A 57,671-nucleotide genomic window follows, 5' to 3' on the forward strand; every position below is an offset into this window, starting at 1 on the left:
AAACAACAAGAATTTTTGCTTGCTATTTTATCAAGTTGCAAGTAGCATGGGGCGAGTTTTCGCCCTTTTTATATTTAAGATTAGACCGGTCAATCTATGTCAAATAAACCAAAATCCATTTTGAATAAAGCCCAAACCAACAGCACGCTGACGGATAAACCTGACGCCACCGCTACCACCATCAAGCCCAAACGCATCGCCAAATCCGCCACCACAGGCGCGCCAAAGGCAACGGGAGCGACACCAAGTTTTGACGTTAAGCCTAATGATGTCGTGCCATCAAAAGCCATCTATAACGACCCTGCCAAGGTGCTTCGAGTCGTCTCCATCAATGTCAATGGGCTACGCTCTGCCGAGAAAAAAGGCTTTTTTGAGTGGCTTGCGACATCCGATGCTGATGTCGTATGCATCCAAGAAGCACGCATCACCCATGAGCAGTGGACGGATAAATTTCACCCCGAAGGCTGGCATACCCACTTATTTCCAGCTGAGCGAGCTGGCTATGCAGGCACGGCGATTTATAGCCGACTACCCTTTGTGTCTGTCACAGACGGCTTAGGCTTTGAGCTTGCTGATAGTCAAGGCCGCTTTATTACTGCCGAATTTGATTTGTCACATCACGGCATCGATGAGCCTGTACATATCGCATCGCTGTATCTGCCATCAGGCTCATCAGGTGATGATGCCCAAGCTCGCAAAGATCATTTCTTGGAGCAATACCGCCATATCCTAAAGGCATGGCGTGACACCAACAAATCCATCATCGTCTGTGGCGACTACAATATCGTGCATAAGCGAATCGATATCAAAAACTGGTCTGGTAACCAAAAAGCATCAGGCTGCCTGCCGCACGAGCGAGCATGGCTTGATCATATTTATGATGAGCTTGGCTATGTTGATACTTTTCGAGTTGTACGCCATGATGCGGACATCTATTCATGGTGGTCAAATCGTGGTCAAGCCCGTGCCAAAAATGTCGGGTGGCGTATTGATTATCAAGCCTGTTCACCGGATTGGCGTGATCGGACTGTCGGCGCTTGGGTCTATAAAGACCAATGGTTTAGCGACCATGCACCTGTCATCATTGATTATCAGCTATGATTTAACAGCGGGCATCGATCAATATTCCCCTAAAAATACCAAAATTTTCTTAATTCATAATCAAAATACTAGCAATTTAATTTACTTTTCAGTAAAATACTGCAACTTTTTAAGTTGTCTAGTCGATTATACAATTTTTAACCTTTACTCTGATGTTTTGTGGTTACAAACCAACGGTCGTTTAGCGTTAAATTCTATCATCACAGACCAATTAACCAGCATGCATGGGCAGCACAGATTTGTCCATGCATGTATATGATTTACATAAACAAGGAGTGGGTATGTATACTTTTTTGGCGATGCTGCCAATCATCATCGTATTCGTACTATTAGTCGTGATGCGCCTGCCTGCAAAATACGCCATGAGTTTGGCTTATGTGGCAACCGCAGCGCTGTCGTATTTTGTGTGGCAGACCAGTGGCAACCAAGTCGCTGCCGCCACCATCCATGGCGTATTGACTGCCATCAATGTTTTATTCATTGTTTTTTCAGCGATTCTTATCCTAAACACCCTTAAAGAAAGCGGTGCGATCTCAGCGATCCGCCGTGGCTTTATGGATATTTCACCTGACCGTCGCGTGCAGATGATCATCGTTGCATGGCTGTTTGGCTGCTTGATCGAAGGTTCAACCGGTTGGGGTACACCGTCTGCGGTCGCAGCACCACTACTTCTAGCACTTGGCTTCCCTGCGATGGCGTGTGTCATGGCAGTATTGATTATCCAATCAACGCCAGTATCATACGGTGCGGTGGGTACGCCACTATTGATCGGTGTTAACTCAGGTCTTGAAAACAAAGAAGATGTGGCAAATGCTCTAGCATCAGTCGGTAAAGATTTGCCTGCGTATATCTTTGATATTTCGGGAAATGTTGGCTTTGTGCATGCTGCTGTTGGTTTCTTGATTCCGCTAATTCTTTGTGGTTTTTTGACTCGCTTCTTTGGTCAAAAGCGTTCATTCATTGAGGGTCTAAAAGCAGCACCATTTGCTATCTTTGCTGGTCTAGCATTCACCATACCGTATGCCTTGACCGCCAAATTCATCGGCCCTGAGCTGCCATCGATCGTCGGCGCCATCGTCGGTATGGCATTGGTGATCCCTGCAGCTAAGCGTGGCTTTTTGACGCCAAAAGAAACCTTTGACTTCGGCCCTCGTGAGTCATGGGATAAAGAGTGGGTGAGTGAGCTTGCCATCACCAATACCGATGACAAAAACGCACCGAATTTCAGCGTGCTGCGCGCCTTTGCCCCTTACTTGATCATCATCGCAATCTTGATCGTGACTCGTACTGTCAAGCCACTAAAAGCATTCTTGAACTCAGACCCAGTCACCATCGCTTATACCAATATCCTAGGTACAAGCATCACCAACAAAACTCAGCTACTTTACTCTCCAGGTACTGTACTGCTATTGGTGTCGATCATCTGTATTTTCCTGTTTAACATGAAAGGTGATATGATCAAAAAGAGCTGGTCAGCTTCAGCCAAAACCATGCTTGCTGCAGCACCTGCACTGCTGTTCTCTGTACCGATGGTGCAAGTATTCATCAACTCAGGTACAGCACCTGATGCAGCGGTACAAATGCTTGCGATGCCAAAAGTATTGGCAACTGCAGCCGCTGGTGCCTTTGAAGGTATGTGGCCACTGGTCTCACCTTGGATTGGTGCACTGGGTGCATTCATCGCAGGCTCGAACACTGTATCGAACATGATGTTTGCACATTTTCAATGGGGTACAGCAACTCAAATCGGTCTTGATGTTGCCAATGCTGGTAAAGTCGTCGCTCTACAAGCGGTCGGCGGTGCTGCGGGTAACATGATCTCGGTGCATAATGTCGTCGCTGCGTGTGCGGTCGTTGGTCTGGTGAACCGTGAAGGTTATGTGATCCGTAAGACATTGATTTCAATGACTTATTATGTTGTACAGGCCGGTCTGATCGGTATGGCATTGATCTTTAGCCCAGTGTGGTGGGTCGGTGCCATCATTTGGCCAATCCTCTTCTTATTTGTGATGAGCAAAACAGGCGCCAAAGCCTAACCTGCTCCATCAAGCGGGTTTGCCAGATCAAGCCCGCTTGATGATTTTTGTAAGTAATTGCCCAAAACCACAAATCAGCTATTGCCGTGCATGCCTCAATACAGGTAAAATACACAGCTGTTTTACAGTTTTATTTTGATAAAAAAGTCCTTCAATGAATTTTTATCAAAATAAAATTGATGCAAAACAACCCAAAAGAGCAATTTATTATGGCAGATCTAAGTAAAATCACCGAAATCGAAGACCTACGCCGCATCGCTGAGCGTAAAGTGCCTCGTATGTTCTACGACTATGTGGACTCAGGTTCGTGGACACAGACCACCTATCGCAATAACGAAACTGACTTTGACCGCATCAAACTGCGTCAGCGCGTGCTTGTGGATATGGAAGGTCGCAGCCTAGCCACGAAGATGATCGGTCAAGATGTCTCTATGCCTGTGGCGATCGCACCGACTGGCTTTACTGGTATGATGTGGGCGGATGGTGAAATCCATGCAGCGCGTGCTGCTGAGAAATTTGGCATTCCATTTTCACTATCGACGATGTCTATCTGCTCTATCGAAGATGTGGCTGAGAATACCACCAAGCCATTTTGGTTTCAGCTGTATGTTATGCGCGACAAAGAATTCATGCAAAATCTGATCAATCGCGCCAAAGCTGCCAACTGCTCGGCACTGATTTTGACCGCTGACCTACAAGTACTTGGCCAACGCCACAAAGACATCAAAAACGGTCTATCAGCGCCACCAAAGCCAACCCTAAAAAACATCCTAAACCTAATGACCAAGCCTGAATGGTGCTTTAATATGCTTGGCACCAAGCGTCACACCTTCCGCAATATCGCAGGTCATGCCAAGGGTGTTACCGACCTATCAAGCCTATCATCATGGACAGCTGAGCAGTTCGACCCAAGTCTCAACTGGGATGATGTCGCTCGCATCAAAGAACTGTGGGGCGGCCCACTGATCATCAAAGGCATCATGGAGCCTGAAGATGCCATCCTTGCAGCTCGCTCTGGTGCTGATGCGATGGTCATCTCAAACCACGGTGGCCGTCAGCTCGATGGTGCGCCATCATCGATCGCTGCACTGTCTGACTGTGTACAAGCTGCTCATGCCGAAAATTCAAACTGTGAAGTATGGCTAGATTCAGGTATTCGCTCAGGTCAAGATGTCCTAAAAGCCATCGCCCTAGGTGCAAAAGGCACAATGATTGGTCGCTCATTTTTGTATGGTCTTGGTGCGTATGGCGAGGACGGTGTCCGCCGCGCCCTTGAAATCATCTACAAAGAATGTGACATCACCATGGCATTCTGTGGTCATACCAATATCAATACCGTGAACGAAGATATCTTTGTCAAAGGTACTTATGAGCACCTAAAATCAGGCAATCCGCACATCACGCCGATTCGCTGGTGATCGCCTACAGCTTTGCCCCACGATGTATCGTGGGGTTTTATTTACACCGCCTTATGATGAGTGCATTGATCTGTTAATCCTGATCAGAATGTGAAATTCAAATTAACAAATCCGCCCATTTCTGCTATAATCTGATGATTTTCATCCAAGCTTAGCTTTGGATCATCCTATCATCACGAGAGACCCATGAAAGCCAAAACCCAAGAGCGTCTATCCGCCATCGAAAAACTGCTGCATGAACTAAAAACCGATATTCATGAAGTGGCCACACACTCGGTCAGCGAACGCACCACCAAAGCCAAGACACCATTTTCGTTTGAGTTCTTCCCTACCAAGACCGACGAAGGTCAAGACAAGTTGCTTGGCGTCTTTGATGAGCTGAATGCTCTGAATCCAAAATACTTCTCAGTTACCTATGGCGCCGGTGGATCAACGCGTGAACGCACATTGGGCATCGTCAAGGCGCTCATCGAAAAAGGCAGCACACCAATCGCTCCACATATGTCATGCATCGGCGACACCAAATCACAAATCGGCGAGCTACTGGATTATTATAAAGCACTGGGCGTGGATCGCGTGGTGGCACTGCGTGGTGATTTGCCATCAGGTCAGGTCGGCTATGGTGAGCTGCCTTATGCACTGGATTTGGTCAAATACATTCGTGAACACAGTGCCGATCACTTCTCCATCAAAGTTGCCGCCTATCCTGAGATGCATCCACAGGCGCGTAATTTTGAAGCAGATATTGATAATCTGGTTGCCAAATATCATGCTGGTGCAAACGAAGCCATCACCCAATTTTTCTACAATCCTGACAGCTATCTGTTCTTGCGTGACCGCTTGGCAAAAAAAGGTGTGCATCAAGATGACTTCCCTATCATCGCAGGTATCATGCCAATCACCAACGCATCAAACCTAATCCGCTTTGCAGATGGTTGTGGTGCCGATGTCCCACGCTATATCCGCAAACAGCTTGCCGACTATGGCGATGACAGAAAAGCCATCCGTCAATTTGGCTTTGATATCGTGCATCAGCTGTGCGAACGCTTGATTAGTGAAGGCGTGCCAAGCTTGCATTTTTATAGCATGAACCATACCGAGCCAAACAAAGCCTTGGTCGAAAGCTTGGGATTAATTTAATTTATCCAAAAACCGTCCCTGAGTTGATGCCAGTTTATATGAGCATTGACTCATCACGGTTTTTAATTTTTCTTACCATTTATTGATGAATCATGTCCAGATTTTTTATTGAGACGCCTTTATCTACGACGCTGATCGGTCAAAGCATCACCTTACCTGATGGCGTCTATCATCATTGGTGCAAGGTTTTGCGCGCCAAAGTGGGCGACACTGCAGTGCTGTTTGATGGTACAGGTGGTGAATATACGGCAGAATTGATTAGTATTGATAAAAAATCATCACAAGCCAAGCTTCATGCCCATAACCCCATCAATCGCACACCGCCTTTTGCAGTCAGTATCGGACTTGTGATGAGTCGTGGCGATCGCATGGATTATGCCATTCAAAAAGCGTGTGAAATGGGCGTGCATCAGATTCAACTACTGACCAGTGAACGCTGTCAAGCACATCTAAAATATGAGCGAGATTTTAAGAAAATCGAACATTGGCAAGGTGTGGCGATCGCCGCTTGTGAACAATGTGGATTGAACATCATCCCATCCATTACTCCGCCTGTACCGCTTGAGTCATGGGTGGCAGATTGTGCAGATGCGCTTAAATTGGTACTGGCATTGTCAGATGGCAAGCCCGCTTTCCCAAATCCCTTGCCTAGCTCCATCACTCTATTAATCGGTGCTGAAGGCGGCCTATCCCCTGCTGAGATTAGCTTTGCCACCGAGCATGGCTTTGTGCCTTGGACGATTGGCGAGCGAGTATTACGCACCGAGACCGCCCCTGTGGTGGCATTGACAGCACTGCATATGATTCATGAATTGGGTTAATTTACTACTGAGCGGTGGATAATTCTGGCTTTTGCCAGTGCCAATCATCTGGGAAATTGATACATTTTTGTCGCGCTTTTTCTTCGCTCTCCACCCTACTTAAATAACGCTCCGATGCTTTGAGTGGATACTCTGTGATATTATGGTTGGTTAAAAATACTTGATATTTTTGATAACTATCAAAGCTAACCACCCATCTATCCAAATAATTAAATACATGGTAAGCACTGATGGTTGTTGGAACTGCATCTAATCCACCATGGATTGTATCGCACAAACCGATATCCATTGTTAAGAGCAAGTAATATTTACCGGATTTTTTATAATCAACGATACCAGTAATAGGATCGGTTTTTTGGTACATTTCATTAATGTAGTAATTGGTAATGGCATGATCATCCCAGTTCTGTAACCAATATGAATCGTAGTGCTAAAAACCTTCAACCAAGTAATAATTGTTTCTTAATTCAATTTTGTAAGGACCGAACAAATAATCCAAGGGATCGCCTGTTCTGATTGTGCTTTTAATCATACCGATTATTCCATCAAGAATCACAACCAGTAATATAATTAACAATCCCCAAAATACCACACGACAAAACCAGACAAACGCATGATCCAAAAAGTGTAAGAGCCGCTTCATGGCATCACCCACCATAAATCTGCTGCCACATCGATAGCATCTGTACGCTTTTGGCGACATCATGCACACGCACGATGCTTGCACCTTGTTGCGCCGCCAATAGCGACATCCCCGCACCGATGACATCTCGATCATGCGGCTGATGGTTTTGTAGGCTATCCAACCTCGTACGCTGCAATATTTCACCCAAAAACCGCTTACGAGACACCCCAAACAACATCGGCAAATCAAAATGGCGAATAAAAGTATCAAGCTGCGTCATCAGCATCTTGTGATGCTCATAAGTCTTGGCAAAGCCCATGCCAACATCAATCACCAACTGCTCACGAGCCACCCCAGCTGACACCGCCCGCTCAATGCTGTGCGACAGCTCGTCGATGACTTCACGGATGACATCAGTATATACCGCCAACTCATCCATCGTATCAGGCTCACCGCGGCTGTGCATCAGCACCACAGGCACACCAAGCTTGGCCGCCATCTGCACCGCCCCATCTCGTCGCAGTGCTCGCACATCATTGATGATGTCTGCGCCCGATTCGATACCTGCTTGCATCACCGCAGGATTGCTGGTATCAAGCGACAGCCAAATCTCATCGCCGAACGCCGAGCGAATCGCCTGCACCACAGGGACGACACGGCGAAGCTCTTCATCTGTGCCAACTGCGGTCGCATTGGGGCGTGTCGATTCGCCGCCGATATCGATGATATGCACGCCATCAGCGATCATCGATTCGGCATGAGCAAGTGCCCGATCCACCCCATGATAGCGTGAGCATGAATCTGGCGTGACATTTAAGATTCCCATCACCTTGGGCGTGGATAGCTCCAAAATCTTACCGTGTGCGTATAGCTGTCTGATTGCTCGCTGTGACATAAAAAACTCACTTCATCCCAAAAATGCCTTATAATAGCATAAATCACTGGGTGAATCACACCGCAGATGATTGGGTTTGCACGGTTTGTGATTGGTATGGATTTGTTAAGATAATACCCATCAAGCATTTAAGTTGACTCATCTTGCCCCCATATAAAGCACTCGCCCATGGTGTATTGACCCAATTATTTATTTTATATTTATACTATAAATTATCAAAAGGATAAAATTTGCAATATTTTGACAGACATGAAGGTGGCGAAAATGCCATTTTGGTTCATCTTGACATTCATCAAATCGTCAATCCTGATGATTTGGAAGAGTTTCGCCTATTGGTGCATTCAGCTGGTGCTAACGAAATCGAAATCATCACCGGCAGTCGCAGTAAGCCGCACGCCAAATACTTCGTCGGTACTGGTAAAGCCGATGAAATCGCCGATGCCGTGCGTCGCTTCCGTGAGAGCACGGATGACGAAAAAGGCGATGTGGTGGCGATTTTTAATCACACACTTACGCCAAGCCAAGAACGCAATCTTGAAAAAATCCTAAAATGTCGCGTGCTTGACCGCACAGGATTAATCCTTGATATTTTTGCTCAGCGTGCTCGTACTTATGAAGGTAAATTACAAGTAGAATTGGCTCAGCTTAATCATCTTGCCACACGACTGGTACGCGGATGGACGCATCTTGAGCGTCAAAAAGGCGGTATCGGTCTGCGCGGCCCGGGTGAAACTCAGCTAGAGACCGACCGCCGATTGCTACAAATCCGTGTCAGTCAGCTCAAGGCCAAGCTCGATAAGGTCAAGCAAACTCGCGCCCAAGGTCGTGCCAAACGCCAAAAGTCCGAAATCCCTACCGTCTCATTGGTCGGCTATACCAACGCTGGTAAGTCTACACTCTTTAACCGCCTAGCTGATGATAACATCTATGCTGCCGATCAGCTATTTGCCACCCTTGATCCGACACTTCGCCGTGTCAAATGGCCTGGTGTCGGCAATGTCGTACTGGCAGATACCGTCGGCTTTGTACGTCATCTACCGCATGAGCTGGTCGAAAGCTTTCATGCAACGCTCGAAGAGACGCTTGAAGCCGATCTGCTACTACACGTCATCGATACCGCCAGCGAAGATCGCCATGAGCAGATCGCCGCGGTCAATGATGTACTCGCCCAAATCAAAGCCGATGCACCGATTTTACTTGTGCATAACAAAATCGACAAAAGCGACGAGCCACCTGCCATCTATTATCAAGATCATGGTGTGCCGCATCGCGTCTATGTCTCCGCTCGTGAAAATCTAGGCATCGATCAGCTGATGATCGCCGTACAAGAGCTGCTCTCAGGCGAACTCAAAGAGTTTACACTCACCCTGCCTTATCATGCTGGCGGACTCAAAAACACCCTGCACGGTCTGGGTGTCATCACGGGCAATAGCTATGATGAGATGGGCAAAGAAGTACTACAAGTGCTACTTGCACCCAGCAAGCTACAGCAGCTACTCGGTCAATACGCACTGGATGCTGATGAAGTCCTACCAAAAGCTCAGGCGGATAGCCTAAAACCAGTGCTTGAGCCTTTTGAGGTGGTGCTTGATCAAAATAAAAATAGCGATGGCAAAGATGATGCTGAAGATGAGCTCGATCCTTTTTGTCATTAAACAAAAAAAGACTGTTTATATAAACAGTCTTTTTTTAGAGGTATAAATCAGTGATCAGCCATGGAGTTTATTCAAGGCGGCAATGCGATCGTCCAGCGTCGGATGTGAGCGGAACAGATTGGCGATGCTAAAGCCCTGCGACTGGCCTGATGCGATGGCAAAAGCTTTCATCGACTCTGGCATCTGATCAGGACGCGCTTCAGCAGGACGCAGTGCATTTAGCGCGCTGATCATCTGATCGCGGCCAGCTAACTTAGCACCCATCTCATCGGCACGATATTCACGCAGGCGTGAGAACCACATCACGATCGCCGAGGCCAAGACACCCAGCAGAATATCCATCACGATGCTGGTGATGAAGTAGGCGATGCCTGGTGAGTCGCTTTCATTCTTAAAGATCGCGCGATCAACAAAGTTACCAATAATACGCGCAAAGAACATCACAAAGGCATTCACCACGCCTTGGATGAGCGCCAAAGTCACCATATCACCATTGGCCACATGCCCGATTTCGTGCGCCAAGACAGCCTCTACCTCATCAGGGGTCATCGTGTGGATCAAACCAGTCGATACAGCCACCAGTGCGTTATTTTTGTTCCAGCCGGTGGCAAAGGCATTTGGCTGCGCATTATCAAAAATACCCACCTCTGGCATGCCGATGCCAACAGCTTTGGCTTGGCGAGCGACGGTATCAACAAGCCACTGCTCGGTGCCGTTGCGCGGCGTGTCGATTACCACAGTACCCGTGGATTTTTTGGCCATCCATTTTGACAAGAACAGCGAAATCATTGAACCAATCATGCCATACAGCAAACACATGACAGCCAGGCTTGCATAATTAAGCCCGCCTGCGCTATGCACACTGCCTAGGCCGAACACTTGTGATAGCACCATAAATACGATGCTAAACACCACCAAGACAGCCAAGTTGGTCAGTAAAAATAAACCAATTCGCATCATCGAAGAATCATCCTTTTAAAAGCAAATTAAAACAAATTGAATCAAAATCTCATTGTCTTACTATTATAAAGACTAAATCACAAAATAAAAGGTAAAACTTGAACCGATTCAAGATTTTACCTTATTTTATACAAAAAGCTAACAAACTTTTGTCGCTGCGGCAACGAAACCTGAGCGAAGCTGCATCGATAGACACAGCTTAACTTTGAGCATCAGTCATTGTTTGAAAAATAAATACGGCCAGTAGCTTCACGGCTGATGATCGGATTATTTGGCGTTTGGTTTAACGGCTGCGCGTATGAGGTCGTGGTGGTACTCACCTGCGCTCTTGGGGCGCTATTCATCGCAAGTACAGTGCGGTTGGCGTCATAACCTTGGTATAAGGCAGCATCCATACGATAGATATTGTTATAGCGCTCATTGACCTTGACCACATAGTTGCGCGTCTCGCGAAACGGCGGAATGCCACCGTGCTTACGAACATTACCTGGGCCAGCATTATATGCGGCGATGACATGATCAGGGTTGCTAAATTGGCCTTGTAGCCATGCCAGATAACGGGTGCCGCCCTCGATATTTTGGGCAGGATCCCAAGCATTATACACACCCATATCGCGCGCCGTACCAGGCATCAGCTGCATCAGACCCATCGCACCGACTGGCGAGCGCGCATTTGGGTTGAAGGTTGATTCGGTGTGAATGACGGCTTTGACCAAGGCAGGATCGACGCCGTGGCGCATGGCTGATTCACGAATCAGGTGGTCATAAGCACTGCGGTCTGAATAGCCGCCTGAGTAGCTGCTATAGCTACTGGCTGCAAAGTTCGCCGAATAGTTGGTCGCAGGCTGGCTGCTGGTGTACAGACGCGAGGTCGTTTGGGTGGTTGAGCCAGCTTGGGTGAATTTTTGGGTGCTGCCACTGCGTGATTGCAGATTGGTCAGCAATGCCGATTCCACAGCATTGTTGTTATTTGATAAGGTATAAACAGAGGCCACGGTCGCATTCGAAGAGGCTTGTGGCGCGATATATACCGATACAGGATTTTGGGCAAATGCACTACTGCTTAGCATGCCAAATGTCGCCAAGCCAAGGGCGTTCAGATGGATTTTTGAAGTTTGCATATTGTCTATTCGTCTTGTTGATGATTAAAATTGCTGCGTATTATACCACAAAAATTATAAATAGCACGGCAAAAGCCAGTTTGCTACAAAATGCTACAGTTCAGCAAAACTGTCATTCTAGTATTTGTCAGGTTTTGCAGAAATTTGATTATGCATCTTGGCGCACATGATCGCAATTTTTTTATCAGTTTTTATGATAAATCAGTCTGACAAATAACCACTCTATGCATGATCATGACCACCTGATTAAGACAACCACCACAGCACCGCCACAGGCAGCCACATGGCAGTCACCAAGCCATTGATCGCTAGACCAAAGGCAGCATAGCGCCCTGCAGTCGGACTGATCGTCCAAGCCTCCACCGTGCCGATGGCATGCGCCACCAAACCCAAAGCCAAGCCTTGCGCCCTTTCATCTTGAATGTTGCGAAACAACAGACGACAGACGCCAGCCCCCAATATGCCTGAGACAATGATGATCAAGTTGGCCATCACCAAAGGCGCATCGATGATTTGTGCCACAGACAAACCCACAGGTGTGGTCACCGAGCGCGTGGCAAATGCCAAAATCGTCTCCATGTTCAGCATCAAAGCATAAGCCAAAGCCATCGGCAAGAGCGCCCCGACCAAGCTTGCCATCACGACGATTACGCCCAATTTTTTGACCGGCAAACCTTTAAAATCCATACCTGCCAAAGGTACAGCCAAAAGCACTGTGCTATAGCCAAGCAATCGATCAAAAACTGGTCTGGCATGCGCATAATAAATATGATAATCCAGCCCAATGATCAATAAAAGCACCAAAGTCAGTACGATGGCGACGATGATCATCGGAATGCCTTTGATGTATTTATTCAAATATCGCAAGACAAATTTGGCGCCGACATGCGCAATCAATGTGACAATAAAAGCGATGGCGATCGTTGTGGTATCCAGCATCATAGCTCATCTCCTTTGACATGCTTTTGCTCTTGATTGAGCCAGGCTGCCGAAAGCTTGGCAAATGCCCACAGCGGAATCACTGTGCTGATGATGATCACTGCCGATACTGGCAATAAATCCGCGCCCAAGCCAAACAACAAAATCCCTGCGCCTGCCGAGACTGGCAAAAAAGCAAAACCGCTATCAACCAATAAGGTGCTGGCCGACCCAGATAACCATGTTGGCAGCCCCACCGTCATCCGCACACCCACCAGCAGAATGAATAAACTGATCAAACCAACGATATTTGCCGCACTTGGCATCCCAAACCAAGTACACACCACCAAAGCCAGCTCACGAAAACCGACCACGATGGTAATAGTCGCCAGCATCCCCAACCAAAACTTAGCCCTGCTGTGTGTGCGCTGCATCATTCCTCCTGAAATTTGATTGATAAATTATATAAAGTAATCAGTTTGGCCAATCCATCCACCAAACTGACAAACTAACACCATCGCTTAACACCATCAAAGCCAGACGACGCCCAAGCTTGTCATTATCATATTAGCGATATTGGATGTGCTGGACTTATTATGCACCGCTTAAGTTGATGGCTTATGCTAAATACAGCGACCGCTTGGCAGCTGCTTGATAGTTTAACTATAATTTACATTGAAACATTATCATATTTCAAGGTCAAGCCAGTGACTGCTATGTTCATCATTTTTTTAAATGATGGCTTGACGCTCAAAGCTTCTATTCAGTGGCCATGTTGGCTTAAAAAAACGGATCAAATTTAACTGAGGCGCATGCTGACTTTCAACAGCACTACTGATTGATGACATTGATAAAAGTGGCTGAAATAGCAAGTGCCTATTTTAAGAATAAATCATTGATCCGCCTTTTAAAATCACCCATCCATCCCCATTAATCGATTAATGACATGCGATAATGCGATTATTACCAAATCAAAACTGTGCTGCACAGAGTATAGACCGCAGATTCAGACGCAGTCATTGATCGCATCCGTGTATGATGCTTTTTTTGGGCTAATTTGCTGTCTTGAAAGATGCCCAAAAAGCCAGTATAATGAAATGTTTTTTACGCCTCTGATTTTCATCAAAATTTTCACGCTATAAGAGATCTATGCACATGAGTGAACATAATTACACCGCCGAAGAGCACGACGAATCATCCTCGCAGCTGGCTGCACTGATTCGTTTGGGCAAGGAACAAGGCTATCTCACTTATGCAGAAGTGAACGATCAGCTGCCTGACTCTGTCACCGAAAGCGATCAAATCGAAGACATCATCCAGATGCTCACCGATGTGGGGATTCAAGTGTTTGAAGTTGCCCCGGATGACGATGACATATTGTTGGCTGATGCTGGCAGCGACGATGAAATGGCAACCGATGAAGCAGCTGCCGTGCTGGCATCGGTCGAGACTGAACCTGGCCGCACCACTGATCCTGTACGTATGTACATGCGCGAAATGGGTACGGTCGATCTTTTGACTCGCGAAGGTGAGATCGGCATTGCCAAACGCATCGAAGAAGGCACTCGTGAAGTGCAGTACATCATGGCGTATTGGCCAGGCACGGTTAAATTCGTGCTGGATGAATATCAGCAAGTTTTAGAGGGTGAGAAAAAAATCTCCGACATCGTCTCAGGCTTTTTGAGCGCTGATGATAGCGAATTTGAACTTGGTGAAGAAACTGAGCTTGAATTAACTGAGCCTAAGGCAGGCGATCTTTCTTTGGAAGATGATCTGGATGATGATGACAGCGATGACGATGACGGCGCGATGGATGCCGATGCTGATGACTCAAGTCTTGATCCAGAAGAGGTAAAAGCCCGATTCGATGAGATGCAGCGTCTATATGACAAATCTCAAAAGGCGCTTGAAAAATACGGCCGTGGCAGCAAGCAAGCCAAAGCTGCTGAAGACGAGCTGGCCAACCATTTCATGCTCATCAAGCTCAACAACCGTCTATCAGATCAAGTGATGAGTCTGATGCGTGAAGTCTATGAAGATGTTCGTGCCAATGAACGCCGTATCATGAAGTTGGTGATTCGCCGCGGTAAAATGCCGTTAGAAGAGTTCAAAAAAACTTTTCCAAGTAACGAAACCAATATCGAGTGGCTCGCGCATCGTATCGAGGGCAAACCTGCTTTTGCTGAGACGCTGGCCAAAATCGAACCTGAAGTCGTCGCACTGCAACAAAAAATCCTCGCCTATGAGCAACAGCTACAGATGGACATCCGCGACATGAAAGCGGTCGCTCGCCAAATGGCCATCGGTGAAGCCAAGGCACGCCGAGCCAAAAAAGACATGGTAGAAGCCAACTTGCGTTTGGTGATCAGTATCGCCAAGAAATACACCAACCGTGGCTTGCAGTTTCTTGACCTAATCCAAGAAGGCAACATTGGCCTGATGAAAGCGGTGGATAAGTTTGAATATCGCCGTGGCTATAAGTTCTCCACTTATGCGACATGGTGGATTCGCCAAGCCATCACCCGCTCAATCGCTGACCAAGCACGCACGATTCGTATCCCTGTGCATATGATCGAGACGATCAACAAAATCAACCGTGTTAGCCGTCAGCTACTCCAAGAAATGGGTCGTGAGCCAACACCCGAAGAGCTGGGCGAACGCCTAGATATGGACGAAGCCAAAGTCCGTAAAGTACTAAAAATCGCCAAAGAGCCAATTTCGATGGAGACACCGATCGGTGATGATGAAGATAGCCACTTGGGTGATTTTATCGAGGACAATACCATCTCAAGCCCGATTGAGAATGCCACCGCCGAAGGTTTGCGTGAAGCAACTCGTGAGGTACTCGATAATCTGACCGAAAGAGAGGCCAAGGTCTTGAAAATGCGTTTTGGTATCGATATGCCAAGCGATCATACGCTTGAAGAGGTTGGCAAGCAGTTTGATGTGACGCGTGAGCGTATCCGCCAGATCGAAGCCAAGGCTCTGCGTAAGCTGCGCCACCCATCTCGCTCGGAGCATCTGCGTTCATTCTTAGAAAACGACTGAGCGGCCATACGCTCTTGGCTTGCCGATGACTGTGATGAGCGGTTGTCGGCAAATTTGTTTTAGTACCAGATATATTGGATTGATTATGAAATTTTTGGAATCAAAATACTTTCGCCCACGCACCATCGCCACCGAAACCTACATCGATGGCCAATACCATCTGACCACCCAGCCGATCGATGAGCGCATCAAATCAGACATTACGCCATTTGAAGAGCTGATCAATTCTATGATGCCAAGCATCAACTTTCGTGGTGATGATGTGGTGATTAAGCGTTCGCATTTGGCGCAATTTGTGCAATGCACCGACTTTCATGTGGTGCGTTATGATCGTCATACAGGTCAATTTTTTGCTGCTGAGTTGTGCTATTTTCACCCAGAATATGAGTTTTTCTTATTATTAAGTGAAGATCTTAGCAATGAATATGACAAAACCATCATCGAATCTGGCTATTATAGCGTCGTACGCTTGGCCTATGATTCCCAAAAAACTGATGCGCTGACAAAGATTCGCGCGTTTTATGAGGCGTATTTAGAAAAATACATCTCTTCTGAGGCCAAAATCTCGCTACTGCTCAAAGAAGGTCAGGATTTGGTGTTCAAATCACATACCATCAAGCCCTTAGCGCTGGATTTGGCAACCATGTATAATGATGATTTTTTGCCAGTACACCAAAAAATCAAAGAATCCCTAAGCGATGGCAACAAAGGTCTGGTACTGCTACATGGTTTGGCAGGATCAGGCAAAACCAACTACATCAAGTGGCTCACCGCCCAAATCCCCAATAAAAACTTTATCTTCGTGCCAAACAATCTCATTGGCGCTTTGGCCGAACCGCAGTTTATGAGCATGCTGATTGACAATAAAAACTCGGTGCTGGTGCTTGAGGACTGCGAAAACTACATCGCTGAGCGCGTCGGTGGTGGCAATACATCTGATGTGGTATCCACCATCTTAAACATCGCTGATGGCATCTTATCTGATGTGCTAGAATGTCAATTTATCTGCACTTTTAATGCTGATTTGATGGACATTGACCACGCGCTGCTGCGTCATGGCCGCTTGATCGCAGAATATCAATTTGGCGCGCTGACTGTCGATAAAGCCAATGCCTATCTGGCCAGTGTCGGCAAAGACATCACCGTGGACCAACCGATGACGCTGGCTAATGTAAGTAACATCGATGAGACCGAATATAAATCCAGCCCAGCCCAAAAAAGCTTTGGTTTTATCGGTTAATCTAAAGTTGTAAAAAATCTCGCAACACATATTGTGAGATTTTGTCAGCTTATATTGGCTTATGGCAGCTTTGGCGGATTGGCTGGTTTTGGCAAAGGCTGAATCCCCTCATCTGCAGACGATGACTCAGGACGCTTTTTAAGATTGCCCTCTTCATCAAGCTCATCATTGTGATAAGCCTCAATGGCCTCACGAATACCCTCAGGCTCTTTATCTTGATGATCTTCTTTGGGCTTATTGCGCCCCAAGCGTCGCACGATGGCATCGGCATAGACGCGCGTTTCTTTGTCATCGCCCGTTTCTTCAAAGATCATCTCACCTAGGCTGTTGATTTTGGCGTATTTGACCGTTTGTTTACGCGGCCAAAAAAAGTCGGTTGGGCGAGTGAAAAAATGATTGGTCACCAACTGATACAGTCGTTTCCACTCCATGAATTTGACCTCTTTTGAGCGCAAAGCCACCATCAAAGCCAGCGAAAAACTCACCAAAAGGTTCACCATACCAATCAGCAACACCCCTACAAATGACAGCGCTGCTATCTGCCAAGTCAGATGCTCAGGCGACAAATAAAACAGTCCATGCACGAAGTTTGCTGAGGCAAAGGCAATGTGGCGGATGTCCAATGGCAAACCCAACATATAGCCAACCGTCGCGGTACTGCCCAAAAAGCAGCCAAAAATAAAATTGCCCATGATGGCGCCAAGATTGGCCTCAATAAAGCCGCCCATTTTATTCAGCCATCGCGTTGGCATCACGCGCACCAACACCCAATGCCGACGGATGCGCTCGCCAATCTTATTATAAGCGGCCAAATTATCATAATACCCTGCAATCAAGCCCGACACGAATAAGAACACGCCTGCGATGGCGGCATGTGGCAGCGCCAATGAGCGGATCGGATCTAAGTCATGCAGCAGATGAGCCGCCTGCGCGCCATCAATCATCGGCGTGCCTTTCAGATAATTCCATGACAGCGCGATCAGTAGTGCCACTGGCATCGCTACAGATATGTTGCCCAAAATGGCGATGAATTGGGTACGCAAAATATCAACGACCAATTCAGCAAGCTTGGTCAGCTGCTGCGTTTTTTTGCCCGAAGATCCAGAGATGGTCGAGGCGATCGCCGCGGCCGTCATTGCAGGCTGCTTGGTTGCGACCGTCCCTCGAGCGATGTGAATGAACACAAAGCCCAAGCCATAAATCATGCTATTGACAAAAGCTCGACCCACAGGGGCCAAGGCCAGATGATAAGCCAAAGTCTTTAAAGTTGCCATAAAACCGATGAACAAGCCCCCGATGGCAGCTTTTTTATACATCTTACGATAGCCTGTGCTGTCGGTACTGATGTAATGCTCACCGACGCGGCCAGCATTTTCGGTGACTTTACGCGACAGCAATCGGGTATTGGATTCGATGAGCGAGCTAAAGCTGTAGCGCGTTTTGGCGGTTTGTACTACTTCGACCGTCAGATCGACGATCGCTTGATCGCGCTTATGCTCAGCATTACTAACCAGCTCCACCAAAGTACGCATTCTTTGCAAACTTTGCTCAAGACGCGCCAACATATTGGTCAGGCGAATCGAAATGCCTGTTTTATAGACACGCTTTCTTAGTGTATCGACAATGTCCTCACACTGCTCGACCATCACCATCAGTGGTGCAGGATCGATGTCTTGTTCAGGCATCACATCAGTCATCAAATCCAGCTCATGCGCCTGACGATACTGATTGACAAATAAGATGGCTTCTTGGTTTTGGGCGACGAATGCCGCTGAATAATTCAGCAGCTCTGGATAAAAGTTCATCAACTCTGGATGCAGACCAATGCCGCTCACGCGATATGACAGGACGACGATGGCGTTTAGGATGCTGTTCTTGGCTTGAGCCACCAAACTAAGATCCTTCTCATCAGGTCGGATCAATGGCACCAACGCATTCCAACGATCTTCGCCGATCGATTCCACCCATCGCCAGTCGCTGCGCTTATCAAATAAATAATTAGCCAACTCCACCACCGAATCCTCATCAGGCAAGAGCGGCAAAAAACGATGGCTGATCAAGCGCGATACACTACTTGAAAAGCTCTGATCTGAGGCGATACCTGTGTCGGTATATAAGGTAATTTGGCGATACTGAATGATCAGGCGCAAAATGAATGCCGCCAAACCTGATCCGTATTCAGGATTGGCCTGCAACAGCTCAATCAGCTCATCAATTCTGGCATCGGCATTTTGCTCATCTTCATCGACGACTCTTAGAGCGTCAATCAAGCGCTTTAAGGCTTCGGGTTCTGGCAACTCTTGCAGCATGACAATGCGCTGCAATATCAATTCCAAATCCGAAGTATCACTGTCTAACACAATCAAACTCCAATTAGGCTATCATCGCACATCAAAGAAAAATCCTGCAGCTTTGGCAAGTCATCACCCATTTAAGCTGTAAGAATATTTCGCTGATTCGACAAAAAATTTACGCTACTGTATCACATTTGACTCGTTTTACCAAATTTCTATGGTAATCAAATGCGCTAAATTGTTTCAAAAGTTTGTCAATGTGACAGTATTGGTTATCACTTTGCAAGTGACAGTATTGGATGGCGATAATGCATGCAATGACCAATAAAGAATCAAAATATCAGCTCATCACTATCCCAGTCGATGCCGATTTTTGGTTTATTGCGCGACTGATACTCATAATAACCACCAGATGTTGACTTTGTGCCTTCTGGCACGGCATTGATCAGCAGATCATCAGGCACATGGCTCAAAAAATAACTCTCTGCGCTGGCATGATGATCTGAGTGATGCATCGACCAAGTGTTGGTATTTTGGCGAGTAAGAATCAGCTCATCTTTGGCGCGGGTCATCGCCACATACAGCACCCGCCGCTCTTCTTCAATCTCATCGAAACTGCCAGCAGCTCGGGCGTGCGGGTATTGGCCGACAGAGGCATTGACGATATAACAAACCTCGCACTCGGTACCTTTGGCTGAGTGGATGGTAATCAGCGTCACCACATCATCATTATTCTGACGCGTCACCTCACTGTAGGATACTGGCTCTAAAATATACGCCTCAATAAAATCAATCAGCGTATCATGCCGCTTGGCCAGCTGCTTGATCAAATCAAAATCTCGCACACGGCTTGGCCAGTTTTTCTTATCATAGTTTTGTTCAAGCTGCTCGATCAGCGCATCCACCGCGATACCGACACTCACCTCTGGTTTGAGCGGCTTGTCGATGAGCCGAGTCAGTGCATTGAGGGCTGGCTCGGGCACTTTGCTTTTTTGTCGCAGCAGATCAATGCATGCCTTCAGATCTGGCAAATCGGCCATTTCATTGGTTAATTTGGCAGCACCCGCATCGCCGATGCCGCGCCACAAAGTCAAAAAACGAATCCAAGCCAGCTCATCAGCAGGATTTGCCGTGACGCGCAGCATGCTCAGCAGATCTTTGACATGTGCCGATTCCATCAACTTAACGCCACCGATGAACATATAAGGGATTCCTGCATCAATCAGCGCGCTTTCAACCTGACGACCTGAATATGCCGACCGCAGCAAAATCATGTGATGATGCCAAGGACTGCCGGTGTCATAACGCTTTTTGAGGTCTTGGATGATCCATCGAGCTTCCTCAAATTCGTTGGCAAATGTATAAAGCTTGGGTTCGATGCCGCTGCCACGATGCGCAGTCAGCCGCTTTTTATAATCCAACGGGCTTTCTTCAAGCAGCCAATTTGACAGATCCAAAATCCCTTGGGTTGAGCGATAATTCACCGTCAAAGTCAAAATTTTCGCCCCCGGCACACGCTGATCAAAGCTGTGAATATTTTGAAAATCCGCACCCCGAAAGCCATAAATTGACTGCGCATCATCGCCCACACAAAACAGATGACTACGGCCAATTAAGGGTTTGATGATCAGCCACTGCAAAGGATTGGTGTCCTGCATCTCATCAACCAACAGATGCTGTAACGATCCACTGACTTTATCAAGCAGCCAAGCATCGGTGTTGAGATAACGCGCCACATACTCTAAGATATCATCATAATCCAGATAGCGCCTGGCTTGTTTTTGTTGTTCATAATCTTTCATCATCTGCTTGATGACATCCGCCTCTTCCATAAAATCTGGCAAATGCTTTTGTAATGCTTCTTTAAAGGCGCATTGGGTATTGCGCGCATAAGAGTAGGTATCGGCTAGCTCTTTTGGCTTGGGCAGTCGGTCTGTTTGGTTGGGTTTTTTGGGATTTTGCTCGTTTTGTGCATTTTCAAGCTTGGCACGAATGAGCTTAAACATCATCAGCTGATCATCGCGATCAATGATATTAAAGCCTTTTAAATCAAATACATGCGAATATCGGCGCAAGATGGCCAAACAAAAAGTATGAAAAGTTGAAGCCTTAAGTCCTGCGGCACGCTCACCCAAATGTGCCTCAACTCGGCTGACGATTTCGCTAGCAGCGCGGCGCGTAAAGGTGACAATTTGGATCTGCTCAGCAGGCACACCTTGATCGATCAGATGCGCTGCACGCGCGACGATGGTTTTGGTTTTGCCGCTGCCTGCGCCAGCCAGTACCAGAGTATTGGGGGATGTGGTGGTGGTCGCTTGGCGCTGATCATCATTGAGTTCTTGAAGCAATGTGTCTATGGTCATATCGATACCGACGGATGAAATGGCTGTTTGTGTTAGATTAACAGACGATGGCTGAATGCTCAAGTGCTTAGCAAAAATTATCACCCAAATTCATCCATCCTTTGCCCGATGGCATCGCTGTTTTGGCTGTGACAGGCGTATTTTAATAAAAAAGGACAGATACAAGATCTGTCCTTAGCTAGGCCATGTCAATTAAGCGAAAAACTCAGCATCAAATGCCATGATGCTGTCTGTACCCGACTTGGCCATATTGGCATGAGCATACAAATCAGGCAAGCTGCGTGCCACGAAATAATCAGCCAATTTGCGGCGCGTGTCATAAAACTCGCCAGTTTTGCCGTCGCTGGCTTTTACGATCAAAAGATACATATAAGCATAGCACAGGTAGCCGACCGCGTGCAGATAATCCACAGCATTGCCATTGATGGCATTGGCATCGGTTTTGGTGGCATCGAGCATCACCGATGTCAGTGCAGCCACCTCATCGGCAGCGTCGATCACCGCTTGTGTGATCGCATGATCAGGGGCGTCTTTAGCGGCTTGTGTGATCTCATCGATGAATGCCATCATCGCGCGACCACCATCTTTGACCACCTTACGACCCAAAAGATCCAGCGACTGAATGCCATTGGTGCCTTCATAGATCTGGCTGATGCGCGTATCGCGTACGATCTGCTCCATACCCCACTCGCTGATGTAGCCGTGGCCACCAAATACCTGCTGACAGTCGATGGCTGCATCAAAAGATTTGTCCGTGACAAATGCTTTGGCAATCGGCGTCAATAAGGCGACTTTTTGAGCAGCAGCTGATTTTGCATCAGCATCGTCACTGAATTTGGCGATGTCCAGATTTTGGGCAACATACATCGCAAAGGTACGCGCAGCCACGCTGTTGGTCTTGGCGTTCAAAAGCATACGGCGCACATCAGCATGATGAATGATCGGATCAGCCGCTTTATCTGCATTGACCACGCCAGTATCAGCGCGGCCTTGCAAGCGATCTTGGGCGTAGGCTGCTGCATTTTGATAAGCCAATACGCTTGCGCCCAAGCCTTGTAGTCCCATGGTCACGCGCTCGTAGTTCATCATTACAAACATTGCGGCCAAACCTGCGTTTTCCTCACCCACCAGATAGCCTTTGGCAGCATCAAAATTCATCACACAAGTCGCCGAAGCCTTAATGCCCATCTTATGTTCGATCGAGCCTGCTTTGACGCCGTTGCGTTCACCGATACTGCCATCTTCATTGATCAAAAACTTCGGCACGATAAACAGTGAGATGCCCTTTGAGCCAGCTGGCGCATCTGGTGTCTTGGCCAGTACCAAATGGATGATGTTCTCTGCCAGATCATGCTCACCGCCAGTGATAAAAATCTTGGTGCCAGTGATCGAATAGCTGCCGTCATCGTTTGGCACAGCGCGCGTTTTGATGATGCCAAGATCTGTGCCTGCATGTGGCTCAGTCAGACACATGGTGCCTGCCCATTGCCCCTCATACAGCTTTTGCAGGTATTGCTGCTTTTGTGCTTCGCTGGCCACCGCCAATAAGCATAAGCTTGCGCCCACCGTCAGATTCGGATACAGCGCAAAAGACTGATTGGTGGCAAACAGCATCTCTTCGGTCAGCATGGTGACCATCTTTGGCATTCCCTGACCGCCAAATTCTGGATCACCGCCCAGACCAATCCAGCCTGCCTCTGCATAAGCTTTGAATGCTTCTTGAAAGCCTGTCGGCGTCTTTACCACGCCATCGCCCAGATATTGAGCGCCCTCTTGATCACCAGACTGATTGAGTGGCAGCAGCACTTCGGTGGCAAATTTTGACATCTCATCTAAGATCATGTCCACCGTATCTTCATCGACATGCGTCAACTGCTCATTGTTCGCCCAAAATTTCGGCGCATCAAACACTTCTTTTAGGGTAAAACGCATCTCATCAATCGGAGCGGTATATTTCAATGACATAAAATTTCCTTTTTATCCATTTTATCAAAGTTAACTGTGGCAAAACGATTGCTATTTGCCATTTTGGTTATCGCGCAATCAGATGGATGATGACACGCCTGCCTGCCATCATCGTATCGCGCATTAGAACACAAACTGCTCAACATCCATGCTCATCAAAGTCTCTTCGCCGGCATTGATGCGAGCAACATGCACTGCATGGCGTGGCAACAACTTGGCAAAATAAAACTCTGCAGTCTTCACCTTGGCATCATAAAATCCGTATTCGCCATGCAAAGCTTTGTCTGAATCTAGGCTTTCATCAAAGCTTGCCAATTTGGCTTTGGCGACTGCAGCCATGCGCGCCCACAGATAGGCCAAAGTCACATAGCCGCTAAAGAACAGATAATCAACCGCAGCTGCGCCGATGGCTTCTGGGTTTTGGGTGCCTTGCATACCGATGCGTGAGGTCACATCTGCCCATTGCTTATTTAGCTTGACCAACGGACGGATGAACTGACCCAGCTCATCATCATCGCTGTGTTCTTGACAGAATTTATGGATGATCTTGGTGAAATTGGCCAGCAAGCGACCTTGACTGCCCAGCACTTTTCGACCCAACAAATCCAGCGACTGAATCTCAGTCGTACCCTCGTATAGGCAAGCGATACGGGTGTCGCGGACATTTTGTTCCATACCCCATTCACTGATATAACCATGTCCGCCATAGACTTGTACACCATGGTTCGCGGATTCATAGCCCGTTTCGGTCAAGAAAGCTTTGGCGATCGGTGTCAATAGCGACAGCATCTCATCAGCAAATTTCACCTCAGCTGGGTTTTCGCCCTTAGCGACGATGTCGGCAAATTGAGACAGATAATACACCAACGCACGACCGCCTTCAGCAAAGGCTTTTTGGGTCAGTAGCATATTGCGTACTGCAGGATGATGGATGATGGTATCTGCAGGTTTGTTTGGCTCTTTGATACCAGATAAGGCACGCATCGCTGTACGCTCTTTGGCGTAGCTGAGTGACCCTTGAAAAGCAAATTCAGCCGCCGCCAAGCCTTGAATCGCTGTGCCAATACGAGCAACATTCATAAAGGTGAACATGCAGTTTAGACCACGGTTTTTAGGGCCGATCAAATAGCCTTTGGCAGCATCAAAATTAATCACACAAGTGGCTGAGGCTTTGATGCCCATTTTATGTTCAATAGAGCCACATACCACGCCATTACGCTCACCAACCGAGCCATCATCATTCACCAAAAACTTTGGCACGATGAACAACGAGATGCCCTTGGTGCCAGCAGGTGCATCAGGCAATCGCGCCAACACGATGTGGATGATGTTTTCGGTCAGATCATGCTCACCAGCTGAGATGAAGATCTTTTGGCCTGTGATGGCATAGCTGCCGTCGTCATTTGGCACAGCGCGTGTCTTAATGATGCCCAGATCCGATCCTGCATGTGATTCGGTCAGACACATGGTGCCAGACCATTGCCCTGTATTCAGTTTTTCAAGATAAGTGGCTTTTTGCGCTTCGGTGCCGTGATGCTCGATGGTCTGGATCGCGCCATGCGATAAGCCAGGATACATGGCAAAAGCCCAGTTGGCAGTACCCATAATTTCGCTCACAGCGCTGCCAAGCGAAGTGGATAATCCCATCCCGCCATATTCAGGCTCGGCATTGATCGCAGGAAAGCCAAGCTCACAATACTGCTGATAAGCTTCTTTAAAGCCGCTCGGCGTATAGACATTGCCGTCTTCGAAACGGCAGCCTTCCATATCGCCCGTACGGTTCAGCGGTGATAGCACGCTTTGGGCAAAATCAGCCGCGGCTTCTAAGTAGCTATTGACGGTGTCGGTATCAAGCTCTTGATACGCAGGCAATTTTCCATAATGCGCCTGACTGTCTAGCAGCTCATGCATCACAAATTGAATGTCACGAAGTGGTGCTGTGTATTGCATATCTCTATCCTTTTTTCAGTTAACATGTCAATATTGATGCTAATAAAATAGCCAATGCAATCTATGAATGCAAATGCGCCATCTGACTGATGGGTCATAAAATAATCCAGACCATCGCCAGTCCTTGATTATTCGATAAAATAACTTATTAAATTATAAAATAAAACCGCCCAATCATCGATTGAGCGGCTTGGCAAATCATCATAAAAACTATATTACTTGATACGCATATCACCAGTTTCAACGAAGCGTTGATGCCATGATAGCGCTTCTAGCAAGATGTGCGGTGTGTGGATGCCACCTGCCTTCTCACTCACTGCCAACGCGCGATCATAGTAGTCACGCAGCATATCACGATAGTCAGGATGTGAGCAGTTCTCGATGATCAGTTTGGCGCGCTGTTTTGGTGACTTGCCACGCAGATCAGCCATACCTTGTTCGGTAACGATGAACATCACATCATGCTCAGTGTGGTCATGGTGGCTAACCATCGGTACGATTGATGAGATTGCACCACCTTTAGCAGTTGATGGGCTGACATAGAACGAGAAGAAACCGTTACGAGTAAAGTCGCCAGAACCGCCGATACCGTTCATCATCTTGGTACCCATGACATGTGTTGAGTTCACATTACCATAGATGTCCGCTTCGATCATCGCATTCATGCCGATGATGCCTAGACGACGGATGATTTCTGGGTTGTTGCTGATTTCCATTGGGCGTAGGATTAGCTTGTCGCGTAGGAACTCAATGTTGTCATTGAAGCGTTGTAGTGCATCAGGGCTGAATGACAATGCAGTCGCCGAAGCGTGCTTCATCTTACCTGCCAAGATCAAATCTAGCATACCATCTTGTAGTACTTCGGTGTAGCCAGTCAAATCTTCAAATGGCGCATCCAATAGACCTGCCATGACAGCGTTTGCCACATTACCCACACCTGATTGTAGTGGTAGTAGGCTCTTTGGTAGGCGACCTGCTTTGACTTCATGGTCAAGAAAATCGATGATTTGTGCTGCAATACGCATTGATACATCATCAGGATCAGCGAATTTTGAGTTGCGGTCGCCGCCATTTGTCAGGACAATTGCAACAATCTTATCAGCAGCACATTCGATGTATGGTGTACCGATACGGTCAAATGCACCAACCAACGGGATTGGCTTACGATGCGGTGGCAAGCCCACTTCGCCATAAACATCATGCATACCTTCTAGGCCAGCATTTTGGGCGGCGTTCACTTCGATGATGACATGCTTGGCGCATTTGATGGCTTCTACACCATGGCCGATACCCATTGCAGGGATGATATGACCATCTTCGGTGATGCCTGATGCTTCGATGATTGCGATGTCAAACTCACCGTAAAAACCTTGGCGCATTTGTTGTTCAACATGCGATAGGTGCATATCTTGATAAGCGGTACGGCCAGCGTTGATATTGTTGCGAAGCGTTGGATCTGATTGGAATGGTGAGCGGAAATGTACCGCATTGGCTTCAGCCAGTACGCCATCACACTCAGGCGCAGTTGACGCACCAGTGACCATACCAATGCTGAATGCTTCACCACGCTCATGTGCAGCTTTGGCTTTATTAGCGATGGCGGTTGGTAGTGCTTTTGGATAGCCTGCACCGGTAAAACCTGTGATGGCTAGGTTCATGCCATTTTTGACAAATTCGGCGGCTTGCTCGGCACTCATCACCTTGTCACGCAAGCTAGCGTTACGAATACGATCTAGAGACATAATAGTTTCCTCTTAAGTTATGTTATTCCAACAATGCGGTAAAAACGCAAATGAATTTACACTTGTAAATTAATATGATTTTACCATTACATGACAGTGAAATAAATACCCAAAATGCTAAATTATGGGAAATAAGCTATCAAATACTTTACAAGTCCAATTTAGGCTATTAAAACATCTTTTCAATCGTTAAAAACCACGCCTGATTATCACGATCATACAGTGCTAGATTGCTATCTGTATACTGGCGTCGATAATTAATCTGAGGTACAAAGCCCTTATAATTCAGCTTATTATACCATAGTGTGCCAATAAACTGTGTTTCAGTATCATGCCTGACTTCACCATACCAAAAATTCGGTGCCAAAAATTCTCGCTTGGTATGTCTAAGCATCGCACGCACACCCACATCTTTACCATAATAGCCCATGCCCAGTCGCAGTCCTTGACGGTTCGATGATTCTGAGCTGTCTGCTAGTCGTTCATGACGAGCTTCTAGCCCTGTATAATACAGCCATCGATCTGTCGGCTGATACAGTGCCATCACCACGCCATCATTGGCATAGCCATCATATCGCTTACTGATATCATGATCATTATAGTTTTTTTGACTATGATTGGCACTTATAGTAATCTGCCAGTTGGCACTCATACGATGCGTTGCACCAACGCCGACACCCCACTGGTATTGATACTGGTCACCACCAAGCCAATCTTGTACGGCAAATGGCGTAATGCCAAAGCTTGATTTAATGGTCTTATATCGATAACCAAGCTCGCCGCGCAAAGCAAATTCATCATAATCACGCTGACTGGGATAATAGACGCCATTTGCACCTATCGATGAGTACAGATGATGCCGTCCGCTGACATTGTGCTCACGGCTGATGCCTATGTCATATCTTAACCCTGTGGCAGACTTGGGTAAGGATTCGTCATTAAAAACAAATGTCATCCCACCGATGTCAAATTCTCGCAAAGACGATGCATTATTGACATTGTCATTTTGCTCGATATTTAGTCCGAAGTTTGGCTTGGGTTGCTCAATTTTCTTGATAGCAGCCAAATACTGCTCGCTCAGAGCCTGCATGGGTGTGGGCAGTGATGGCTTAATAGCTTCAAAAGTAGTCTTGGCATCCTTGTATTGTTTGTTCTCAAAATACATCACCGCCAGATCAAATTTGGGGAAGATCAGCGATGGATCTTGGGTGATTTTTTCGTAGTGCTTGATGGCTTGGTTATGTTTGGCCTGTGCTCGTAGCATCGCCCCCATTGCATAGTCATAGAGTACTGGATCATGGTCGGCTATCTCTTGATACGCCATCAGTACTTTGGCAAGCTTATCCCATTGATGATTCACCATCAGATGGGTGATGATATCTTCATTGGTTTGTTCTATCGTTGTTTCTTGTTGCAGAGGATTGATACTGATTGTTTCAAGTGGTGCTGGTAAGTTTGCCCAGTCCACTCGATCAACAACAGTATTAACTGCTTGCGACAGAACCATCGTGGAATTTTGTGATGGGTTTTGGAGTATTGTAGGATTGGCCTGTAGTGGCATGGCATATAAAAAAAATAAGGAGGTCATGCCAAATTGATATAATTTCATTAGTTGCATCCAGATTGGGCTATATGATATACATACACAATATATTATTAATATATCTTATTAATAACTAACATTAATACCAATTAGCTCCCATTGTGTTAAGAACCATTTGAATAGCTTTTAATATAATTTTTTTAAGTGTTAAAAAAATTTATAAACAAAAGCCATCCACATGGACGGCTTTTGTTGAGAAAAATAACTTATTTAGTGATAGCACCACGGGTACCGCCAAAGCCTATTTCTGTTTTGCCTGCTCTATTTGTATATGCACCATGTCTAATTGCCCATGAATCCGATGCTTCTAGACGGCCAGCTACTTCTTCTGCTTTTGGCCCATAGAATCCTAGGCTATAGGTACCAATGTTTGTACCATTAAATGCCACATCGCCCGAAATGCTTTGCTTTGCAGCTATGCCAGCAGTTGCCGATTTAATTTCTGAGGTATTCAACACCAAATCACTACGAGCTTCGCTAAGCCCACTAATTTTACCATTTCCTTTACGCGTGCCGAAATCAACAGAATATTCAAATCTACCATTACTCTTGCCACTAAAGGCATCACCATGATATGTAGCTTTACCTAGGGTTGGTAGTTGATTGGCTTCTGTGGCCTGTCCTGCAATTTGATCCACTGTAAAGTTATTATTATAAGCATAAGCTGTATAATTGCCTCTAAAACTACCATCTGAATAGCGACGACTCGGATCTCGTGTATGCTCAGCTCTTTGATATAAATTACCATAAACAATAGAATAGTTTTGATTATAAACTCGCTCTGAACCACGGATATGGTAATTATCCAACCCCGCACCTAAAATCACATCATATTGGCGATCGGTTGTGCTAAATCCAGGTTTAAATCTTGTTGATGCAATCACCGCATCGCCTGTCCTGGCTAATTTATCTTCAGTGGTATAAGCCGTTGTGCGGTTTGGATCTAGATTGACTGGGCGAATAATACTATGCCCCTGGATGCTTGGCACTGATAATGTTTTCGCCTTATTCGCCGCTTCCAACACCTTACCAGTTGGAGCTGTTGGCGCAGGGACAAGCACAGTTGGCTGTACAACAGGTGTGGTTGGCGTCGTTGGTGCTGGCGTCGTTGGTGTAGTTGTGCCGGTATTACCATTATTTCCAGTTGTACCAGTAGTGGCAGATGGAATGGTGGTGGCAGGTTGAGGATCAGTCTTATCACCACTTGAGCTACACGCAGCCAATGAAATCGCTAACGCAGATAGTGCAGAAACTTTGTAAAACGACATGATTTTACTCCATGTTTTTGGGGACGAATTAAAGGGGAGCAAAATCATCTAAAGATAAATCAGAACTGATTTACCATATTAGAAGAGTTAACGCATCAAAATTTTTGATTAATTAATTAAATTTATAAAAAACCATCCGATGATTTATAAAAATTTAATAAACTGATCAAAAATTAAGTAAAAGGGACGCGCTACCCCCCCCCTCCTTAATAAGTATTTTTATTTTAATGGATTTGCCATAAAATTGCAAGCAAATGTTTCAATATAATTACAATTCTTTACATTCAATAAAAAATCACCCATCATCCGATGAGTGATTTTATGCTTTTGACAGCCAATTGAATCAATCACAGTCCTGCTTTTAGGCTTGCTTCGATAAATTTATCCAAATCGCCATCCAGTACCGCACCTGTATTGGAGGTCTCAACGCCTGTACGCAAATCCTTGATACGAGAGTCATCCAGTACATATGAACGGATTTGGCTACCCCAACCGATGTCAGATTTGCTGTCTTCGAGTGCCTGCTGTTTTTCCATGCGTTTTTGCATTTCTAGTTCATACAGCTTGGCGCGTAGCATCTTCATTGCAGTGTCTTTGTTGGCGTGCTGTGAGCGTTCATTCTGACACGCAACGACCACGCCTGTCGGTTGGTGGGTGATACGGACTGCCGAATCCGTGGTGTTGACGTGCTGACCACCAGCACCGCTTGAGCGATAGGTATCGATGCGTAGATCGGCAGGGTTGATATCAATCTCGACATTATCATCAATCTCAGGCGATACAAACACGGCAGCAAATGAGGTATGGCGACCGTTATTGCTATCAAATGGTGACTTACGCACCAAACGATGCACACCAATCTCAGTACGCAGCCAACCAAAAGCATAGTCGCCTTTGACATGAATCGATGCCGACTTGATGCCCGCCACGCCACCTTCTGACACCTCAAGGACATCCGCCTTGAAGCCATGACTCTCACACCAACGCAGATACATACGCAGCAGCATCTGCGACCAGTCTTGTGCTTCGGTGCCGCCCGAGCCTGCTTGGATGTCTAGGTAGCAGTTATTGGCATCCATCTCACCGCTGAACATCCGCTTGAACTCAAGATCTTCAACCTTGGCACGCGCCGCATCCAGCTCAGCTTGCACATCAGCAAGTAGGCTCTCATCGTCTGCCTCGACAGCCAGCTCCAGCATCGCTGCAGCATCCTCTAGACTGGCATCCAGCCCCTCGATCACACCGATGATGCCATCAAGCACCGATTTTTCTTTGCTGATTTTGGTGGCGGCATCAGGGTTATTCCAGATATCTGGGTTTTCAAGCTCTAGATTGACTTCTTCTAGGCGTTCTTTTTTGCCTTCGAAGTCAAAGATACCCCCGAAGTTCTTGGCCACGAGTGGCAAGGTCTTTGATTTGTTCTTGGTAGATGGCGATTTCCATGATGGCTCCAAATGTATAAAATAAATCAACCGCTTATTATAGCAATATTTAAGTTATTTTTCTATGACCAGCATCACACATCACTACAGTGACCAATCTTCAATTCGCCAGCCGTTTTTTTCAGCCTCGCTGCGTAAAATCGCATCAGGTGTGATGCAGACTGCTTCATCGGCATAGTTTAGTAATGGTAAATCATTCTTGGAATCTGAATAAGCAATCAGCTTATCAAACTGCACACCCTTATCTTGATATGCCTTGATCAAATTGGTCAAATGATAAATCTTACCTTCTTTAAAATTGGGACGGTCAGCGACTTTGCCAGTGTAGTGATTATCAATGATTTCAAGCTTTGTCGCCAAAGTATGATCCGCATCGACACCAAACAGTCCTGCAATCGGCACCACCACAAAATCATTGGTCGCACTGATGACCACGACGACATCACCAGCCTCTTTGTGCTGATTGATTTGTGCCATGCCCTTGGTGCGCATATTTGGTCGTATCCAAGTATTTAGATACTCTTCACGATAAGCGTGTAAATCCGCCATCGTCTGCGTGTGCAAAAACGCCGACACAAACTCATTATACTCCACCGCATCGAGCGTACCTGCGATATAATCTTGATAAAATTTGTCATTGGCATCGGCATAGACTTGTGGATCGACAAGGCCTTTATTGACAATAAACTGTCCCCAACTGTGATCGCTGTCGACATTGAGCAGTGTCATATCTAGGTCAAACAAAGCAAGATTTGGCATCAGTTATCCTTACTATAAAATAATTAGCCGCCATTATCGCCAATCTTATCACCGCTTGCAAGTTTTCGATGTGATTTGATGATGATTTATCTTGGGTTTTATTGATAGCATAAAAAAGCAGCCGATCATCGACTGCTTTTGCTTATCAAAACGCTTAAAGTTTATTGGCATTCATCTGTGCAAGAATCTGTGCGATCTCATCATTCGCCTCTTGCTCGGTGCTTAGATCACCTTGCGGTGTCAAGTCATTGACCACTTTTGGTAGTAGCTCTGCGATGCCTTGACAGACTTCCGATTCGCTAGCACCTGTTTGGGCGCACGCTGCTTGGATTTCTTGGTCGCCAAACAGACGCTGAATGTCGCCTGCATCGATGCCATCATTATCAGCGTCGATATTCACCCATGACTGCGCTTTATTGCCCATGCCATTGTTGCTGAATTTACCAAGTACACCTGACAGGCCGCCATTTTTTTGGATATAAGCCAGCACGACAGGTAATAGCGCTAATAGCAGTGTGCTTTTATTGAAGCCACCTGACTGCTGCGGCAAGCCGCCACGAGCCATACCACCCTGGCCAAGTACGCTGCCTAGCACACTGCCCAAATCACCAGCGCTGGTATTTTGACGAGAATTGCCAAGTAAACCGCCCAACACCGATTCTAGGCCTGATGACTGACGGCCGCCCATTTGTGAGCCAAGCACGCTGCCAAGCAAACCGCCCAAGCCAGCTTGATTAGCCGATGATGGCTGCTGAGACTGACCCATCGAATTGGCCAGACCGCCAAGCAAGCCGCCAAGTCCGCTTTGATTGGCATTGGGCTGCTGTGTTGGTTGAGTTTGGATGGCGTTTTTTAGGACTTGTCCGACGATGTTTTGAAGTAAGCTCATGATTTTTCCTTAAATTGACTGTGATGAATGATAAAGTGATGGCGGTTTTGATGGATAACCAATGACCGCCAAGAATCGCTATATTGATGTCATCTTAACAAAATCATGACTTTAGTTTTGTAATGATTTGTGCTAGTTTTGAACGCATTGTTACACGCCCATCCCTCGCCTTAACCGCGCCAACGCCATCAACTGCGAAAAATCCCGCGCCGTCAGCTGATCTTGGAATATCACGACACGCAGTCGCTGCTTTTTTGGCAAAATCACATAAAATTCGAGTATCACAGCCTGAGTGACGCCCAAGGCCACCGCATCAATGTCATGAAGATAAGCTTGATGGATGATGGCTTGATCCAGAGGTTTTTTAGGGGTAGGCGAGCCTAACCGATGCCTCACCGACAGCGCTGACAGCTGCGCATCCATCTTCGCCAACAGCCAAACGCCATCAATGTCATCGGTGCTGAGGTGATGCACACGATGCTTTTGTTGCCAATGAATGTGCATCAATAACACAGATCCGACCACGGCCAGCACAAGGCATTGCCAGATCGATAAGCTCACAGCAGCACACAGTAATAACACCACAAAAATCACAGCGCAGCTAAATAGGATCAAGGACTTACTGGTTGTAATTTTAATATCTAATTTTAAGGTGTTTTTAGTATATTTATTCAATATCTTAATCTGTCTGATGCGTAATTAGGCGGATTGATGGGTCAAAGTTTGGCAAAGCGCAGCGCTTTCATCTTAGCAATCAGTGCAGCGACGCCTTCTTCTTTTGGCGTCTGTTGACCCAAAAAAAACAGCAACAAATCTGGATCTTCATAAGTCAATAAAGTCTCAAACGCCGCCTGCTCATCACTATCAGCAGTCAAATAATGCTCTTTGACATAAGGATCCAGATAATAATCGAGTTCTTTTAGGCCGCGGCGTGCTTGATAAATGATGCGTCTTTGGGCATCGGTTGGGCTAATACTCATGTCTTACTCCTAATAAATCAATAAACAGTCAATGTCTGTAGTATAGCAAATTTTGCCACAAAAATACCAAAAGCCATCATTTATCATGCTGATAACTGATAGTTTTTTCACGATTATTTTTAAATCTTGATCTATTTATCATAAAAAATAATATAGGTATAAAAAAATCAAATAAAATCTAGATTTTTGATCAAAAAAAGTATAACATAGCCAGGGTCGGATATTCACCTTGATGAATTTGCAAGATTTTTCCTTGTGAACAGCTAAATAAATCCCGACGCCATTGACCGATACGGCACATAATAATGACTGTACAAGCCCATCGATCGCACTAGCCATTTCCCCCAAGCTTTGCTTGGCAATTTATAAAAGGATAAGCCATGTCAATGATCAGTACTACCAGCCATTTGGCGACCCCGCATGATTTTTCGGATAACTGCGGTTTTGGTTTGATTGCCCATGTCGAGGGTATGCCAAGCCACGATCTCGTCAAAACTGCCATTCATTCTCTTAGCTGCATGACACACCGTGGTGGTGTCGCTGCCGATGGTCGTACTGGTGACGGCTGCGGTCTTTTGATTGCCAAGCCTGAAGCATTTTTTCAAGCGGTAGCCAAGGAAGCAGGGTTTAAATTGTCTGAAAATTTTGCCGTCGGTACAGTATTTGTCAATCTTGATAAAGACAAAGCCGAACGCAGTATGAAGCTATTTGATGAGTACATCACCGCCGAAGGGTTAGAAGTCGCAGGCTGGCGTGATGTGCCGGTCAATCTAGACATCGTCGGTGACATCGCTCGTGAAAGCTTGCCTGATTTTAAGCAAATCTTTGTCAATGCACCCAGCGATCTACCGCCTGAAGTCTTTAACCGCAAGCTGTTCGTTGCTCGCAAAAAAACCGAAAATGCACTGACGGATGATGAGCTGTTTTATGTCACAGCGCTCAACTGCCAAACCGTGATTTATAAAGGCCTTGTGATGCCTGCGGATTTGCCAAACTTCTTCTTGGACTTACAAGATGAACGCTTGGCATCGCACATCGTCGTCTTCCACCAACGCTTCTCAACCAACACCCTGCCAAAATGGCCACTGGCTCAGCCATTTCGCTATTTGGCACACAATGGTGAATTGAACACCATCACAGGTAACCGCAACTGGTCTGTGGCTCGCACACCGAAGCTTAAGACCGACAAACTGCCGAGCCTACAATCTTTGGCACCGCTTGTGAACACCACAGGTTCTGACTCATCAAGCCTAGATAATATGCTTGAAGTACTGATGAATGGTGGCATGAGCCTATTCCATGCGATGAGCATCCTTGTACCACCCGCTTGGCAAAATGTCGATAACATGGACATGGATTTGCGTGCATTTTATGAATTTTATTCACAGCACATGGAAGCATGGGATGGTCCAGCAGGCCTAGTCATCCAAGATGGTCGCTATGCAGTGTGTATGCTTGATCGCAACGGCCTACGCCCATCTCGCTGGGTGACCACCAAAAATGGCTACATCACCGTCGCATCAGAAGTCGGTACATGGGATTATGCCCCCGAAGATGTCACTGGCAAAGGTCGTATCGGCCCAGGTCAGATGCTCGTCATTGACACCCACAGTGGTCAGATCATGGACACCAAGACCATCTCGACCATCCTAAAAAAAGCGCATCCCTACCGCAAATGGCTGCGTGAAAATGCCATGCGTATCCGTGATGTCGAAGCCATCGAAAAAGCCCAAATCAACGATGCCAAAGATGCCGACACGCTCGCCACCTTACAAAAAATGTTCCACATCACCAGTGAAGAGCGCGGTGAGATCATCCGCCCTGCCGCCGAAAATGCTCAAGAAGCGGTCGGCTCAATGGGTGATGACACGCCGATGGCAGTGCTGTCTCGTCAGATTCGCCATGTGGCAGACTTTTTCCGTCAGCAGTTCGCCCAGGTCACCAACCCACCGATCGACCCACTGCGTGAATCGATCGTGATGAGCCTTCAGACTTGTCTTGGCGCTGAGACCAATGTCTTTAAGCCATCGCCAAAAGATGCGCACCGCATTGTGCTATCATCACCGATCTTATCAGCCAGCAAGATGGCGCAGCTAGAAGCCACTCAAGATCCTGCGTTTTTGAGCTATCGCATTGATCTGAACTATGATGAGACGCTAGATCTAAAAAGCGCCATCGAAAATATCTGCAGCGATGTCAAAACCGCCATCGAAAAAGGCTATACGCTGATTATCCTATCAGATAAAGCCATCAAAAAAGGCAAAGTCCCTGCCAATGCAGTACTGGTCACCGGTGCAGTGCATCATTATCTGATCAAAGAAGGCCTGCGTGCTGATGCCAATCTCGTCATCGAAACTGGTCTTGTGCGTGACCCACACCATGCAGCAGTGCTGATTGGCTTTGGTGCGACCTGTATTTATCCATACCTAGCTTATGATGTGATTGATCATTTGGTTGCATCAGGCGAAATCCAAATCGATGCACTGACCGCTCGAGCCAATTTCCGTAAGAGCCTAGATAAGGGTCTATTAAAAATCCTGTCAAAAATGGGTATCTCAACCATTGTTTCTTATCGTGGTGCTCAGTTGTTTGAAGCGGTCGGCTTATCCGAAGAGATTGTGGATTTGTGCTTTGTCGGTGTGTCAAGCCGTATCAAGGGTGCGACTTTTGATGATCTTGCCAAAGACCAAGCCATCCTTGCCAAAAATGCCTTTAACCGTCGCACACCGATTGACAAAGGTGGCTTGATTAAGTTTGTCTTTGACAAAGAATATCACGCATTCAACCCTGATGTTGTGCGCGCACTACACGCTGCGGTACGCTCAGGCGACTATAGCGAATACCAAAAATACGCCGACATCGTCAATAACCGCCCTGTCGCCACCATCCGTGACCTACTTGCACTCAAGACCGATGGTGAGATTAGCCTAGATGAAGTCGAAGGCATTGAGCATATCTTGCCACGCTTTGACTCAGCAGGGATGTCACTGGGTGCACTATCGCCAGAAGCACATGAATCGATCGCTATGGCGATGAATACCATCGGTGGCCGCTCAAACTCAGGCGAAGGCGGTGAAGATCCTGCTCGCTACGGTACGCTTAAGAACTCAAAAATCAAGCAAATCGCTTCAGGTCGCTTTGGTGTCACGCCTGCTTATCTGCGTAGTGCCGAAGTCCTACAGATCAAAATCGCCCAAGGTGCAAAACCTGGTGAAGGCGGTCAGCTACCAGGTGGCAAGGTCAATGGGCTGATTGCTCGCCTACGCTACTCAGTACCAGGGGTGACACTGATTTCACCACCGCCACATCATGACATCTATTCGATCGAAGATTTGGCACAGTTGATTTTTGACTTAAAACAAGTCAATCCAAATGCCCTAGTCTCAGTCAAGCTCGTCTCTCGTCCTGGTGTAGGTACGATTGCCACGGGTGTTGCCAAGGCTTATGCTGATCTGATTACCATCTCAGGCTATGATGGCGGTACCGCAGCATCACCGCTATCATCAATCCACTACGCAGGCTCACCGTGGGAGCTAGGACTTGCCGAAGCGCATCAGTCACTGCGTGTCAATGGTCTGCGTGATAAAGTGCGTATCCAAACAGACGGCGGTCTAAAAACAGGTCTGGATGTGGTCAAGGCTGCCATCTTGGGTGCTGAAAGCTTCGGTTTTGGTACAGCGCCGATGCTGGCTGTCGGCTGTAAATACCTACGCATCTGCCACCTAAACAACTGCCCAACCGGTGTCGCCACTCAGCGTATCGATTTGCGTGAAGAGCACTACATCGGTGAAGTGGATATGCTGATTAACTTCTTTAAATTCGTAGCGATGGAGACGCGTCATTGGATGGCGAAACTGGGTGTGCGTACACTTGAAGAGCTGGTTGGCCGCACAGACTTACTTGACATCTTGGATGGCGAAACCAGTAAGCAAAACCATCTGGATTTGACACCGCTACTGTACAGCCATCCGCGTGCCGAAGGTGCACCGCATACTTGCCAAGTAGCGAACAATGAGCCATTTGACAAAGGTATACTAGCTGAGCGTATGGTCAGCGATATGAATATCAATATCAAAAAAGGCTACGGTGGCGAATACAGCTATCGCATCAGCAACTGCGACCGCTCTATCGGTGCTCGTATCTCAGGTGAGATTGCTGCCACTTGGGGCAATACTGGCATGAGCGACAAGCCAATCAAGCTGCACTTGACAGGTACCGCAGGTCAGTCACTGGGCGTATGGAACGCAGGCGGTCTGCATATTGAGCTTGAAGGTGATGCCAATGACTATGTCGGCAAAGGTATGGCGGGCGGCGAAATCGTCATCTATCCACCACGCACTGCCCACATCAAGACCAGCGAATCTGCCATCATCGGTAACACTTGTCTATATGGCGCAACTGGCGGTGCACTGTATGCAGCTGGTACTGCAGGCGAGCGTTTTGCGGTGCGTAACTCAGGTAGCCATGCCGTCGTCGAAGGCACAGGTGATCACTGCTGTGAATACATGACTGGTGGTGTGGTGACCGTACTTGGCCCGACCGGTCTGAACTTCGGTGCAGGTATGACAGGCGGCTTTGCTTATGTGCTGGATACCCAAGGCGATTTCTTCGACCGCTGCAACCATGAGCTGATTGATTTGCACCGCATTTCAAGCGAACAAACCGAAGAACATCGCATCTATCTGCGTAAAATCATCGAAACGCATGTCGAAAAAACGGGCAGCGTCTGGGGTCAGACCATCCTAAGTGACTTTGAACATTATGTTCGTAAGTTCTATTTGGTGAAACCAAAAGCGGCAAATATCGCCACTTTGGTCAAATCCACCATGGCTGATCCACAATAATCCACTTTTTTAGATATTTGGCGTTGGTAGACATCCCCACCAACGCCCCATAGGAGAATAATTATGACAGCTCGTTTACATAATGATTTTCAGTTTTTGGATACGCCACGCACCGATCCAAGCAAAAAATCGATCGAAACTCGCAAAACCCAGTTTATCGAAATCTACAAACCATTTGACCAAAAAAACGCCACTGAGCAAGCACATCGCTGCCTAGAATGTGGCAACCCATACTGCGAATGGAAATGCCCTGTGCATAACTACATTCCAAACTGGCTCAAGCTTGCCACCGAAGGCCTGATCGAACAAGCTGCCGAGCTTAGCCATATGACCAACACCCTACCTGAAGTCTGCGGCCGTGTCTGCCCTCAAGACCGCCTATGCGAAGGTGCTTGTACTCTCAATGACGGCTATGGTGCGGTGACCATCGGTAATATCGAAAAATACATCAACGACACCGCTTTTGAGCGTGGCTGGCGTCCTGATATGAGCAATGTCGTCTGGACGGATAAGCGTGTGGCGGTCATCGGTGCAGGCCCAGCAGGTCTAGGCTGTGCTGATATCTTGGTGCGAAATGGCGTACGCCCTGTGGTCTTTGATAAGCGTCCTGAAATCGGCGGTCTGCTCACTTTTGGCATTCCTGAATTTAAGATGGAAAAAGAGGTGATGGTGCGTCGCCGTGAAATCTTCACCGACATGGGCATCGAGTTTCGCCTAAATACCGAAATCGGCAAAGACATCAGCATCGATGAGCTACTAGCGCAATATGATGCGGTATTTATGGGTATGGGGACTTATACCTATATGCGTGGTGGTTTTGCTGGTGAAGACCTTGATGGCGTGTATGATGCACTGGATTTCTTGATTGGTAATGTCAATCACTGCCACGGCTGGCAAAGCGATGCCGAGCCATTTGTCGATATGCAAGGTAAGCACGTCGTCGTACTCGGCGGTGGTGATACCGCCATGGACTGCAACCGCACAAGCATCCGCCAACAAGCTGCATCCGTCACCTGTGCCTATCGCCGTGACGAAGACAGTATGCCAGGCTCAAAGCGTGAAGTGACCAATGCTCGTGAAGAAGGCGTGAATTTCCTATTCAACCGCCAACCTGTCGAAATCGTCGGCAAAGATGGCAAAGTCACTGGCGTCAAAGTCGTCACCACAACACTGGGCGAGCCTGATGCCAATGGTCGCCGTAGTGCGGTGATTGTCGAAGGCTCAGAAGAGATTCTACCTGCTGATGCCGTGGTGCTTGCCTTTGGTTTTCGCCCAAGCCCTGCCGAGTGGTTTACTGCCCAAGGCATCGAGATGCACAAAGATGGCCGTGTCATCGCCCCCGAAAAACAGCCTTACAAGTTCCAAACCACCAATCCAAAAATCTTCGCCGGTGGCGATATGGTGCGTGGCTCAGACCTTGTTGTGACTGCGATTTGGGAAGGTCGTGAAGCCGCCAAAGGCATCTTGGATTATCTGGAAGTCTAAGATAATCTGACAAGCAAAAAAATAAGCATATCGATGAGTGTTGGTATGCTTATTTGTTTGGGTATATTTATGAGTGCGTAGGCTGCACACCGTGCACCGTTGATTGAAATTATTTTGATGGTGTGTGGTATGCATACTGCTGGACTGTATTTAAATTTTATCGTTAAATACATAGCCTTTATTTATCATGCAGTGTGTAAACTTATGAGCAATATCTTGTTGTGAGCGTTTTTTATAAAATGCGGAATAGAAAAATGAGTCTAAATCAATATCATTTTTATGTTCTCCAAGACACATTTTCATATCTTCTAGTATTTGGCTATTGCTCAAACCATCTTTGTCAAAATAAGCGAACGGACCTTTGTATTTGGCGCTGCAAGTTACAGATTGTGGAGCATAAAAACAACCATTCTTATAATAACAAGATGTCAGCATAAGACATAGAGATAGAATACATAGTTTTTTCATCTTAATAATCTCCAATTTGTAGCAAGATCTGCAAAAAGTCAGGTGAGATTAAATCTGCTATGGCAAATGGGGGCAGCAGTAGGAATTGCAATAACCGCGGTAACCGATGAAATTCTACCATCATTTCTATTGGGGCTACTTGAATGTGGATTGTCGTCTGCACGTCTACCACGAGTAGTATTCCCACTCTCATCATACAATCCCCATATCTGACCACCTTGGATATCATGCGTTCCTGCAAAACTTTCAATAAAAAAATACCAAACCTTCTAATTGCATTTGCCATTTAGCCTATTTTTTGTATAACAATCTTTTAGAGATAAAATAATATAGTCTTTATCATACATGCAATCATCAAATTTTTCTCCTTTTTGTTTATTAAATATGCCATTGCTATCAAAAACAACACTTCTAAGGCTATCATCTCCGTATTCAGCACCGCAGCTAACAGCATCAATCCATCGTTGATTTTTATCTGTTCTTCCTGCCATATTGCTTTTTTGATATGTACTAATAGGACTAGGAGTTGACAAAGTAGATTGCTCATTAAAACAAGCAACTTCTTGTGGCGTGATTAAACAGCCTTGCGAATAATAACAGCTTGTTAACATTGCTGATAGTGCAGTTAAAAATAACAATTTCATTATTATTTACCTCCTAGCTTAATTAATAAAACAAAAAAATCAGGGGATAATAAATCTGATAATGCAAAAGGAGCAGATACAGGAATGGCGGCACCTGTGGCAACTCCCTGTAGTGGCTTACTACCACGCTTGGTATTACCATCATCACCATAATAGCCCCATATCTGACCGCCGAGTAGGTCATAAGCAATTAATTACACTTTCCATTTAATTTGGTCTGGCTTTCTGTTCGGCATTCGTGTTCGGCAAATTGAATATATCCTTTTTGAGTCATGCAACTGTAAGTTTGTCTGTGCGTCTCCCTAAAACGCCACATTCCATCATTGGCGATGATCAGTCCACACTCTTGAAAATCTCTCCAGCGTTGTTCAGGATTGGTATGACCAATACTGTCTTTTTTTTGCCAAGTTTGAATCGGATCTACTTCCGGACGAGCAGAACAAGTAACACTTTGTGCCACATACCAACAGTCTTTTGAATAATAACAACTACTTAAAAATACTGTAAAAAAACCAAGAATAATAATTTTAACTACGCTCATCATTGACCTCCTAATTTTAATAGAATTACAAAGAAATCTGAAGATAGTACATCAGTGCGTAGGGTGTGCACCGTGTATCGTTGATTGAATGGTTATTATGGTGTATGGTATGTACCCTGTTGGGCCATATACCAAAACTACCGTACCTGCTCAAAAATGCACCAGTACAAATCACCATCCATAGCAGTTGGTTTGGATTTCCCAAAGTTTTTAGGTTGCATTGTTGTGATTATAATACAAATCCAAACTTTTGTTCAGATAAATTCAATAATATCAGCCAATATTTTGACATTGCCATGTATTTATTAAGCCATCACGCCATCGCAAGTCTTGCTGCAAAGCCCAAGAAAATCAGCCCTGCGCCTGCTTGACCTAGACGATTGAGCCAAGCAAACTGATTTAGCTTTTGACCAATCAAGCCTGAACATTTGGTTAAAATCAGTAAAAACATCAAGCTGCAACATTGAAAAATCATACCCAACACCAACAAACTGATCATTGAGCTGGTCGTATCTGTCGCCACAAACTGAATCATCACCGCAGGGAAAAATACCAAGCCTTTGGGGTTTAATAGTGCGACGAGCAGCGCTTTTTTAAACAGCGTGATTGGGTGTGCTGATGTGTGCGCCTGTATCTCTTTGGCTGTATCAGCGGCTGGGTTTGGCGTAGGATTGGTGCAGCCTGTGTGCTGAGACTTTGGCTTTTGGCACTTTAGCAGATTCATCAAAAGACGAGTGCCCAAATAAGTCAAATACACCGCACCCGCCATCTTGATCGCACCGAATAAAAATGGATAACGGCTAAGTAGCGCCCCTGCGCCCAATGCTGATGCCACAATCAGCGTACCATTGCCCAAAAAAGTCCCCATGATGGCAAATCTCGCCTTGGCAAAACCATGTGCCAATGCCGTGCCAAAACAAAACATCGAATTCGGCCCTGGCAAAGCAATCAACACCAGCACCGTCAATACATAAGCCATCAAATCCGTGATACCAAACATCTGTCACTCCCCATCCAAATAAATAAGATGCAGGTAGTGTACAAGCTTTATTTTTATAGGTAAAATATATTTAAAAACTATCATCCATAGGCAAAAACTATGCTTAATTTTCGGCTCATTCGCCATCTATACCTATTCACCATCGTCGCCCAAGAAGGCAGCATCGGTCGTGCTGCTGAGCGACTGGGTATGTCACAACCACCATTGACTGAGCATATCAAGACGCTTGAGAGCAATCTTGGCACTGTGCTATTTCACCGATCCAAATCAGGTGTACAGCTGACCAGTACAGGTCAGCGGATATTGCCCAAAGCACAGCTGTTCGTACAGCAGATGATGACGCTACAACAAGAAATCGATGATGTGCTAAAAGGCGTCAATCACACCATCCGTGTCGGTGCGATTACCCAGTCGATGACACAGATGCTACCACGACTCATGGATGAATTTGGCAAACGCTATCCTGACACCAAAATCATCGTCCAAGAGATTAATAGCGCAGGGGCAACCGCCCTACTTGCCGATGGTCATATCGATGTGGCACTGGTGCGCGCACCGCTTGATGGCCATCAAGCCGTCGGGATTCGGAGCATCCCCATCAAAAATGACACACTGTGTGCCGTCCTACCAAAATCCCATCCGCTCGCCCAGGCAGATACGCTTAAGCTATCGACACTGGCACAAGAAAGCTTTGTAATGCATAAGCGTTCGGTCAGTCCAAAATCCTTTGACGAAGTCATCGGTGCGTGTAAATCCGTCGGCTTTGAGCCAAAAATCTATGCCGAAACCACATCAGCCGTCGCCCAAATCGCCATGGTCAGCTGTAGTGAGCTTGTGGCACTCGTGCCTGAAAGCTTGGCGAATTTTGCTGGTGATAGTGGCTTTATCCCCCTGACCGATGATGATGGCAAGCCAATTATCATCACCGCCATCGTGCTACTGTCACGACAGGATGATGATGCTGTACAGGCATTTTGTCAGATGGTGCTTGATGGCAGGCAAGGTGATTGATTGGCACACCAAAAAAAGCGCGTGGTCTGATAATGATCGTGTAGTTATTTGATTGACTGGCCAAGTGATTGTGCTAAACTGTGTCGGTTTTTGTATTAGTAGGTTATTATGCCCCATCATCGCCCCAAACACCCCATCATGCCACGCATCGATCAGCAGCTGAGTCAACTGATCCAATTTAATCGTCCTGCGCGTGCTTGGCACATGCCTGTGGCGGCAGGCATTGCTGCCAGTCTGCCGATCTTTTTGGCGGCGTCGATCGGCCGATGGCAGGATGGACTGATCGCCTCATTAGGGGCGATGGTGTTTTTGAATTTGCCGTATCAAGGTTCGTTTTTATTTCGTATGGTGCAGCTACTGGCTTGCAGTTTTGGCTTTGTGGCGTGTTTTTCTTTGGGATTCATCGCCCAAGTCATACCTGTGATGACTTTGCCATTGTTGGGCTTTATTGGTTTTTGGGTGGCTATATTTGGGCGCTATTTTCGCTTAGCGCCGCCTGCGGGTGTATTTATGATCATCAGTGCAGCTTTGGGCATGTTTTTGCCTTCACAGGTGCATCAGATGCCATATTTCATAGGTGTGTTAAGTCTTGGCTGCTTAGTATCTGGAATGATTGCTTGTGTTTATACTCTGGTGCTGATGTACCAACAGCGCGACCATAGCAGCGCGCCATCTTTTGGTTATGCAGATGATATGATCGTCAATAGCAGCATTGTGGCTATAGCCATCGTGCTTTCGGTGGCCATTGCGTTGATGCTGGATCTGCCACGGCCATACTGGGCTGCAGCAAGCTGCTTTGTGATCATCACTGGCATCAGTTTTCAAAGCATCTGGATTAAGCAGCTACAGCGGCTGATCGGCACAGCCTTAGGCATGCTCGTCGCCTGGTGGGTATTAAGCTTAAATCTCAGCGCTTGGGGTGTGGCGCTGGCGGTGATGGCTCTGGTGATGATCATTGAGACTTTGGTGGTGCGCAATTATGCCTTGGCGATCGTGTTTGTTACCCCGATGACCTTATTGATCGCCGAAAATGGACAGGTCTTAGAGACTGATCACATGCAGATCATTTTGGCGCGCTTTTGGGATACGCTGATTGGCTGCTTGGTTGGGCTGGTGGGCGGTTTTGTGATTCACAGCCCTCGTTTGCGCCCGAAGCTTAGCGCCATCGATCACAGCATCCGCCGTCGATTACACATTTTATGATCAGCCAGCTTACAGCCGCTTAATCACTGACTGCCAATTTATGACACATATCCAGCAGTCGATTGGCGTATCCCCATTCGTTATCATACCACGCATAAATCTTAATCAGCTCGCCTGCTGCCATCAGCTGCTGGCCATCAATGATCAATGAATGATCATTACCAATAAAATCACTGGACACCAATGGCTCATCCGTATAATCCATAATGCCTGACAGCTGATGTTGGCTGGCATTGATCAATGCGCTGCGGATCTCATCTAGCGCTTTTGGGGCGCAAAATTGAATCGTCATATCGATGGCTGCCACATTGATGGTCGGTACACGAATCGAATGGCCATTGATTTTGCCACGCATCGATGGCAGTACGCGTTCGGTGGCATTAATGCTGCTTGAGGTCGTTGGGATGATGTTATGCCCACTGGCACGCGCCCGACGATAGTCACGATGTGCCTGATCCAGTACGCTTTGATCTGCGGTCACAGCATGTATCTCGGTCATCATCACGCTATCGATCCCAAAATCTCGATCCAGCACAGATAATAACGGCACCAAAGCCTGAGTCGTACACGACACGCCTGATATGATCGGCAGATCGCGCGTCAGCTCATCATCATTCACACCGATGACGATGCTGGCATCCACCTCATCAAAAGGTGCAGCACCGATGATCACCTGATGCGCGCCTGCCTCACGATGACGCATGGCATCAGCATACGAGCGAAACTGACCCGTGCATTCTAGCACCACATCAATATCCAGCGCACGCCAAGGCAGATCATTGGGCGATGGATGATTTAGTAGTAATATATCAAAGGCAGTCTCATTGATTTTGACATGCAATGCCGTGTGCTGATCATCCTTTTTTAGGCTAACAGCGATGCCATCACACAGCCGATCAAACCGCCCATGCGTGCTGTCGTATTTTAATAAATGCAGCAGCATATTAGGATCAGCGATGTCATTGATGGCAACGATTTCGATGGCATCAAACAGCTGTCTATGCCCAAGATAAGCGCGCAGTACATTACGCCCAATCCGCCCAAAACCATTGATGGCCAGTCGTAAAGGTTTAGTTGGAGTGGCTGTTGGCATCGGATGTCCCATCTGAGTTTTTGGTGTATTGGTCGGTATCAATGAATCCCAGCGCCAAGCGAATTTCGCTAAAGCTGTATTTTTCGCGCAGTTCATCACGGATGGCGGTAAGCTTGATGCCGTCTTGTAATTCGCCTTGGGCATCGAGCGTCTCTATGGCCTGACGAATTTCCTGTATGACCGCATCCTCTGGGCGATATGCCTTGACCGCATCCTCCCCTAAGGTCTTGGCAATGTCAGCGACATGCCCCATGATGGTGGATAGCGCAAGGCTGCGTGCAGTCGCGATCTCATCCAAGGACTTATCTTGCTTGATCAGCTCATAGGTCTCATTGACGGTTTGGGTCAGGCCATTGGCGGCAATGCGCACTGCTTTGGCTTTGGTGTCAGACTTTTGTTTTTGGGTCAAGGCGTATTGTTTTTTGGCATCGAGGTATTTTTGATTGATGGCGATTTGTTCAGGATCGCTGATGCCGCCACACGCATCGATGAATGCCTTATGTATCACAGCCAGCATCTCATTATCCAGCTGTGAGAACTGCTCGGCATGCTCATCAGATAAAGCTAAGAGCCGCTGATCGATGCGCTGCACCCACTCATCAAGCAGCAGACTTTTGATATTAAAACCCAATAGCTTTAGGCCATCTAAAGTACGCAGACGCGACAGCGCCACATAGCCCTGACCCATCTCGAAGGTCTTGGACAAATCGATCTCAGCAGCATCCAATGTCATGCCTTGGGATTTATGCACCGTGATCGCCCAAGCCAAGCACAAAGGCACTTGGCCAAAGCTTGCCAACACCGCACCATCTTTATCCTCGACAGTCCACTCTTCAGGCTCAGCCACCAGCTCACCGCCAGTATTGAGCCGCACCAATGGGTAAGCAAGCTCAGGGATGGCAGTTTTGGCATCTTTGTAGGTTTTGCCTGATGTGCCAACAAAACCGATCACCTCTCCCATCGTGCCATTAAACACCCCTAACAGCGGTAAGTTCTTGACAAACATGACTTTTGCGCCGATGGCCAAAGTCAGCTCAGTGGGCGCGCGCACGCTTTTTGACAATGATTCTTGCAGCAGCTTATCGCCCATCAATGCGGCTTGGTAGGTGATCGGAATGCCGCCGAGCGCTTGCAGCTGCTTTTGGTTGATGGCATCCACATCCAAATTATGCGTATATAAACGCGTGCGATTAAGATCAATCGTATGATCTTGGGTGGCTGTCAAAATATCGATGGCTGCCTGAGTGACTGTCTGGCTGCGTATTTGATTTAAAATGTCGTTCAAAGACAAGCCAAAGCGTGCTTTTTCGTCACCACCTGTTTGGCGATGCTGCTCGGTCAAATAGCAAATCTGAAAGCGGCACTCAAGCCACGCTTGTGACATAAAGGCATATTTTTCTTTGGCGGTTTCGCCTTTTTCGCCAATCGGTGGCAGCTGAAAAAAGTCGCCCGAAAAAATCACCTGCACCCCGCCAAATGGCAGCTCACTTTTACGAAAATGTTTCATCACCGCATTGATGGTATCTACCTGCTTGGCATGCAGCATCGATATTTCATCGATGATCAGCACTTTGGTATTTTTGATGCGATCAAGGTATTCATCGCGCATTGCCAGTTTTTGCAGATTGACTTTATCAATGCTGTTTTGGATACCGATCCCAGACCATGCATGGATGGTCGTGCCATTCATGTGCGTCGAGGCGATGCCTGTGCTGGCAGTAACCGCCACCGCGATGTTTCGGGCGCGCAGATAATCGATGTACTGATTAAGCACATAGGTTTTGCCGGCACCTGCTTGACCTGTCAAAAACACATTTTGACCAGTTTTTAAAATCGCTAAAGCGGTGGCTTGTTCCATTATGGTCACTTGACTTATTAACAATTAAACATATTTAGGGCAATCAGCCCCAAATCCATCAATATTAGCCACTTAGGCAGACTGGATCAATCTGCCTAAGGCATCAGCGCATCACTCAGGCTTAAAGCTGTCTTTTAGCCCTACGATTTGGTTAAATACTGGCAAATCGGCATTGTGCTCGATGGCATCAGCGATAAAGTAACTCTCACGCTCAAACTGGAAACGCTCGCCTGCCGCAGCTTTTGCCAAATCAGGCTCAACCACCGCTTGGCAGATGGTGAGTGAATTTGGGTTCAGATGCTGCTTGATCCACAGCGTATCAGCATCAGTGTCGGCATCGATGATTTCTTTTTCGTGTAAGCTAACATCACTGATTTCATCATCTTCGAGCAATAGATGCTCATACAGACGCACCACCGCATCAACACCATGACTGGCCGATACCCAGTGGATGACACCTTTGACCTTGCGACCTTCTGGGTTGTTACCCAGTGTATTTTCATCAATAGTAGCAATCAGCTCAACCACTTGACCTGCTTCATCCAGCTTATGCTCATTGACCTTTAGGACATAGCTATTACGCAGGCGGATTTCAGGATTTTCTGGCGATAGACGCTTGTAGCCTGCTGGTGGTACGACTTCAAAGTCGGTTTGGTCGATATAGATGGTCTTGGTAAATGGAATACGGCGTTCACCCATCTCCAAGGATGGATGCTTTGGCTGGGTGAGCCATAGCACTTCACCATCAAAGTCGGCGACAGTTTTTGGGTTTTTGAGTTCATCAAATTTTGCCACCGCTTCATCAAAGTTGGTGATGGTGACCTTCAAAGGACGCAATACCGCCATGCCACGAGCGGTGGTGTCTTCGAGCGATTTACGCACGCTAAATTCAAGCATACGATGATCCACCACGCCATCAGATTTGGTGATACCCACACGCTCACAAAAATCACGCAAGCCTTCAGGCGTATAGCCACGGCGACGCATACCGGCCACGGTCGGCATACGCGGATCATCCCAGCCTGACACCACACCCATATCCACCAGACGCTTCAGCTTACGCTTACTGGTCAGGGTATGATCGATGTTTAGACGGCTAAATTCGTACTGATGCGGCGGATTATCAAAGCCCACTTTCTCAATCACCCAATCATAAAATGGGCGATGATCTTCAAACTCTAGCGTACACAGCGAGTGCGTAATACCCTCAAGCGCATCAGACAAAGGATGGGCAAAGTCATACATCGGATAGATGCACCAGTCATCGCCTGTCTGATGGTGATGAGCGTGCATCACCCGATAGATGACAGGATCACGCATATTCATGTTCGGGTGTGCCATATCAATCTTGGCACGCAGTACCGCACCACCATCAGGATATTTGCCGTTTTTCATGTCATCAAAACGAGCCAAATTCACCTCGACACTCTCATCACGCTGTGGTGATGGCTTGCCCACTTCGGTGAATGAGCCACGATTGGCGCGGATTTCATCGATGCTTTGTAGATCAACATAAGCATCGCCTTGTTTGATGAGCTGTACCGCCCAAGCGTGCAGCTGATCAAAGTAGCTCGATGCATAACGCACATCGCCCGCCCAGTCAAAGCCAAGCCATTTGACATCTTCTTTGATGCTATCGACATAGTCTTGTTTTTCGGCAGTTGGGTTGGTGTCGTCAAAGCGTAAGTTACACGCACCATCAAACTCGCCTGCCACACCGAAGTTTAGGCAAATTGACTTGACATGGCCGATATGCAAATAGCCATTTGGCTCAGGTGGGAAACGGGTCAAAATGCTCTCATGCTTGCCTGATTGCAGGTCATCACGGATGATGATACGGATAAAATCGTTTTTTTCGGGTAGCTCGTTAGCAGTAGTCATATCTGTGTCCAAATTATTATCAATTAATACAAAATAAACCTTGATACTTTAGCATAATTGGCATGATTTTTCATCTGTTTAATCAGCAATTTCTTGGCAGATTTATCCTTGAAATCCTTTGAAATCGATAAAATCATCCCCATATTTATCCGACAACTGAGCTATAATAGCCAAAATTTCACTCACTTGATTAGGATTTATTATGGATATGCCCATTGTAGAATTTGACACCACTTATGGTAACATCGTCATCGAGCTAAACGCCGAAAAAGCACCCGTAACGGTCGCCAACTTCATCGACTATGTCGAGTCTGGCCATTATGATGGCTTGATTTTTCACCGTGTGATTGATGGCTTTATGATCCAAGGCGGTGGCATGGACAGCGAAATGAACGAAAAACGCACCGGCACGCCAATCAAAAACGAAGCAGACAACGGCCTAAAAAACACCACAGGCACCATCGCCATGGCGCGCACTTCTGATCCACATTCGGCGACAGCACAGTTTTTCATCAATGTGCGTGACAACGATTTTCTAAACTACTCAAGTCCAACGCCACAAGGCTGGGGCTATGCGGTATTCGGTCAAGTTATCGAAGGTATGGATGTCGTGAACCAAATCAAAGGCGTGCCAACTGGTCGCTTTGGCTATCACGCTGATGTACCGACGACACCAATCGTCATCAACAGTGCCAAAGTCGTTAAGAAATAATGCACTCCACTGAGTATTTTTTTACCAAACAGCCGTCTGAGATTCAGGCGGTTTTTGTTAGCGATTTGCACTTGTCAGCACATACACCCCACTTGAGCCGTGCGTTCATTCAGCTGATTGATGATTTGTGCGTTTTGCCCAATCTTGGCAGCCTGTATATTTTAGGTGATTGGCTGGATGCATGGATTGGTGATGATGTATATTTAAGCTTGGATAAACAAAATCAAGCCAATCACTGGCTGACACCCATCATCAAAGCCCTAAAAAAACTGGCAGATAAACAGGTGCAAATCCTAATCATGCACGGCAATCGTGATTTTGCCCTGTCCAATAAACTCACCAAACTCTTTGGCGGTGCAATCATCGCAGAGCCTTATTATCTTACGACATCCACGCATCACATCCGCCTAGAGCATGGCGATGCTCTATGTACAGATGATGTCAAATACCAGCAATATCGCGCCATCATCCGCCATCCTGTGGTGCGATGGCTACTGCTAGCTACGCCATTATCTTTTCGCTCAAAGCTTGGTAAAGATATTAAAGATAAATCACACAATGATAAACGCCAAAAGTCTGCAACCATCATGGATGTCAATCATGATGCAGTTCAAAAGGCATTAACAGACTGTGATATATTACTACATGGTCATACCCACCGCCCTGCTGTGCATCTATTGGATAACAAAACTCGGCTAGTGCTTGGCGACTGGCGATATGATGACAGACAGGTGACAGCAGAAATCGGGCTGCTCATTGGGCATGAGATTGTTTTGACAAGCTATCAGACCGCCAACTAAGTTTTGGGTCAGGCTTTGGCTAGACCTTTGACCACTGCATAAAAAATAGGATTGCTACTTTTCTCCACTTTTTCTCATTTTTATCAAAAAAAGCGAATCACCGACAGGTCTTCGCTTTTTATGTGATTTGAATAATAAAATCAAGTAACTTACTCTAAGATATTTCTAAAAATACTTATCAAATCCCAAAAGTTCAATCCAACAACTTAAAAAAATGCTCACGATAATGACGCAGTTCGCGAATCGAATCACGAATATCATCCAGTGCCAGATGCGTGCCGCCTTTTTGGTAGCCACTCGCCACATCAGGACGCCAGCGATAGCACAGCTCTTTGATGCTTGAGACATCAAGGTTACGATAGTGGAAATATCGCTCAAGCGCAGGCATTTGGCGAGCCAAAAAGCGACGATCTTGGCAAATGGAGTTGCCACACATCGGCGAGATACCTGCATCCACCCATTTTGATAAAAATTCAATCGTCTGCGCTTCAGCATCTGCCAAAGTCACCTTACTGCGACGCACACGGTCAATCAGTCCTGACTGTCCGTGCTGGTTTTTATTCCAGTCATCCATGCCGTTCAACACCACATCACTGACTTTGATGGCGAGCACTGGCCCTTCGGCCAAAATATTCAAATCATCATCGGTGACAATGGTCGCAATCTCGATAATCTCATCACTTTGGGTATCAAGCCCTGTCATCTCAAGATCAATCCAAATCAAGGCTTTTTTGGCTTTGGCAGAAGGTTTTGGGTGATTGATTTTAATTTTGTCAGTCATACGATATCCTTTGGTCAATCCACGCATTGTATCACAGCCAAGCGCAATCACCAATATAAATCCATCAGCTACCCCAAAGTCGTATGCAACGCCCCAACCCATGCGGCAAGTAAGCCAATTATTACCAAAAAGCAACGCTTGGCGGTCGTTTTATGGCAAAAATTTTGTTATAATTGGCACTTTATCCATTTTGCCAACCGCCCATGCCAAAGAAGAAAATCAAAGCCTGGCTGCCAACGCCCGAAAAGCTGCGTGAAAATCGCTTGATAGCGATGTTTGCGCCATTTTTGGCAGATCCACGCCTATGGCAGATGAATCGCAATTCTTTGGGTCGTGCGGTCTATGTTGGTGTCTTAGCGGCGTTTTTTCCTTTGCCAGGGCAAATGCCGCTTGCCATCATTGGTGCTTTATTGGTACGCGCTAACATTCCGATGGCAGTGGCTTTGACTTGGATCACCAATCCTTTGACCGCCATTCCTGTGTTTTGGCTGGCGTATTCGCTTGGCGCGCTCTTGATTGGTGAGCCGCTCATCGGACTGCGGGCGATCGGTATGATTTTGACCGATTTTACTTTATGGATCACCGCCGATGGCATCAACCCACTGCATGCGCATCGTCACATTTTTTCTTGGCAAGCGATGCTCATCGGCTTGATACTCTCTGCAATCATCACAAGCATCGTCTTAGGCTCGGCGTTTCGTCTATTTTGGCATTATCGCACTGTGAGAGATTGGCAATCACGCCACGGCTACAACGCCAAAGCACCCAAATTCAGCAGCCAAAAAGGTCATAAACTGCGGGACAAACTGCGCAATCAACACACACAACAGACACAGCAGTCATCGGATAACGATTTTTCTATTTAACCCCATCCCTTATCGCACCTTATATCCGATATCTTGCCTATGGATATGAAAATTTTTCATTAGTCTTTTGCTCATAAATGGCGTATAATTTTCCGCCAAATACCTATTGAGTTTGATGAAATTTGCCGTGCGGACGGGTATTTATTCTGTCAAGCCTAAAAAAGCCACCAGAATCGCACATTTTTTTATTTTTTTATTAAGTGAAATCTTATGAACTACTCCGTATTTACTTCAGAATCAGTGAGTGAAGGTCATCCAGATAAGATGGCTGACCAAATCTCTGATGCCTTGCTTGATGCCATCTTGACCCAAGATAAAGACGCTCGTGTGGCGTGCGAAACCTTGGTAAAAACAGGGGCAGTGGTATTGGCAGGTGAAATCAGCACACACGCCAACATCGATGTTGAGAGCATCGTGCGTGATACCGTCAATAAAATCGGCTACAACCATTCTGATCTTGGCTTTGATGGCTCAACTTGTGCCGTCATCAATATGATTGGCAAGCAGTCTCCAGAAATCGCCCAAGGCGTCGATCGCTCACGCCCAGAAGATCAAGGCGCAGGTGACCAAGGTCTGATGTTTGGCTATGCCACCAACGAAACCGATGTGCTGATGCCAGCACCGATTCAGCTATCACACCGCTTAATGGAGCGTCAAGCTGAACTTCGTAAAAATGGCACATTGCCATGGCTACGCCCAGATGCTAAGGCTCAGCTGACCATGCATTATGATGCCAACCACAAGCCATTTGCTGTTGATGCGGTGGTATTATCAACTCAGCACAGCCCTGAGATCAGCCAAGCTGACCTACACGAAGCTGTGATGGAAGAAATCATCAAAAAAGTCATCCCAGCTGAGCTACTACACAAAGACACACTATATCACATCAACCCAACGGGCAAATTCGTCATCGGTGGCCCTGTCGGTGATGCAGGCTTAACAGGTCGTAAAATCATCGTCGATACCTACGGCGGTATGGCTCGTCATGGCGGTGGTGCATTCAGTGGCAAAGACCCATCAAAAGTGGACCGTTCAGCTGCCTATGCTGGTCGCTATGTCGCCAAAAATATCGTCGCAGCTGGCCTAGCTGATCGCTGTGAAGTACAGGTGAGCTATGCCATCGGTGTCGCTGAGCCGACTTCGATTTCGGTGAATACCTTTAATACTGGTAAAATCAGCGATAACGACATCGTAAAACTGATCCGTGCGCACTTTGACCTACGCCCATACGGCATTACCCGTATGCTTGATCTATTGCAGCCGATGTATGAAATCACTGCAAGCTATGGTCACTTTGGTCGCACAGGCTCGGACACTGCCTTTACTTGGGAGCGTACCGACAGAGCCGAGCTACTACGCAACGCAATTTAATCAAATACTTGCTTAGCACATCCAAAAGCCTTAGAATACTCGTGTTCTAAGGCTTTTTTATTAGGAAAACATCATGAGCGACAAACCAGAATTTAACGAACAAGAATTTCAAGCGCAGATGAATGCGTTTTTTGAGCGAGCAGATGCGGTGATTAATCTTGCCAACAGTCAGCTAAGCCCACAATCACACGCAGGACAAGTCGCCGCTAGCCTAAACTACGCCGCAGCTCGCTTTGCGGTATCGGCTGCGACCATCGGCTTTGTCAAGGGTAGTGATTTGGCAAAAGAAAAAGATGACATCATCAAATTCTACACCGAAAAATACCAACAAATGCTGTCAGAGAACCTTGACCAATATATCGAAAATTTCGACAAATATACCAATCTTGCTAAATCCCAATAAGACCGATGTCAATTTTATTGCTTGATTTTATATCTTAAATCAAGCAATTTTTTTATTTGACATATTTATTCACAAACTGCATATTTTCTGGCTTTTAAAATCCAAAAAAGTGGTGTAAACTGCTAAAAGGCTTGATAAGTGATTAATCTTATCATACCATCATAAAATCCGATAATTATACCGATATGACATAATTATCATGTTGTTCTTTTATATAATTGTTTGTTTAGCATAGGGAGCACATCGTGACGACAAAACAAAACACACCAAAAGCACCTAACGAATTTTTGGATCAAGAAAAAGACCTACCGCTCATCGCCGATACCGAACTGCTTGGTCATATTCTACTGGATGTGCTCAAAGAGCAAACTTCACCGATTGTCGCTGATACCATCGATCAGCTGATCGCAGGGGGCAATCCTGAGCATATCATCAAGGACGCTCTGCCAAAGCTGAACAGTCGTCAAATCGAAAATCTCATTCGTGCGTGCAGTCTATTCGCCCAAGTGCTCAATATCGCCGAAGATCATCATCACGCACGCCGTCGCCAAATCCATGAACAGCTTGAGAGTACACCAAGTCCATCAAGCTTTGCCGGTGTGCTTGGCGAAATCGAAGAAAAAGGCATCAACCCAACCCAACTTCAAAAACAGCTTGATAAACTATCCATCAGTGCGGTGATGACCGCTCACCCAACCGAAGTACAGCGCCAAAGTGTGCTCAAGCTACATCGCCAAATCCGCGCCCTACTCACCGAGCATCAGCACGCCATCGGCTACCAAAAACATCGCCTGACCGAACAAATCAAAACCGTGCTACTGTCACTATGGCAGACCAATGAAACTCGCCATTTCAAAATCAATGTCAGTGATGAGATTACCAATGGCGTGGCGTATTTTGATTTGAGTTTTTTCCAAGCCATTCCCAAGCTATATGCCCGCCTAAGCCATCAGCTGGGCGAACGCTATCCGCACACCACACTGCCTGATGTAATTCGCATCGGTGGCTGGATTGGTGGCGACCGTGACGGCAATCCTTTTGTGGATGCTGATACCCTACGCCATGCCTTCAAGCGTCAAAGTGCAGCACTGTTTTATTATTATCGTGACCAGCTTGGTGAGCTGTACCAAGAACTACCGCTATCGATTCGCCGTGTCAAGGTCAATGATGATGTGCTTGAGATGGCTGCCAATTCTCCCGAAAAACTGCTATCTCGTGCCGAAGAGCCATATCGCTTGGCGGTGGCGCTGATTTCTGCTCGTATCGTGGCGACCAGTCACCGCTTTGACCTAGATTATGGCTGTCGCTTTGGGGTGGCGGATGCCTACCAAGACAGTGCTGAGTTTTTGGCGGATTTAGAAAAACTACACCGCTCATTGACCCAAAACGGCAGTGAATATCTGGCACAAGGTCGCTTACAGGATTTGATGCGTGCGGTGAGCGTATTTGGCTTTTATCTGATGCCACTGGATTTGCGTCAGCACGCACAGGTGCACGCTGAGACGGTACATGATTTGTTCAAGCACGCTGATTTGGAAGATTATCTGAGCCTATCTGAGCCTGCTCGTCAGCGTGTGCTACTGCGTGAGCTTGCCACTGCTCGCCCACTATATAGCCAATATGTCGAGTATGATGCACAGACCACCAAAGAGCTGAATATCTTTTTGGCGGCAGCGGACATCAAAAACCGCTACGGCGAAACCGCCATTTCCCAAAGCATCATCTCAAACTGCGAAACCATCAGCGATATGCTTGCCCTAGCACTGATTATGAAAGAAACAGGGCTGCTACATATCGAAAATGGCAGTCCAAAATCACGCCTAAATATCGTGCCACTGTTTGAGACCATCGAAGCACTACAAAACTGCATCGGCGTGATGGATGAACTGCTTGGTAAGCCGTGGTATCAAAGCCTGCTCAAAAGCCGTGATAATACCCAAGAAATCATGCTTGGCTATTCAGACAGCAACAAAGATGGTGGCTATGTCACCAGTCAATGGTCGCTGTACCAAGCCGAAGAAAAACTGGTACAAATCTTTGCCAAGCATCAAGTACAGATGCGTCTATTCCACGGTCGTGGCGGCAGTGTCGGCCGTGGTGGCGGCCCATCGTTTGAAGCCATCTTAGCACAGCCAGCAGGCTCAGTGGCAGGTCAAATCCGCATCACCGAACAAGGCGAGGTCATCACTGCCAAATATGCCGAAGCCAATAATGCTGAGCATAACCTAGAAGTACTCGTCGCAGCGACACTAAAGGCAACCATGCTGCCAAATGCGACGATGACGCCTGATTTTGAGCTGATGTCTAACCTATCAGACCATGCATTCCGCCATTATCGAGCGTTGATTGAGCATCCTGCATTCATTGATTATTTCTTGCAGACCAGCCCAATCACCGAGATTGCCACCTTGAACATCGGCTCTCGTCCTGCCAGTCGCAAGACTTTGGCACGCATTCAGGATTTGCGGGCGATTCCG

43 protein-coding genes (1 of these 43 cut by a window edge) are annotated in these 57,671 nt (G+C 46.7%); 18 read left to right on the forward strand and 25 right to left on the reverse strand.

Annotated elements, in window-relative coordinates; all coding sequences use genetic code 11:
* The first annotated feature begins 96 nt into the window (after positions 1-96).
* The 5 genes from AZ602_RS01545 to AZ602_RS01565 all read left to right on the forward strand — a co-directional run bounded on the left by AZ602_RS01545 (position 97) and on the right by AZ602_RS01565 (position 6,516).
* Complete coding sequence (locus AZ602_RS01545; RefSeq protein WP_227525137.1) at positions 97-1,101, forward strand: exodeoxyribonuclease III; 1,005 nt, start codon at positions 97-99, stop codon at positions 1,099-1,101.
* 245 nt (positions 1,102-1,346) lie between these two features.
* Complete coding sequence (locus AZ602_RS01550; protein WP_103033540.1) at positions 1,347-3,137, forward strand: L-lactate permease; 1,791 nt, start codon at positions 1,347-1,349, stop codon at positions 3,135-3,137.
* Positions 3,138-3,346: 209 nt separating this feature from the next.
* On the forward strand, positions 3,347-4,555 hold the full coding sequence (locus AZ602_RS01555) for an alpha-hydroxy acid oxidase (RefSeq protein WP_103033541.1): 1,209 nt from the start codon (positions 3,347-3,349) through the stop codon (positions 4,553-4,555).
* 186 nt (positions 4,556-4,741) lie between these two features.
* Positions 4,742-5,695, forward strand: coding sequence for a methylenetetrahydrofolate reductase [NAD(P)H] (gene metF / locus AZ602_RS01560; RefSeq protein ID WP_103033384.1), 954 nt, complete (start codon positions 4,742-4,744; stop codon positions 5,693-5,695).
* Between the two features lie 92 nt (positions 5,696-5,787).
* Entirely contained in the window at positions 5,788-6,516 is a 729-nt protein-coding gene (locus AZ602_RS01565) for a 16S rRNA (uracil(1498)-N(3))-methyltransferase (protein ID WP_103033385.1), read from the forward strand.
* A gap of 4 nt (positions 6,517-6,520) precedes the next feature.
* Here AZ602_RS01565 and AZ602_RS01570 read toward each other — a convergent pair whose 3' ends face one another.
* Positions 6,521-6,880, reverse strand: a complete 360-nt coding sequence (locus tag AZ602_RS01570; protein WP_103033386.1) for a hypothetical protein — start codon at positions 6,878-6,880, stop codon at positions 6,521-6,523.
* A gap of 283 nt (positions 6,881-7,163) precedes the next feature.
* A complete protein-coding gene (gene folP, locus AZ602_RS01580) occupies positions 7,164-8,036 on the reverse strand; it encodes a dihydropteroate synthase (protein ID WP_103033388.1) in 873 nt (290 codons plus the stop codon).
* Positions 8,037-8,266: 230 nt separating this feature from the next.
* Between folP and hflX the strand changes: the two genes are divergently transcribed.
* The gene (gene hflX, locus AZ602_RS01585) at positions 8,267-9,691 is read left to right on the forward strand and encodes a ribosome rescue GTPase HflX (protein WP_103033389.1); all 1,425 of its coding nucleotides are present in this window, start codon (positions 8,267-8,269) and stop codon (positions 9,689-9,691) included.
* Between the two features lie 54 nt (positions 9,692-9,745).
* Here hflX and htpX read toward each other — a convergent pair whose 3' ends face one another.
* From htpX to AZ602_RS01605, 4 genes are all read right to left on the reverse strand, one after another.
* On the reverse strand, positions 9,746-10,651 hold the full coding sequence (gene htpX, locus AZ602_RS01590; RefSeq protein WP_078316871.1) for a protease HtpX: 906 nt from the start codon (positions 10,649-10,651) through the stop codon (positions 9,746-9,748).
* A 212-nt stretch (positions 10,652-10,863) separates the two neighbouring features.
* Entirely contained in the window at positions 10,864-11,772 is a 909-nt protein-coding gene (locus tag AZ602_RS01595; protein ID WP_103033390.1) for a lytic transglycosylase domain-containing protein, read from the reverse strand.
* Between the two features lie 246 nt (positions 11,773-12,018).
* Positions 12,019-12,711 carry an LrgB family protein gene (locus tag AZ602_RS01600; protein WP_103033542.1) on the reverse strand — a complete coding sequence of 231 codons (693 nt, stop codon included), beginning with the start codon at positions 12,709-12,711 and terminating at the stop codon, positions 12,019-12,021.
* Positions 12,711-13,124, reverse strand: a complete 414-nt coding sequence (locus tag AZ602_RS01605) for a CidA/LrgA family protein (RefSeq protein ID WP_103033391.1) — start codon at positions 13,122-13,124, stop codon at positions 12,711-12,713. The genes AZ602_RS01600 and AZ602_RS01605 overlap by 1 nt, the downstream gene beginning before the upstream one ends.
* Before the next feature lie 721 nt (positions 13,125-13,845).
* On the opposite strand from AZ602_RS01605, the gene rpoD reads away from it, so the two are divergent.
* Together rpoD and AZ602_RS01615 are read left to right on the forward strand one after the other, a co-directional pair.
* Positions 13,846-15,738: an RNA polymerase sigma factor RpoD gene (gene rpoD, locus AZ602_RS01610; RefSeq protein WP_103033543.1), complete on the forward strand. Its 1,893-nt coding sequence runs from the start codon at positions 13,846-13,848 to the stop codon at positions 15,736-15,738.
* Positions 15,739-15,823: 85 nt separating this feature from the next.
* Positions 15,824-16,978, forward strand: coding sequence for an AAA family ATPase (locus tag AZ602_RS01615; RefSeq protein ID WP_103033392.1), 1,155 nt, complete (start codon positions 15,824-15,826; stop codon positions 16,976-16,978).
* Positions 16,979-17,037: 59 nt separating this feature from the next.
* Here AZ602_RS01615 and AZ602_RS01620 read toward each other — a convergent pair whose 3' ends face one another.
* The 12 genes from AZ602_RS01620 to AZ602_RS01675 all read right to left on the reverse strand — a co-directional run bounded on the left by AZ602_RS01620 (position 17,038) and on the right by AZ602_RS01675 (position 34,233).
* Positions 17,038-19,287: a site-specific recombinase gene (locus AZ602_RS01620; RefSeq protein ID WP_103033544.1), complete on the reverse strand. Its 2,250-nt coding sequence runs from the start codon at positions 19,285-19,287 to the stop codon at positions 17,038-17,040.
* Between the two features lie 317 nt (positions 19,288-19,604).
* Positions 19,605-21,635 (reverse strand): ATP-dependent helicase, encoded by a 2,031-nt coding sequence (locus AZ602_RS01625; protein ID WP_103033545.1) that lies wholly within the window; start codon positions 21,633-21,635, stop codon positions 19,605-19,607.
* Between the two features lie 192 nt (positions 21,636-21,827).
* Entirely contained in the window at positions 21,828-23,600 is a 1,773-nt protein-coding gene (locus tag AZ602_RS01630; RefSeq protein WP_103033393.1) for an acyl-CoA dehydrogenase C-terminal domain-containing protein, read from the reverse strand.
* Between the two features lie 123 nt (positions 23,601-23,723).
* Positions 23,724-25,550 carry an acyl-CoA dehydrogenase C-terminal domain-containing protein gene (locus AZ602_RS01635; protein WP_103033394.1) on the reverse strand — a complete coding sequence of 609 codons (1,827 nt, stop codon included), beginning with the start codon at positions 25,548-25,550 and terminating at the stop codon, positions 23,724-23,726.
* Positions 25,551-25,765: 215 nt separating this feature from the next.
* Positions 25,766-27,292 (reverse strand): acetyl-CoA hydrolase/transferase family protein, encoded by a 1,527-nt coding sequence (locus AZ602_RS01640; RefSeq protein WP_103033395.1) that lies wholly within the window; start codon positions 27,290-27,292, stop codon positions 25,766-25,768.
* Positions 27,293-27,461: 169 nt separating this feature from the next.
* The gene (locus AZ602_RS01645) at positions 27,462-28,901 is read right to left on the reverse strand and encodes a surface lipoprotein assembly modifier (protein WP_158245104.1); all 1,440 of its coding nucleotides are present in this window, start codon (positions 28,899-28,901) and stop codon (positions 27,462-27,464) included.
* Positions 28,902-29,101: 200 nt separating this feature from the next.
* Positions 29,102-30,163 carry a factor H binding protein domain-containing protein gene (locus AZ602_RS01650; protein WP_158245105.1) on the reverse strand — a complete coding sequence of 354 codons (1,062 nt, stop codon included), beginning with the start codon at positions 30,161-30,163 and terminating at the stop codon, positions 29,102-29,104.
* Between the two features lie 347 nt (positions 30,164-30,510).
* Positions 30,511-31,606, reverse strand: a protein-coding gene (gene prfB / locus AZ602_RS01655) for a peptide chain release factor 2 (protein ID WP_103033398.1) whose coding sequence is annotated in 2 segments (ribosomal slippage) — positions 30,511-31,533 and positions 31,535-31,606 — 1,095 coding nt in all. Because the reading frame shifts where the segments join, the coding sequence is not laid out codon by codon here.
* An 83-nt stretch (positions 31,607-31,689) separates the two neighbouring features.
* Entirely contained in the window at positions 31,690-32,364 is a 675-nt protein-coding gene (locus AZ602_RS01660) for an HAD family phosphatase (protein ID WP_103033399.1), read from the reverse strand.
* 154 nt (positions 32,365-32,518) lie between these two features.
* On the reverse strand, positions 32,519-33,253 hold the full coding sequence (locus AZ602_RS01665) for a YidB family protein (protein ID WP_103033400.1): 735 nt from the start codon (positions 33,251-33,253) through the stop codon (positions 32,519-32,521).
* A 150-nt stretch (positions 33,254-33,403) separates the two neighbouring features.
* Positions 33,404-33,814 (reverse strand): hypothetical protein, encoded by a 411-nt coding sequence (locus AZ602_RS01670; RefSeq protein WP_146025209.1) that lies wholly within the window; start codon positions 33,812-33,814, stop codon positions 33,404-33,406.
* A gap of 155 nt (positions 33,815-33,969) precedes the next feature.
* On the reverse strand, positions 33,970-34,233 hold the full coding sequence (locus AZ602_RS01675) for a succinate dehydrogenase assembly factor 2 (protein WP_103033402.1): 264 nt from the start codon (positions 34,231-34,233) through the stop codon (positions 33,970-33,972).
* A 380-nt stretch (positions 34,234-34,613) separates the two neighbouring features.
* Here AZ602_RS01675 and gltB point away from each other — a divergent pair, with 380 nt between their 5' ends.
* Positions 34,614-39,077, forward strand: a complete 4,464-nt coding sequence (gene gltB / locus AZ602_RS01680) for a glutamate synthase large subunit (RefSeq protein WP_103033403.1) — start codon at positions 34,614-34,616, stop codon at positions 39,075-39,077.
* 63 nt (positions 39,078-39,140) lie between these two features.
* Positions 39,141-40,562: an FAD-dependent oxidoreductase gene (locus tag AZ602_RS01685; RefSeq protein ID WP_103033404.1), complete on the forward strand. Its 1,422-nt coding sequence runs from the start codon at positions 39,141-39,143 to the stop codon at positions 40,560-40,562.
* 737 nt (positions 40,563-41,299) lie between these two features.
* Here AZ602_RS01685 and AZ602_RS01700 read toward each other — a convergent pair.
* The 3 genes from AZ602_RS01700 to AZ602_RS01710 form a co-directional block, all read right to left on the reverse strand.
* Positions 41,300-41,674: a hypothetical protein gene (locus tag AZ602_RS01700; protein ID WP_103033407.1), complete on the reverse strand. Its 375-nt coding sequence runs from the start codon at positions 41,672-41,674 to the stop codon at positions 41,300-41,302.
* A gap of 190 nt (positions 41,675-41,864) precedes the next feature.
* Positions 41,865-42,215 (reverse strand): hypothetical protein, encoded by a 351-nt coding sequence (locus AZ602_RS01705; RefSeq protein ID WP_146025210.1) that lies wholly within the window; start codon positions 42,213-42,215, stop codon positions 41,865-41,867.
* A 313-nt stretch (positions 42,216-42,528) separates the two neighbouring features.
* Positions 42,529-43,215 carry a LysE family transporter gene (locus tag AZ602_RS01710; RefSeq protein WP_103033409.1) on the reverse strand — a complete coding sequence of 229 codons (687 nt, stop codon included), beginning with the start codon at positions 43,213-43,215 and terminating at the stop codon, positions 42,529-42,531.
* A 99-nt stretch (positions 43,216-43,314) separates the two neighbouring features.
* Between AZ602_RS01710 and AZ602_RS01715 the strand changes: the two genes are divergently transcribed.
* Together AZ602_RS01715 and AZ602_RS01720 are read left to right on the forward strand one after the other, a co-directional pair.
* On the forward strand, positions 43,315-44,226 hold the full coding sequence (locus tag AZ602_RS01715) for a LysR family transcriptional regulator (RefSeq protein WP_103033410.1): 912 nt from the start codon (positions 43,315-43,317) through the stop codon (positions 44,224-44,226).
* Between the two features lie 108 nt (positions 44,227-44,334).
* Positions 44,335-45,429 (forward strand): FUSC family protein, encoded by a 1,095-nt coding sequence (locus AZ602_RS01720; protein ID WP_103033411.1) that lies wholly within the window; start codon positions 44,335-44,337, stop codon positions 45,427-45,429.
* A 19-nt stretch (positions 45,430-45,448) separates the two neighbouring features.
* Here AZ602_RS01720 and AZ602_RS01725 read toward each other — a convergent pair whose 3' ends face one another.
* The 3 genes from AZ602_RS01725 to AZ602_RS01735 all read right to left on the reverse strand — a co-directional run bounded on the left by AZ602_RS01725 (position 45,449) and on the right by AZ602_RS01735 (position 50,261).
* On the reverse strand, positions 45,449-46,522 hold the full coding sequence (locus AZ602_RS01725) for a type I glyceraldehyde-3-phosphate dehydrogenase (protein ID WP_227525138.1): 1,074 nt from the start codon (positions 46,520-46,522) through the stop codon (positions 45,449-45,451).
* Positions 46,500-48,383 (reverse strand): helix-turn-helix domain-containing protein, encoded by a 1,884-nt coding sequence (locus AZ602_RS01730; RefSeq protein WP_255409060.1) that lies wholly within the window; start codon positions 48,381-48,383, stop codon positions 46,500-46,502. The genes AZ602_RS01725 and AZ602_RS01730 overlap by 23 nt, the downstream gene beginning before the upstream one ends.
* A gap of 108 nt (positions 48,384-48,491) precedes the next feature.
* Entirely contained in the window at positions 48,492-50,261 is a 1,770-nt protein-coding gene (locus AZ602_RS01735; RefSeq protein ID WP_103033414.1) for a glutamine--tRNA ligase/YqeY domain fusion protein, read from the reverse strand.
* Between the two features lie 202 nt (positions 50,262-50,463).
* On the opposite strand from AZ602_RS01735, the gene AZ602_RS01740 reads away from it, so the two are divergent.
* A complete protein-coding gene (locus AZ602_RS01740; RefSeq protein ID WP_078316848.1) occupies positions 50,464-50,973 on the forward strand; it encodes a peptidylprolyl isomerase in 510 nt (169 codons plus the stop codon).
* A complete protein-coding gene (locus AZ602_RS01745) occupies positions 50,973-51,773 on the forward strand; it encodes a UDP-2,3-diacylglucosamine diphosphatase (RefSeq protein ID WP_103033415.1) in 801 nt (266 codons plus the stop codon). The genes AZ602_RS01740 and AZ602_RS01745 overlap by 1 nt, the downstream gene beginning before the upstream one ends.
* 193 nt (positions 51,774-51,966) lie before the next feature.
* On the opposite strand, the gene orn is transcribed toward AZ602_RS01745, so the two are convergent.
* Complete coding sequence (gene orn, locus AZ602_RS01750; protein WP_103033546.1) at positions 51,967-52,554, reverse strand: oligoribonuclease; 588 nt, start codon at positions 52,552-52,554, stop codon at positions 51,967-51,969.
* A gap of 203 nt (positions 52,555-52,757) precedes the next feature.
* Between orn and AZ602_RS01755 the strand changes: the two genes are divergently transcribed.
* From AZ602_RS01755 to ppc, 4 genes are all read left to right on the forward strand, one after another.
* Positions 52,758-53,420, forward strand: coding sequence for a DUF2062 domain-containing protein (locus AZ602_RS01755; RefSeq protein ID WP_103033416.1), 663 nt, complete (start codon positions 52,758-52,760; stop codon positions 53,418-53,420).
* A 210-nt stretch (positions 53,421-53,630) separates the two neighbouring features.
* Entirely contained in the window at positions 53,631-54,791 is a 1,161-nt protein-coding gene (gene metK, locus AZ602_RS01760) for a methionine adenosyltransferase (protein WP_103033417.1), read from the forward strand.
* 73 nt (positions 54,792-54,864) lie between these two features.
* The gene (locus AZ602_RS01765) at positions 54,865-55,194 is read left to right on the forward strand and encodes a DUF3144 domain-containing protein (RefSeq protein WP_103033418.1); all 330 of its coding nucleotides are present in this window, start codon (positions 54,865-54,867) and stop codon (positions 55,192-55,194) included.
* A gap of 245 nt (positions 55,195-55,439) precedes the next feature.
* Positions 55,440-57,671 carry the 5' portion of a phosphoenolpyruvate carboxylase gene (gene ppc / locus AZ602_RS01770; protein ID WP_199174061.1) on the forward strand. Its footprint extends 522 nt past the window's final position, so only the first 2,232 of its 2,754 coding nucleotides appear in the window; it begins with the start codon at positions 55,440-55,442; the stop codon falls past the right edge of the window.

This window comes from Moraxella sp. RCAD0137 (genome assembly GCF_002894025.1).
Taxonomy (GTDB): domain Bacteria; phylum Pseudomonadota; class Gammaproteobacteria; order Pseudomonadales; family Moraxellaceae; genus Moraxella; species Moraxella porci.

What these genes read in the sequence shown, in the direction of transcription:
- AZ602_RS01545 (WP_227525137.1), top strand. Translation starts at nt 97, where the DNA reads ATGTCAAATAAACCAAAATCCATTTTGAATAAAGCCCAAACCAACAGC.
- AZ602_RS01550 (WP_103033540.1), top strand. Translation starts at nt 1,347, where the DNA reads ATGCATGTATATGATTTACATAAACAAGGAGTGGGTATGTATACTTTT.
- AZ602_RS01555 (WP_103033541.1), top strand. Translation starts at nt 3,347, where the DNA reads ATGGCAGATCTAAGTAAAATCACCGAAATCGAAGACCTACGCCGCATC.
- metF (WP_103033384.1), top strand. Translation starts at nt 4,742, where the DNA reads ATGAAAGCCAAAACCCAAGAGCGTCTATCCGCCATCGAAAAACTGCTG.
- AZ602_RS01565 (WP_103033385.1), top strand. Translation starts at nt 5,788, where the DNA reads ATGTCCAGATTTTTTATTGAGACGCCTTTATCTACGACGCTGATCGGT.
- AZ602_RS01570 (WP_103033386.1), bottom strand. Translation starts at nt 6,880, where the DNA reads ATGTACCAAAAAACCGATCCTATTACTGGTATCGTTGATTATAAAAAA.
- folP (WP_103033388.1), bottom strand. Translation starts at nt 8,036, where the DNA reads ATGTCACAGCGAGCAATCAGACAGCTATACGCACACGGTAAGATTTTG.
- htpX (WP_078316871.1), bottom strand. Translation starts at nt 10,651, where the DNA reads ATGATGCGAATTGGTTTATTTTTACTGACCAACTTGGCTGTCTTGGTG.
- AZ602_RS01595 (WP_103033390.1), bottom strand. Translation starts at nt 11,772, where the DNA reads ATGCAAACTTCAAAAATCCATCTGAACGCCCTTGGCTTGGCGACATTT.
- AZ602_RS01600 (WP_103033542.1), bottom strand. Translation starts at nt 12,711, where the DNA reads ATGCTGGATACCACAACGATCGCCATCGCTTTTATTGTCACATTGATT.
- AZ602_RS01605 (WP_103033391.1), bottom strand. Translation starts at nt 13,124, where the DNA reads ATGCAGCGCACACACAGCAGGGCTAAGTTTTGGTTGGGGATGCTGGCG.
- rpoD (WP_103033543.1), top strand. Translation starts at nt 13,846, where the DNA reads ATGAGTGAACATAATTACACCGCCGAAGAGCACGACGAATCATCCTCG.
- AZ602_RS01615 (WP_103033392.1), top strand. Translation starts at nt 15,824, where the DNA reads ATGAAATTTTTGGAATCAAAATACTTTCGCCCACGCACCATCGCCACC.
- AZ602_RS01620 (WP_103033544.1), bottom strand. Translation starts at nt 19,287, where the DNA reads ATGCTGCAAGAGTTGCCAGAACCCGAAGCCTTAAAGCGCTTGATTGAC.
- AZ602_RS01625 (WP_103033545.1), bottom strand. Translation starts at nt 21,635, where the DNA reads ATGACCATAGACACATTGCTTCAAGAACTCAATGATGATCAGCGCCAA.
- AZ602_RS01630 (WP_103033393.1), bottom strand. Translation starts at nt 23,600, where the DNA reads ATGTCATTGAAATATACCGCTCCGATTGATGAGATGCGTTTTACCCTA.
- AZ602_RS01635 (WP_103033394.1), bottom strand. Translation starts at nt 25,550, where the DNA reads ATGCAATACACAGCACCACTTCGTGACATTCAATTTGTGATGCATGAG.
- AZ602_RS01640 (WP_103033395.1), bottom strand. Translation starts at nt 27,292, where the DNA reads ATGTCTCTAGATCGTATTCGTAACGCTAGCTTGCGTGACAAGGTGATG.
- AZ602_RS01645 (WP_158245104.1), bottom strand. Translation starts at nt 28,901, where the DNA reads ATGAAATTATATCAATTTGGCATGACCTCCTTATTTTTTTTATATGCC.
- AZ602_RS01650 (WP_158245105.1), bottom strand. Translation starts at nt 30,163, where the DNA reads ATGTCGTTTTACAAAGTTTCTGCACTATCTGCGTTAGCGATTTCATTG.
- AZ602_RS01660 (WP_103033399.1), bottom strand. Translation starts at nt 32,364, where the DNA reads ATGCCAAATCTTGCTTTGTTTGACCTAGATATGACACTGCTCAATGTC.
- AZ602_RS01665 (WP_103033400.1), bottom strand. Translation starts at nt 33,253, where the DNA reads ATGAGCTTACTTCAAAACATCGTCGGACAAGTCCTAAAAAACGCCATC.
- AZ602_RS01675 (WP_103033402.1), bottom strand. Translation starts at nt 34,233, where the DNA reads ATGAGTATTAGCCCAACCGATGCCCAAAGACGCATCATTTATCAAGCA.
- gltB (WP_103033403.1), top strand. Translation starts at nt 34,614, where the DNA reads ATGTCAATGATCAGTACTACCAGCCATTTGGCGACCCCGCATGATTTT.
- AZ602_RS01685 (WP_103033404.1), top strand. Translation starts at nt 39,141, where the DNA reads ATGACAGCTCGTTTACATAATGATTTTCAGTTTTTGGATACGCCACGC.
- AZ602_RS01700 (WP_103033407.1), bottom strand. Translation starts at nt 41,674, where the DNA reads ATGAAATTGTTATTTTTAACTGCACTATCAGCAATGTTAACAAGCTGT.
- AZ602_RS01705 (WP_146025210.1), bottom strand. Translation starts at nt 42,215, where the DNA reads ATGAGCGTAGTTAAAATTATTATTCTTGGTTTTTTTACAGTATTTTTA.
- AZ602_RS01710 (WP_103033409.1), bottom strand. Translation starts at nt 43,215, where the DNA reads ATGTTTGGTATCACGGATTTGATGGCTTATGTATTGACGGTGCTGGTG.
- AZ602_RS01715 (WP_103033410.1), top strand. Translation starts at nt 43,315, where the DNA reads ATGCTTAATTTTCGGCTCATTCGCCATCTATACCTATTCACCATCGTC.
- AZ602_RS01720 (WP_103033411.1), top strand. Translation starts at nt 44,335, where the DNA reads ATGCCCCATCATCGCCCCAAACACCCCATCATGCCACGCATCGATCAG.
- AZ602_RS01725 (WP_227525138.1), bottom strand. Translation starts at nt 46,522, where the DNA reads ATGCCAACAGCCACTCCAACTAAACCTTTACGACTGGCCATCAATGGT.
- AZ602_RS01735 (WP_103033414.1), bottom strand. Translation starts at nt 50,261, where the DNA reads ATGACTACTGCTAACGAGCTACCCGAAAAAAACGATTTTATCCGTATC.
- AZ602_RS01740 (WP_078316848.1), top strand. Translation starts at nt 50,464, where the DNA reads ATGGATATGCCCATTGTAGAATTTGACACCACTTATGGTAACATCGTC.
- AZ602_RS01745 (WP_103033415.1), top strand. Translation starts at nt 50,973, where the DNA reads ATGCACTCCACTGAGTATTTTTTTACCAAACAGCCGTCTGAGATTCAG.
- orn (WP_103033546.1), bottom strand. Translation starts at nt 52,554, where the DNA reads ATGACTGACAAAATTAAAATCAATCACCCAAAACCTTCTGCCAAAGCC.
- AZ602_RS01755 (WP_103033416.1), top strand. Translation starts at nt 52,758, where the DNA reads ATGCCAAAGAAGAAAATCAAAGCCTGGCTGCCAACGCCCGAAAAGCTG.
- metK (WP_103033417.1), top strand. Translation starts at nt 53,631, where the DNA reads ATGAACTACTCCGTATTTACTTCAGAATCAGTGAGTGAAGGTCATCCA.
- AZ602_RS01765 (WP_103033418.1), top strand. Translation starts at nt 54,865, where the DNA reads ATGAGCGACAAACCAGAATTTAACGAACAAGAATTTCAAGCGCAGATG.